This window comes from Rhizobium tumorigenes, from assembly GCF_003240565.2.
In the GTDB taxonomy this organism is placed as follows: domain Bacteria; phylum Pseudomonadota; class Alphaproteobacteria; order Rhizobiales; family Rhizobiaceae; genus Rhizobium; species Rhizobium tumorigenes.
In genome coordinates, this window is the sequence record NZ_CP117255.1 from 2,089,233 (window position 1) to 2,145,724 (window position 56,492).

At 61.1% G+C, this 56,492-nt stretch carries 54 protein-coding genes (2 of these 54 cut by a window edge); 31 read left to right on the forward strand and 23 right to left on the reverse strand.

The window, feature by feature from the left end; genetic code table 11:
* A protein-coding gene (locus PR017_RS10305) for an extensin-like domain-containing protein (RefSeq protein WP_111222656.1) crosses the window boundary here: on the forward strand, positions 1-155 show its final stretch. Its footprint begins 796 nt before the window's first position; 155 of the gene's 951 nt are visible here — the last part of the coding sequence; its start codon lies off the left edge, out of view; it ends in the stop codon at positions 153-155.
* 64 nt (positions 156-219) lie between these two features.
* Here PR017_RS10305 and PR017_RS10310 read toward each other — a convergent pair whose 3' ends face one another.
* Positions 220-1,899 (reverse strand): formate--tetrahydrofolate ligase, encoded by a 1,680-nt coding sequence (locus tag PR017_RS10310; protein WP_111222655.1) that lies wholly within the window; start codon positions 1,897-1,899, stop codon positions 220-222.
* A gap of 195 nt (positions 1,900-2,094) precedes the next feature.
* On the opposite strand from PR017_RS10310, the gene PR017_RS10315 reads away from it, so the two are divergent.
* The gene (locus tag PR017_RS10315) at positions 2,095-2,619 is read left to right on the forward strand and encodes a TIGR00645 family protein (protein ID WP_111222654.1); all 525 of its coding nucleotides are present in this window, start codon (positions 2,095-2,097) and stop codon (positions 2,617-2,619) included.
* On the opposite strand, the gene PR017_RS10320 is transcribed toward PR017_RS10315, so the two are convergent.
* Positions 2,616-3,665, reverse strand: a complete 1,050-nt coding sequence (locus tag PR017_RS10320; RefSeq protein WP_111222653.1) for a COG3904 family protein — start codon at positions 3,663-3,665, stop codon at positions 2,616-2,618. The two genes, PR017_RS10315 and PR017_RS10320, sit on opposite strands and share 4 nt — an antisense overlap.
* A 279-nt stretch (positions 3,666-3,944) precedes the next feature.
* Between PR017_RS10320 and PR017_RS10325 the strand changes: the two genes are divergently transcribed.
* Positions 3,945-4,676, forward strand: coding sequence for a helix-turn-helix transcriptional regulator (locus tag PR017_RS10325; protein ID WP_111222652.1), 732 nt, complete (start codon positions 3,945-3,947; stop codon positions 4,674-4,676).
* Positions 4,677-4,708: 32 nt separating this feature from the next.
* Here the strand turns inward: PR017_RS10325 and PR017_RS10330 are convergent, their stop codons facing one another.
* From PR017_RS10330 to PR017_RS10345, 4 genes are all read right to left on the reverse strand, one after another.
* Positions 4,709-5,857: a DUF2333 family protein gene (locus PR017_RS10330; RefSeq protein WP_111222651.1), complete on the reverse strand. Its 1,149-nt coding sequence runs from the start codon at positions 5,855-5,857 to the stop codon at positions 4,709-4,711.
* 74 nt (positions 5,858-5,931) lie between these two features.
* Complete coding sequence (locus PR017_RS10335; RefSeq protein WP_111222650.1) at positions 5,932-6,966, reverse strand: hypothetical protein; 1,035 nt, start codon at positions 6,964-6,966, stop codon at positions 5,932-5,934.
* 68 nt (positions 6,967-7,034) lie between these two features.
* A complete protein-coding gene (locus tag PR017_RS10340; RefSeq protein WP_425070027.1) occupies positions 7,035-7,418 on the reverse strand; it encodes a c-type cytochrome in 384 nt (127 codons plus the stop codon).
* Positions 7,419-7,499: 81 nt separating this feature from the next.
* On the reverse strand, positions 7,500-8,081 hold the full coding sequence (locus tag PR017_RS10345; RefSeq protein WP_111223001.1) for a thymidine kinase: 582 nt from the start codon (positions 8,079-8,081) through the stop codon (positions 7,500-7,502).
* 237 nt (positions 8,082-8,318) lie between these two features.
* Here PR017_RS10345 and PR017_RS10350 point away from each other — a divergent pair, with 237 nt between their 5' ends.
* The 7 genes from PR017_RS10350 (at position 8,319) to PR017_RS10380 (ending at position 15,385) form a co-directional block, all read left to right on the forward strand.
* Positions 8,319-9,281 carry a choline ABC transporter substrate-binding protein gene (locus PR017_RS10350; protein WP_111222648.1) on the forward strand — a complete coding sequence of 321 codons (963 nt, stop codon included), beginning with the start codon at positions 8,319-8,321 and terminating at the stop codon, positions 9,279-9,281.
* Between the two features lie 134 nt (positions 9,282-9,415).
* Positions 9,416-10,309 (forward strand): choline ABC transporter permease subunit, encoded by an 894-nt coding sequence (choW, locus tag PR017_RS10355; protein ID WP_111222647.1) that lies wholly within the window; start codon positions 9,416-9,418, stop codon positions 10,307-10,309.
* Positions 10,306-11,349, forward strand: coding sequence for a choline ABC transporter ATP-binding protein (gene choV / locus PR017_RS10360; RefSeq protein ID WP_111222646.1), 1,044 nt, complete (start codon positions 10,306-10,308; stop codon positions 11,347-11,349). The genes choW and choV overlap by 4 nt, the downstream gene beginning before the upstream one ends.
* A 47-nt stretch (positions 11,350-11,396) precedes the next feature.
* Complete coding sequence (locus tag PR017_RS10365) at positions 11,397-12,152, forward strand: HugZ family pyridoxamine 5'-phosphate oxidase (protein WP_240539153.1); 756 nt, start codon at positions 11,397-11,399, stop codon at positions 12,150-12,152.
* Positions 12,153-12,266: 114 nt separating this feature from the next.
* Positions 12,267-12,584 carry an ArsR/SmtB family transcription factor gene (locus tag PR017_RS10370; RefSeq protein WP_111222645.1) on the forward strand — a complete coding sequence of 106 codons (318 nt, stop codon included), beginning with the start codon at positions 12,267-12,269 and terminating at the stop codon, positions 12,582-12,584.
* A 264-nt stretch (positions 12,585-12,848) separates the two neighbouring features.
* Positions 12,849-14,177: an omega-aminotransferase AptA gene (gene aptA, locus PR017_RS10375; protein ID WP_111222644.1), complete on the forward strand. Its 1,329-nt coding sequence runs from the start codon at positions 12,849-12,851 to the stop codon at positions 14,175-14,177.
* Positions 14,178-14,311: 134 nt separating this feature from the next.
* A complete protein-coding gene (locus PR017_RS10380; protein WP_111222643.1) occupies positions 14,312-15,385 on the forward strand; it encodes an alpha/beta hydrolase family protein in 1,074 nt (357 codons plus the stop codon).
* Between the two features lie 2 nt (positions 15,386-15,387).
* On the opposite strand, the gene PR017_RS10385 is transcribed toward PR017_RS10380, so the two are convergent.
* Complete coding sequence (locus tag PR017_RS10385; protein ID WP_111222642.1) at positions 15,388-16,332, reverse strand: cyclic di-GMP phosphodiesterase; 945 nt, start codon at positions 16,330-16,332, stop codon at positions 15,388-15,390.
* A 296-nt stretch (positions 16,333-16,628) separates the two neighbouring features.
* Here PR017_RS10385 and ade point away from each other — a divergent pair, with 296 nt between their 5' ends.
* Both ade and PR017_RS10395 read left to right on the forward strand, forming a co-directional pair.
* A complete protein-coding gene (gene ade / locus PR017_RS10390; RefSeq protein ID WP_111222641.1) occupies positions 16,629-18,326 on the forward strand; it encodes an adenine deaminase in 1,698 nt (565 codons plus the stop codon).
* A gap of 123 nt (positions 18,327-18,449) precedes the next feature.
* Positions 18,450-18,650, forward strand: coding sequence for a hypothetical protein (locus tag PR017_RS10395; RefSeq protein WP_111222999.1), 201 nt, complete (start codon positions 18,450-18,452; stop codon positions 18,648-18,650).
* Positions 18,651-18,907: 257 nt separating this feature from the next.
* Here PR017_RS10395 and bglA read toward each other — a convergent pair whose 3' ends face one another.
* Positions 18,908-20,557 carry a beta-galactosidase BglA gene (bglA, locus tag PR017_RS10405; RefSeq protein WP_111222640.1) on the reverse strand — a complete coding sequence of 550 codons (1,650 nt, stop codon included), beginning with the start codon at positions 20,555-20,557 and terminating at the stop codon, positions 18,908-18,910.
* Positions 20,558-20,844: 287 nt separating this feature from the next.
* Between bglA and PR017_RS10410 the strand changes: the two genes are divergently transcribed.
* The 6 genes from PR017_RS10410 (at position 20,845) to PR017_RS10435 (ending at position 27,324) form a co-directional block, all read left to right on the forward strand.
* Entirely contained in the window at positions 20,845-22,425 is a 1,581-nt protein-coding gene (locus PR017_RS10410) for a peptide ABC transporter substrate-binding protein (protein ID WP_111222639.1), read from the forward strand.
* Between the two features lie 48 nt (positions 22,426-22,473).
* Entirely contained in the window at positions 22,474-23,397 is a 924-nt protein-coding gene (locus PR017_RS10415; RefSeq protein WP_111222638.1) for an ABC transporter permease subunit, read from the forward strand.
* Positions 23,394-24,311 carry an ABC transporter permease subunit gene (locus PR017_RS10420; RefSeq protein ID WP_111222637.1) on the forward strand — a complete coding sequence of 306 codons (918 nt, stop codon included), beginning with the start codon at positions 23,394-23,396 and terminating at the stop codon, positions 24,309-24,311. The genes PR017_RS10415 and PR017_RS10420 overlap by 4 nt, the downstream gene beginning before the upstream one ends.
* A 1-nt stretch (position 24,312) precedes the next feature.
* Positions 24,313-25,323, forward strand: coding sequence for an ABC transporter ATP-binding protein (locus PR017_RS10425; RefSeq protein ID WP_111222636.1), 1,011 nt, complete (start codon positions 24,313-24,315; stop codon positions 25,321-25,323).
* Positions 25,316-26,308 (forward strand): ABC transporter ATP-binding protein, encoded by a 993-nt coding sequence (locus PR017_RS10430; RefSeq protein ID WP_111222635.1) that lies wholly within the window; start codon positions 25,316-25,318, stop codon positions 26,306-26,308. Before PR017_RS10425 ends, PR017_RS10430 begins: the two co-directional genes overlap by 8 nt.
* A 92-nt stretch (positions 26,309-26,400) precedes the next feature.
* Positions 26,401-27,324, forward strand: coding sequence for a sugar kinase (locus PR017_RS10435; RefSeq protein ID WP_111222634.1), 924 nt, complete (start codon positions 26,401-26,403; stop codon positions 27,322-27,324).
* Positions 27,325-27,327: 3 nt separating this feature from the next.
* On the opposite strand, the gene PR017_RS10440 is transcribed toward PR017_RS10435, so the two are convergent.
* Complete coding sequence (locus PR017_RS10440) at positions 27,328-27,714, reverse strand: ester cyclase (protein WP_111222633.1); 387 nt, start codon at positions 27,712-27,714, stop codon at positions 27,328-27,330.
* 238 nt (positions 27,715-27,952) lie between these two features.
* Between PR017_RS10440 and PR017_RS10445 the strand changes: the two genes are divergently transcribed.
* Positions 27,953-28,990, forward strand: coding sequence for a glycosyltransferase family 4 protein (locus tag PR017_RS10445; RefSeq protein ID WP_240539167.1), 1,038 nt, complete (start codon positions 27,953-27,955; stop codon positions 28,988-28,990).
* A 39-nt stretch (positions 28,991-29,029) separates the two neighbouring features.
* On the opposite strand, the gene der is transcribed toward PR017_RS10445, so the two are convergent.
* The 3 genes from der to PR017_RS10460 form a co-directional block, all read right to left on the reverse strand.
* Positions 29,030-30,505: a ribosome biogenesis GTPase Der gene (gene der, locus PR017_RS10450; protein ID WP_111222631.1), complete on the reverse strand. Its 1,476-nt coding sequence runs from the start codon at positions 30,503-30,505 to the stop codon at positions 29,030-29,032.
* Between the two features lie 16 nt (positions 30,506-30,521).
* Positions 30,522-31,205, reverse strand: a complete 684-nt coding sequence (locus PR017_RS10455) for a tetratricopeptide repeat protein (RefSeq protein WP_111222630.1) — start codon at positions 31,203-31,205, stop codon at positions 30,522-30,524.
* Between the two features lie 119 nt (positions 31,206-31,324).
* Complete coding sequence (locus PR017_RS10460; RefSeq protein ID WP_111222629.1) at positions 31,325-31,912, reverse strand: NnrU family protein; 588 nt, start codon at positions 31,910-31,912, stop codon at positions 31,325-31,327.
* A 90-nt stretch (positions 31,913-32,002) separates the two neighbouring features.
* Between PR017_RS10460 and PR017_RS10465 the strand changes: the two genes are divergently transcribed.
* Positions 32,003-33,025, forward strand: a complete 1,023-nt coding sequence (locus PR017_RS10465) for a polysaccharide deacetylase family protein (protein ID WP_111222628.1) — start codon at positions 32,003-32,005, stop codon at positions 33,023-33,025.
* 5 nt (positions 33,026-33,030) lie between these two features.
* Here PR017_RS10465 and PR017_RS10470 read toward each other — a convergent pair whose 3' ends face one another.
* Positions 33,031-34,173, reverse strand: a complete 1,143-nt coding sequence (locus PR017_RS10470; protein WP_111222627.1) for an FAD-dependent monooxygenase — start codon at positions 34,171-34,173, stop codon at positions 33,031-33,033.
* A 71-nt stretch (positions 34,174-34,244) separates the two neighbouring features.
* On the opposite strand from PR017_RS10470, the gene PR017_RS10475 reads away from it, so the two are divergent.
* Positions 34,245-34,901, forward strand: coding sequence for a TetR/AcrR family transcriptional regulator (locus tag PR017_RS10475; RefSeq protein ID WP_111222626.1), 657 nt, complete (start codon positions 34,245-34,247; stop codon positions 34,899-34,901).
* Positions 34,902-35,137: 236 nt separating this feature from the next.
* Here PR017_RS10475 and sbmA read toward each other — a convergent pair whose 3' ends face one another.
* From sbmA to PR017_RS10490, 3 genes are all read right to left on the reverse strand, one after another.
* On the reverse strand, positions 35,138-36,403 hold the full coding sequence (gene sbmA, locus PR017_RS10480; RefSeq protein ID WP_111222998.1) for a peptide antibiotic transporter SbmA: 1,266 nt from the start codon (positions 36,401-36,403) through the stop codon (positions 35,138-35,140).
* Between the two features lie 236 nt (positions 36,404-36,639).
* Positions 36,640-37,392, reverse strand: coding sequence for a type I methionyl aminopeptidase (gene map / locus PR017_RS10485; protein WP_111222625.1), 753 nt, complete (start codon positions 37,390-37,392; stop codon positions 36,640-36,642).
* Positions 37,393-37,519: 127 nt separating this feature from the next.
* Entirely contained in the window at positions 37,520-38,011 is a 492-nt protein-coding gene (locus PR017_RS10490) for an SRPBCC family protein (protein ID WP_111222624.1), read from the reverse strand.
* Positions 38,012-38,163: 152 nt separating this feature from the next.
* Between PR017_RS10490 and PR017_RS10495 the strand changes: the two genes are divergently transcribed.
* Positions 38,164-39,372, forward strand: coding sequence for a TIGR03862 family flavoprotein (locus PR017_RS10495; protein ID WP_111222623.1), 1,209 nt, complete (start codon positions 38,164-38,166; stop codon positions 39,370-39,372).
* A 95-nt stretch (positions 39,373-39,467) separates the two neighbouring features.
* On the opposite strand, the gene glpK is transcribed toward PR017_RS10495, so the two are convergent.
* Positions 39,468-40,961, reverse strand: coding sequence for a glycerol kinase GlpK (gene glpK / locus PR017_RS10500; RefSeq protein WP_111222622.1), 1,494 nt, complete (start codon positions 40,959-40,961; stop codon positions 39,468-39,470).
* A 162-nt stretch (positions 40,962-41,123) separates the two neighbouring features.
* Here glpK and PR017_RS10505 point away from each other — a divergent pair, with 162 nt between their 5' ends.
* The 4 genes from PR017_RS10505 to xdhC all read left to right on the forward strand — a co-directional run bounded on the left by PR017_RS10505 (position 41,124) and on the right by xdhC (position 46,835).
* Complete coding sequence (locus PR017_RS10505; protein WP_111222621.1) at positions 41,124-41,897, forward strand: 3-hydroxybutyrate dehydrogenase; 774 nt, start codon at positions 41,124-41,126, stop codon at positions 41,895-41,897.
* A 42-nt stretch (positions 41,898-41,939) separates the two neighbouring features.
* Entirely contained in the window at positions 41,940-43,406 is a 1,467-nt protein-coding gene (gene xdhA / locus PR017_RS10510; protein ID WP_111222620.1) for a xanthine dehydrogenase small subunit, read from the forward strand.
* Complete coding sequence (gene xdhB, locus PR017_RS10515; protein ID WP_111222619.1) at positions 43,406-45,742, forward strand: xanthine dehydrogenase molybdopterin binding subunit; 2,337 nt, start codon at positions 43,406-43,408, stop codon at positions 45,740-45,742. The genes xdhA and xdhB overlap by 1 nt, the downstream gene beginning before the upstream one ends.
* A gap of 286 nt (positions 45,743-46,028) precedes the next feature.
* Positions 46,029-46,835: a xanthine dehydrogenase accessory protein XdhC gene (gene xdhC / locus PR017_RS10520; protein ID WP_425070028.1), complete on the forward strand. Its 807-nt coding sequence runs from the start codon at positions 46,029-46,031 to the stop codon at positions 46,833-46,835.
* Here xdhC and PR017_RS10525 read toward each other — a convergent pair.
* Positions 46,814-47,011 carry a hypothetical protein gene (locus PR017_RS10525; RefSeq protein WP_111222617.1) on the reverse strand — a complete coding sequence of 66 codons (198 nt, stop codon included), beginning with the start codon at positions 47,009-47,011 and terminating at the stop codon, positions 46,814-46,816. The two genes, xdhC and PR017_RS10525, sit on opposite strands and share 22 nt — an antisense overlap.
* Before the next feature lie 102 nt (positions 47,012-47,113).
* Between PR017_RS10525 and PR017_RS10530 the strand changes: the two genes are divergently transcribed.
* From PR017_RS10530 to PR017_RS10550, 5 genes are all read left to right on the forward strand, one after another.
* Positions 47,114-48,010 (forward strand): LysR substrate-binding domain-containing protein, encoded by an 897-nt coding sequence (locus PR017_RS10530; protein WP_111222616.1) that lies wholly within the window; start codon positions 47,114-47,116, stop codon positions 48,008-48,010.
* A 176-nt stretch (positions 48,011-48,186) separates the two neighbouring features.
* Positions 48,187-49,428, forward strand: a complete 1,242-nt coding sequence (locus PR017_RS10535) for a urate hydroxylase PuuD (RefSeq protein ID WP_111222615.1) — start codon at positions 48,187-48,189, stop codon at positions 49,426-49,428.
* Positions 49,425-50,732, forward strand: coding sequence for a guanine deaminase (gene guaD / locus PR017_RS10540; protein ID WP_111222614.1), 1,308 nt, complete (start codon positions 49,425-49,427; stop codon positions 50,730-50,732). Before PR017_RS10535 ends, guaD begins: the two co-directional genes overlap by 4 nt.
* Positions 50,733-50,977: 245 nt before the next feature.
* Entirely contained in the window at positions 50,978-52,918 is a 1,941-nt protein-coding gene (locus PR017_RS10545) for a methyl-accepting chemotaxis protein (RefSeq protein WP_111222613.1), read from the forward strand.
* A 212-nt stretch (positions 52,919-53,130) separates the two neighbouring features.
* Positions 53,131-54,279, forward strand: coding sequence for an alpha-hydroxy acid oxidase (locus tag PR017_RS10550; RefSeq protein WP_111222997.1), 1,149 nt, complete (start codon positions 53,131-53,133; stop codon positions 54,277-54,279).
* A 16-nt stretch (positions 54,280-54,295) separates the two neighbouring features.
* Here the strand turns inward: PR017_RS10550 and PR017_RS10555 are convergent, their stop codons facing one another.
* The 5 genes in view from PR017_RS10555 to PR017_RS10575 are tightly spaced (at most 2 nt apart) and all read right to left on the reverse strand, a layout consistent with a single transcriptional unit that may run on beyond the window.
* The gene (locus tag PR017_RS10555; protein ID WP_111222612.1) at positions 54,296-55,036 is read right to left on the reverse strand and encodes a metallophosphoesterase family protein; all 741 of its coding nucleotides are present in this window, start codon (positions 55,034-55,036) and stop codon (positions 54,296-54,298) included.
* Positions 55,037-55,038: 2 nt separating this feature from the next.
* Positions 55,039-55,395, reverse strand: a complete 357-nt coding sequence (gene uraH / locus PR017_RS10560) for a hydroxyisourate hydrolase (RefSeq protein ID WP_111222611.1) — start codon at positions 55,393-55,395, stop codon at positions 55,039-55,041.
* Positions 55,392-55,898, reverse strand: a complete 507-nt coding sequence (locus tag PR017_RS10565; RefSeq protein ID WP_111222610.1) for an ureidoglycolate lyase — start codon at positions 55,896-55,898, stop codon at positions 55,392-55,394. Before PR017_RS10565 ends, uraH begins: the two co-directional genes overlap by 4 nt.
* On the reverse strand, positions 55,898-56,260 hold the full coding sequence (locus PR017_RS10570) for a HepT-like ribonuclease domain-containing protein (protein ID WP_111222609.1): 363 nt from the start codon (positions 56,258-56,260) through the stop codon (positions 55,898-55,900). The genes PR017_RS10565 and PR017_RS10570 overlap by 1 nt, the downstream gene beginning before the upstream one ends.
* Positions 56,257-56,492, reverse strand: partial view of a nucleotidyltransferase family protein gene (locus PR017_RS10575; RefSeq protein WP_111222608.1) — the 3' portion only. It continues 58 nt past the right edge of the window; the window shows 236 of its 294 coding nt (coding positions 59-294); its start codon lies beyond the right edge, outside the window; its stop codon occupies positions 56,257-56,259. Before PR017_RS10575 ends, PR017_RS10570 begins: the two co-directional genes overlap by 4 nt.

Consider the following 56,492-nt stretch of genomic DNA (forward strand, 5'->3'; position numbering starts at 1 on the left):
ATTCGACGCTTGCCGGTGCCTTCCAGCGTGCCGTCAGTGCTTCTGGCTGCCTGTACTTCTCTACCGTCCTTGATCCCGAAAGCGACGCCGCCCATGAGCATCACTTCCACATGGACGTCCTGAAACGCAACGGTGACTTCCGTTATTGTCACTGAATATCAGTGACTTGGCGGCGCCGGCAGACTCAGTTTGGCAGCATCTTGAATCGATGGATCAAGTCTAGAACAGACCTTCTATATAGCCCTGCTCGTTCAGCATGATCCGCTCGGCGGCAGGAGAGCGTGGCAGGCCGGGCATGGTGCGGATCTCGCCCGTGATGGCGACGACGAAGCCTGCGCCGGCCGACAGTCTCACCTCGCGCACATGCACGACATGGCCTTCCGGAGCGCCGCGCAGATCCGCGTCGGTCGAGAACGAATATTGTGTCTTGGCAATGCACACCGGCAGGTGGCCGTATCCCTGATCCTCCCAGCTCTTCAGCTGGTCGCGAACGGCCTTGTCCGCGGTCACCTCACCGGCGTGATATATCTCGGTCGCCACCACGCCGATCTTCTGCATCAACGGCAGCTCGTCGGGATAGAGCGGCGCGAATTTCGCCTCGCCGGACTGCGTCAGCGCCACAACCTTGTGCGCCAGTTCCTCGATGCCGGCGGAGCCATCCGCCCAGTGGCGGCAGAGGATAGCCTCGGCACCGAGACCGGCGACATAGGCTTTAACGGCTTCGACCTCGGCGTCGGTATCGGAGGTGAAGTGGTTGATCGCCACGACCACGGGAACGCCAAACTTCCGCACATTCTCGACATGGCGGCCGAGATTGACGCAGCCGGTGACCAGCGCCTCGACATTCTCGCGGCCGAGATCGTCCTTGGTGACGCCGCCATTCATCTTCAGCGCCCGTACCGTGGCGACGACCACCGCCGCATCCGGCTTCAGTCCCGCCTGGCGACATTTGATGTTGAAAAACTTCTCCGCCCCGAGATCCGCACCGAAGCCGGCCTCGGTGACGACGTAGTCCGCAAGCGTCAGTGCCGTCCGGGTGGCAATGACCGAATTGCAGCCATGGGCGATATTGGCAAACGGGCCACCATGCACAAGCGCCGGGTTATTCTCCAGGGTCTGCACCAGGTTCGGCTGCAACGCATCCTTCAGCAGGACGGCCATGGCGCCGTCCGCTTTCAGATCACGCGCAAAAACCGGCGACCTGTCGTAGCGATAGGCAACGATAATGTCTCCCAACCGTTTTTCGAGGTCGGCGAGATCCGATGCCAGGCACAGGATGGCCATCACCTCGGAGGCAACGGTGATGTCGAAGCCGCCCTGGCGCGGGAAGCCGTTGGCAACGCCGCCAAGCGACGAGACGATATCGCGCAATGCCCGGTCGTTCATGTCCATCACCCGACGCCAGGTAATCCGACGGATGTCGATATTCAGCGCGTTGCCCCAGTAGACATGGTTGTCGAGCATCGCAGCCAGCAGATTGTGGGCCGAGGTGATGGCATGGAAGTCGCCGGTGAAATGCAGGTTGATGTCTTCCATCGGCACGACCTGTGCGTAACCGCCGCCGGCAGCACCGCCCTTGGTGCCGAAGCACGGCCCCAGCGACGGTTCGCGCACGCAGATTATCGCCTTCTTGCCAATGCGGTTGAGGCCGTCGCCTAGACCGACCGTGGTCGTCGTCTTGCCCTCGCCGGCCGGCGTCGGATTGATCGCTGTCACCAGGATCAGCTTGCCGTTCGCCTTGCCGGCTTGCGCGGCAATGAACTCGGCGCTGATCTTTGCCTTGTCGTGTCCGTACGGCACCAACTGCTCGGGCGGAATGCCAAGGGCTGCCCCGATCTCGTAAATCGGCTTTTTCGCCGCAGCGCGCGCGATCTCGATATCCGACTTTACCGTTGCCATCAGTCCAACTCCATTCGCCGCGCCATGCGTTTCATTTGCGCATAGCGGAATAGGACGGCGCTGTGAACCGCCATGCTGTCTGCAGACGTGGAAAATCCGGCACACCCCTCCCACCAAGACCTGGCACCATGGCTTGTCCCGGCGCGGCCATGTGCGTAATGCTGTCGACGAAAAGTACGAAGCATAAGGTCGGTGATGAAATCCCTGGAACTCCTAGTCGAGCGTATCATTCTTGCGAGCCGATGGCTGCTCGTCATCTTCTATCTGGGACTGGCCGCGTCGCTCGCGCTGTATGCGGTGTCCTTTATCCATAAGTTCTACAAGGTCGCCCTGGGCGTCTTCACGATGGATGAAGCCGACATGATTCTTGCGATGCTCGGACTGATCGACGCATCGCTGGTCGCAAGCCTGGTCGTCATGGTGATGATCTCCGGCTACGAGAACTTCGTCAGCCGCTTCGATGAGGCCGACGCGAAGAACGACGACGAGGTATCGTTTCTCGGGAAGCTCGATTCAGGCAGCCTGAAAATCAAGGTCGCCTCCTCTATCGTCGCCATCTCCTCGATCCACCTGCTGCAGGTATTCCTCAACATGGCGCAGTTCGAAACCGCGCAGATCATGTGGATGACGCTGATACACCTCGCCTTCGTCGTCTCGGCCCTGATGCTCGGATATCTCGAAAAGATCATGGGTCAGGCCAAAGGCAAGGATAACGCCTAGGCAGCCCGGCCAGACAGAGAATGCATGGCCGGCAGCAAAGCCTGCCGCTCGAGCGGCTGCGGCATGCCGGGCTCGGGCTCGTCCGGCAGCGGCTGGGATTGCGGCGTGCTGGGCGGCGTCGGCGGTGCCGGCGTCATGGAGACAACGCAGTCGGAGATCGTCTTCTCGCGCGGGCAGGCACCGGCTGCGGCGAGTTGGCCGGCGGAAGACTGCTCGGTCATCATCTTCAGATTGAGCGCCTCGACCTGCGTCAGCAAACGGATCGACTGCGGATTGGCGCTCATCATCAGGTCGAAGAGATCGGCATCGACCCCCATCTTGGTGAGATAGGCGATCAGCGCCGCTTTCTGTTTGTTGCCGAGCTTCGTGGTGTCGTGCTGCCCGACCATTTTCCTGCCGACTTCGCGCTGCGACAGTATCTTCTTCTTGCCGTTCAGCATTTCGTACTCGGTGCGATACTGGACGCGCATTTCCCGGTAGGTGGTGGTGATCTGGTGGACGCCAATCAAGGCAAAGGGACTGGCGATCCGCCTGACACCGCCGGCCAGAAGCAACGGACAGGCGGACAGGCAGACAGCGCCGTTCGAATAGATCTCGCCGGTCATGGAGCCGTCTTTTTGCCGCGCCGCGTCGCATAGCGGTTCGCTACCCTCGCAGGCATCGGCACGTGTCCCGCCAACAGCCACCGAAAGCCCCTGGCGCCGGATGATCAGCCCCATCTGCATTGCGGCAGCGACATCCCCGCCTGGAGAGCGGACGACGATCGGCAGGGATTTCTTGCCGATTTTCTTCAGCAGCTTTTGCAGCTTGCGGGGCGAGTCCGACATGATCTGGCCTTCGGCAGCAATCCAGTCGGCACAGGATCCGCCATCGCGGCAGTAGGGTGTGCCGCCATGGATCAGAACGAAGTCCATGGGACGATCGATGGGAGGCTCGGCCGCATTTGCCGCTTCAAGGCCGGCGAGCACAAAAACAACGGTCGCCACAAGGCGCAAGACTTGGTTCAACCGCGTAGGAACGGCCCGCGTCAGCGAAGTCAGCATCATCAATCGGCTCGGAGGTGATGTTTCGGAGGACAACGGATAGCAACGACAGCGCTGATTTGCAAGGTTGGCAAGCAATCGGTGGCAGCATAGAGCCACAACTCGGCTGCCACCCAACCCACCTGCAAAGAGATTATTCATAGGGAAGAACGAGGCCCTTGTTGCAAAAGTTGTTTCTTAGCGCAAATGCACCAATTGCGTTGCGGCAAGCTTTTTGACTCGTATTCCCGCCTGTTTCGCGTATTTGATAGCGGTAACACAACATAAATGAGCCTTGCTCCAATGTCGTATATGACAGCTTCTGGACGACAAACGTTTCTGTCCGCCGAATTGGCGGCAACGCGCACTCGTGCCATGCTTCATCAGGCGTTGAACAGGACGGCAGAGTCGTTCGGATTTGCGTCTTTCATGCTTTGCAACGCGCCATCGTCCTCGGACATGCTTCTGACACCGCTGGTTATCGAGACGTCTGCACCAGCCCAGAATCTGCGCGACTTCGATCGCGGCCACCTCCTGCGCATCTACCCCCAGGTCGGTCGAGACCGTGATTCGACAATTCCACGCTGCTGGAACCTGGCGGAACGGGCGCCTTCTCCAGAAATGGAATTCCCCCGCGAACTCCGGACGTTTCTCGAAAGCCGCGGCCTGACGATGGGCATGCATCTTCCTGTTAATGCGTCTGACGGCGAGCGGTTGGCTTTTTCAATGGCTGGCAATCGCAACAGCCTATCCCAGGCTGAAGTCAACGAACTCTGCATCATCTTGCTGCATGCCGCCACCGCCTACAACGGCATCAAACGCAATGGCAACGAACCGTCAGCCATGCTGTCGGCGCGCGAGATGGAAGTCGTTCGCTGGACTGCGCAAGGCAAGACTTCGGTGGAGATCGGCCAGATCCTGACGCTCTCGGACCACACCGTCAACGCCTATATGACCAATGCCATCAAGAAGTTCAATTGCGTTAACCGCACGCAACTGGTGGCCAAAGCCATCCGGCTCAAGCTCATCAACTGACACAAGCTTCCAGCGACCAACTCGGCAAAGAACTACCGCCCGCCGAGTACCGCGCGCGTTTCGACCAGGTTGGAACGCACCCGCAGGATATAAAAACCCATCGTCGCCAGATGGCTGGGCATGATTAAGCCGTCTTCGCGACCGTTCGAGACGATCCACGGCTGGATACGCAATGCCGCCTGGAACTGCTTCATCGTATCGCCCCAAAGTGCCCCGACATTGCGCTCGGCGATGACCTTGGAGAAATCGGCCCCGGCAGCGCTGAGGATGCCGTAGTATCCGTACAGCTGTCCATAGGCAAACCAGAAACGATCGTCCGCACGCGTGTCGAACCATCCGAAATTATGGTTCTCTGAACGCTCGGCGAGAACGTCCGACGTGCTGCCGAGATCGTTCGAAATGCGATCGATGAATTCGATCAGGTTGTCCGCACGCCCATCGAAGGTGGCGTTGCAGGCGCCGAGATCGACATTGAACTTGCGCAGGCTGTTGATCGAAGCCCGATAGTAGCTAGGGGTCGGTGTCTTCGGCCCGAACGGCTGGAAGCCGAAATACCAGCTGGACTCGTCGAACTGCAAGTTGCCGCGCGCGTTCTGCAGGTCCGAATTGATACCCGATGTACCACGTACGCGACCCAGCGAATCCACAAGCTCGATCGAGGTCCTGCGAACCGCCTGGTTAACGCCGCGCTGGAAGGACGCCTTGTTGTCGAGGAAGGGCGTATCGTCCCAGCTTAGCCCGAAAAACCCGAGCTTGAAGAGGAGCATGGACGAGATCCACGCATTGCGGTTGACGTTGAAATCCACAAGGTCGGCTGTGACATCGACGATAGCGGACGTCTCGCAACGCTTCGGCGCGGCGGTCGTGGCCGGCTGCGCATCCGTCGCGACAGGCACCGGGGCAAGGTCCTGACCGGCGGCCTTGCGGTCGGCAAGCTTGTAGCTGTCGACGTAGTGGGTGTTGAAGCCCGTCCAGGACTGGGTCTGGACGAGGAAGTAGCCGTATAGGCCGACCAGCAGCACGAGGAGAGCGGCGACCGGCACCTTGATGATCCAGTTGCGCTGCCGGTACCAGCCATGCGCTGCGAGAAAAGGCCACGTCGCCCATACAAACAGGAGCCCGAGACCACGCCGAATTGCCTGGAGCATCCGTGCAAAGAAGGCAACGATCGGATCAAGCATGCAATGTCTCCTAACGGGCGTGGTGCTCCAGCAGATATGACCTCGCCGGCCACAGGGCAACCGCGTCGGCCGAATTAAATCGTCGCCGGCCGCGGCTGCGGCTCCGCCGGGTTATCCTCCTCGTCGTCAACCGTCGGCTCTGAGGGCGATAGCGCCACCTCCAGACGGCGCGCGAAGGCATCGTCAGCAGCCTGTTTGCGAAGCAGCAGATCATGTCCGGCAAGGAGGTTGGTCTCGCACGCGGCAACAAGGTCCTCCACCCCGACCGGCAGGTCCTCGCATTGCGTCGCCGATTGTTCGTTTGCCGCCTTCAGCAACGCGACGCGCTGTTCGACATCGATCGCGAGCTTGGCAGCCATGACGTTGACAGCGGCGATCCCGCCGTTCAGCACATCCAGAAAATCTTCATCGTCGGTCATCAGCCGTAACAAGGTCTCGTGCTCGGACCGCAGCATCTTATCCTTAACCTCAGCCGCCTGCCGATCGAGCGCCAGCTCTTTGCGTTCTTCCTCGGATGCGGCATCCAGCGACGGACCACGCTGCGGCAGTGTCGAGGAGAGGCGCTCATGCGTCCGCGCCTTCAGGGACGCAAGCCGTCGCCCCGCCTCGTCCAGATCGCCGTCCAGCTGCCGCCGGCGAATGACCAGCTGCTGCAGGTGGGCCTCGCAAACGCGGTGATGCAGGGCGAGAAAGGGCTTCGCCTCGCCAAGCATCCTGTCCAGCGCTGCCGATACCGACAGCAGCTCGACCACGTCGAGCGCTATAGCTTCCGGCGCCGCATTGCCGAGATGCACGCGTCGCCTGAGAAACCCCTGGGATTGACGCCCCGCAGTCTCGTCGAACAATCGTTCATATTGCAGCAAGGCTGTGGCTGTCTGGGTATCGAGCCTGCGCAGAAGTGCTGCTACTCGGGCCTTCCACTCGTTCCATAAACCGACGGCTTCGCCGAGGAGAGTTTCTTCGAGAGGAAAGTTGATTGCCGTCAGGCGCGCTTCCGGCCGGGAGTGATGCGCCAGCGCCGCCTCGGCAGCAGCAGTTCCCTTGCAGGCATCGTCCAGCAATCGCCGAAGCTGCGCGATGTCGCGTTCTGGAAACTGGCTGTGCGCCATGAGGGCTCCTGCTGATCGCGGCGGGTGGGTGCACCCAGAGTAGCGCAAACCATTGTCCGATGGCAGGCCTATTGGGCCGCCGCCGGATTTTTGAGATAGGCGATCAGATTGTCGAGATCGCTGTCGCTTTTGACGCCGGCAAAGCTCATGCGGGTGCCCTTGACGACAGCCTGTGGGCTCGACAGGTATTTGTGCAGCAGCGCCTCGTCCCACACCTTGCCATCGGCACCGAAGGTCTTCATCGCAGCCGAATAGCTGTAGGTGGCAACCGACGCCACCGGGCGCCCGACCACGCCCATCAGCGAAGGTCCGACCTTGTTCACCGGCTCGGTCGCCGTGTGGCAGGCGGCGCACTTCTTGAAGACGCCGGCCCCGAGCTTCGGATCTCCATCGGCAAGGACAGAGGTCGCCGACAGCAGCGCCGCAACGAAAATGGTGGAACAGCAGAACATCTTCATATCGTCTCCCGATTTCAATCCGCGCGAGCCTTGGACGCTTAGCGAACCATGGTCGAGCCGCCAAACCGTTTGATCTCACAGATCGCCCATCGCCTCTTCCCAATGGCGACGGCAGAGCGAGACATATCGCTCGTTACCGCCGACCTCGATCTGCGCACCCTCGTGCAGGACCTTGCCGTCGCTGTCAAAGCGTACAACCATGGTGGCCTTACGACCGCAATGGCAGATCGTCCGCACTTCGCGCAGCTCGTCGGCGATGGCGAGAAGCTCCTGCGAACCCGGAAACAGCTTGCCGCGAAAATCCGTGCGCAGCCCGTAGACCATGACGGGAATATTGAGGCGGTCGACGACATGCGCCAGTTGCCAGATCTGCAGCGCCGTCATGAAATGCGCCTCGTCGACGAAGACGCAGGCAAGCGGTCCCTCGGCGTGCATGGCTTCTATCGTCGCAAATAGGTCGTCATCCCGGTCGAAGGGAACGGCATCGGCCTCGAGGCCTATGCGCGAGGCAATCTTGCCGCTGCCTGCCCGGTGGTCGAAAGCTGCGATCAGGATCGCCGTGCGCATTCCGCGCTCCTGATAGTTATAGGACGCCTGCAGCAGCATCGTCGATTTGCCGGCATTCATTGCGGAATAGTGAAAATACAGCTTCGCCATCAGCGTCTCCTTTGCGCACTTCATGGAATCGCAAAGCTTCGAAGGAAAGCCATCGCTGACGTAAGCCACAGGAAATCGCGCCGGCTGGCTCCACAGCGTGCAAATGCCTGCGCATCAAGCACTGTGAAAATTGGAGGTGTCGCATTCCATACCGCCAAAGCGCCGCAAATGCAGCGAGACCGCTTGTAAATGTCGGTTATTGGTGATTGCTTGGGAACGTAAAACTGGGAGTACACAATGATGAAATTGACTTTGTTCACTTTAAGCCTCAGCACCGCGCTTTTTTCAGCAGTCATCACGCCCTCTGTCGCGTCGGCGGCGGAGCCGGCCAGCTGTTCGACTGTCCATTTCGCCGAAGTCAGCTGGACCGACATCCAGGCCACGACCGGAACCGCAACTTATATCCTCGACGCACTCGGCTATAAGACCGACATCAAGGATCTTGACGTTCCGATCGTGTTCCAGTCGCTTGCCAACAAGCAGCTCGACGTCTTCCTCGGCAACTGGATGCCGTCGCAGGCACCGATGATCAAGCCGTATACGGACGCCAAGACAATCGACACAGTTCGCGCCAACCTTGAAGGCGCCAAGTACACGCTCGCCACCAACGAATTCGGCAGCAAGCTCGGCATCAAGGACTTCTCCGACATCGCCAAGCACGAAAAGGAACTGGACGGCAAGATCTACGGCATCGAGCCCGGCAATGACGGCAACAAGCTCGTGCTGGACATGATCAAGGGTCACAAGTACGGCCTCGACGAGAAGGACTTCAAAGTCATTGAATCCTCCGAGCAGGGCATGCTGTCCCAGGTGACCAAGCTCGACAAGTCGAAGAAGCCGATCATCTTCCTCGGCTGGGCCCCTCACCCGATGAACACCAAGTACAAGATGACCTATCTGACCGGCGGCGATGACGTCTTTGGGCCCAATTACGGCGGTGCAAATGTCTTCACCAACACGCGTGCCGGCTATGTCACCGAGTGCCCGAACGTCGGCAAGTTCCTGCAGAACCTCTCCTTCACGCTGCCGATGGAAAACGAAATCATGGGCCTGATCATGGACAAGAGCCTGCAAGGTAAGGCCGCCGCCAAGACATGGCTGAAAGCCCATCCCGAAACCATCAAGCCATGGCTTGCAGGCGTGACGACCGCCGATGGCGGTGATGCAGAAGCGGCTGTGAAGAAGTCGCTCGGCCTCTGAGCCCGACAGCAGAAAGGGCGGCCCCGCCGTCCTTATTCTTGCCGGAAACAATGCGTGTCACCGCTTCAGCCATCACGGAGTGAAGGCCGTGACGCGCATCTGTTCGGTGCTGCAGATCTCAGCGAGGGAACGCGATGGATTGGCTCCATACATGGCTACTTGACGAAAACAACAAGATCCAGATCGGCAAGGGCGCACAGGTCGTGGTCGACTGGCTGACGGGAAACCTCAGCGGCTTCTTCGACACTGTCTCCGCCATCCTCGGCGGCGCCATCGACGGATTGCTCTACGTGCTGCTCGGCACTTTTGCCGAGGGCACCGCCTTCGAGGCCTATTACCCCTTTTTCATGATCGCGGTTTTCTGCCTCATTTCGTGGCTGATCCGCCGCCATGTCGGCGTGGTGATCTTCACCGCCCTGGGGATGCTGCTGATCTACAACCAGCTCTACTGGACAGAGGCGATGGAAACCCTGGCTCTGGTGCTGGCGGCAACGCTCGTGTCGATGGTGATCGGCGTGCCTCTCGGCATCCTGGCCGCGCGACGAGCCTGGTTCTACACCATATTGCGGCCGATCCTCGACCTCATGCAGACCATTCCCACCTTCGTCTATCTGATTCCAGCCCTTATCCTTTTCGGCCTCGGCGCCGTGTCTGGCCTGGTTGCCACGGTGATCTTCGCGGTGCCCGCACCGATCCGGCTGACACGACTGGGCATCATCTCGACGCCGCCAGCGCTGATCGAGGCCGCCCAAGCCTTTGGCGCCGCTCCGCTGCAGGTGTTGACCAAGGTGGAGCTTCCCTTTGCCCTGCCTCAGATCATGGCGGGCGTCACCCAGACGATCATGCTCTCGCTGTCGATGGTAGTCATCGCCTCGATGGTCGGCGCTGCCGGTCTCGGCGCGCTCGTCCAGCGCGCGCTCGGTCAGATGAACGTGCCCATGGGTTTTGATTCCGGCATGAGCATAGTCATTCTGGCGATCGTCCTCGACCGCACCTTCAAATTCTTCAACGAAGGGGAAACCGTATGACGGCCGTGGTCAAGTTCGACAATGTCAGCATCGTCTTCGGCGACCGCCCGCAGGCAGCCATGGCGCTGGTAGACCAGGGCAGGACGCGCGACGAGATCGGTGCCCAGACGGGTCTCGTTCTCGGCGTCGCCAATGCGTCGCTCGAGATCGAGGAAGGCGAAATCCTCGTCTTGATGGGGTTGTCCGGCTCCGGCAAATCGACGCTGCTGCGCGCCGTCAACGGCCTTGCCCCCGTGGTGCGCGGCGGCGTCACCGTGGAGAGCAAGGACGGACCGATCGATCCCTACAAATGCAGTGCCAAGGCGTTGCGCGACCTGCGCATGCACACGGTCTCAATGGTGTTCCAGCAATTCGCGCTGCTACCCTGGCGGACGGTGGCGGACAACATAGGTTTCGGCCTCGAACTCGCCCGGGTGCCGGAGATCGAGCGCACGGAGCGCGTGGCAGAGCAGCTGGAGCTGGTCAACCTGACGCAATGGGCCGGCCGCCGCGTCAACGAACTCTCCGGCGGCATGCAGCAGCGTGTCGGCCTTGCCCGCGCCTTCGCCACCGGCGCGCCGATACTGCTCATGGACGAACCCTTCTCGGCCCTCGACCCCCTGATCCGCACCCGGCTGCAGGACGAGCTTCTGGAGTTTCAGCGGCGGCTGAAGAAGACCATCCTTTTCGTCAGCCACGATCTCGACGAGGCGTTTCGCATCGGCAATCGCATCGCAATCATGGAAGGCGGCCGGATCATCCAGTGCGGCACGCCGCAGGAGATCGTCAGGAACCCGGCCGACCAGTATGTCGCCGACTTTGTCCAGCACATGAACCCTATCAGCATGCTGACGGCCGGGGACGTCATGCAGCCGGGCGTCGGCCACGCCGCCACGCCGGGCACCGTGACAGCGACGGCAAAAGCCTCGACACCGCTGATCGACATTCTAGATGCGCTCGCCCGCCAGCCCGGCAGCATCGGCATCGTCGATAACGGTGCGATCATCGGCACCATCACCGCGCAGGACGTGGTTGCCGGCCTCACGAGCCATCGCCGCTAAAGGCGCAGTTGGGATAGGCCAGCCAGAAGCGGTATCGGAGGAGACAGTTGGCGACTGAAAAACCAATCTCCGTGCTCCGCGAGACGGATGAGGATGCGCGCAGGCTTGGCCGCATCCTGATGCGGTCGGCGCCTTATGCGGCGATGGCCGTTATTGCCCCCGACACCGGCTTTCCGGCCATCAGCCGCGTGCTGGTCGGCACCGATCTGGACGGCGTGCCGGTGATCCTCGTCTCCACCCTTTCAGCCCATACCAAGGCGCTCCAGGCGGATCCGCGCGCGTCGCTTCTGATGGGGGAACTCGGCAAGGGCGATCCCCTCGCCCATGCGCGCCTGAGCGTCGAGTGTCTGGCGGAACAGGTTGCACGCGACACGCGTGACCATCATCTGCTTCGCGACCGGTTTCTCGCCCGTCATCCCCGCGCCAGGCTCTATATAGATTTTACGGATTTCCAGTTTTTCCGTCTGGTCCCGCAGGCCGCAAGCCTGAATGGAGGCTTTGGAAAGGCCTATCGGCTGAGCGGCGACGACCTGGTGATTCGCACCGTTCTGACTGAGCCGGAGGCGGCCGTTTGGCACGCGGGGGTACAAGATTTGCTGGGTACATACCCACACCTTGCAAGCAATATCGTAGCCACGTTAAAGCTTGAAAAAGACGAAGCCTGCCACATATATGGCGCTGATTTGGCTGGTTTTGACCTTTTTTGGGGGGATAAGCTGCTCCGCTACGAGTTTAGCGAGCCGGTACAAGATCTTGCGGATCTAGAATTCGCTATCGCTAAAATAGCAAACCGAGTACCTTAAATTTAGGTATATACAATCTTTGCCCCAATTTAGTATCTTTCGGCGTCAGTTGATTTCGCCAATGAGATATTCACCCGCTTCTGATGTACGATCCGCATTGGGAAGATTTGAAAAATGAAAACAATTAATTTGTCCGACCATTCGACCATGGCGGCAGCCCTGCTGTCCGCAATGGCAAATCCGAAAAGACTCATGATCCTGTGCAGCCTGGTCAAGGGTGAGGTGCCAGTTGGCGTTCTCGCGACCCAGGTAGGGCTCAGCCAATCCGCCCTGTCGCAGCATCTGTCGAAGCTGCGGGCACAGAAACTGGTCAAGACGAGACGCGATGCTCAAACGATTTACTACTCGAGTTCTTCCGAACCGGTCATGAAGGTTCTGTCGACCCTCGAGGACATTTATAGCGAGGCCGAGAAAAGCAAATCTGCTGCCTGACGGCTGGAGATTTGGCTTCGAAGGTCGATTGTTTCAGGTTCGACAACAGGCGCCAGCGCCTGTTTTTGCGCCGAAGATGATTGCACACTGGACCGGCAAGTTCACCTTGCCGGTCTTTTTCGTTTAGCCGATCGATGATGCCGGATCGCGACGTTATAAATGCCGGCATCGGCTTGACGACCCCGGGCCGGCTGATATTTTGACCGAACGATAAATAATCAGCTGCGTCGCCGATCCGGATGAGCAGCGGCCGTGGAGAGCAGCATGTCTGACCGTATGAACGCAGCGCCGAACGATCTCAGGGCTTTCTGGATGCCGTTCACGGCAAACCGCCAGTTCAAATCGGAGCCGCGGCTTTTCGTCGGCGCCAAGGACATGCACTACACCACCCACGACGGGCGCCAGGTGCTGGACGGCACGGCCGGTCTCTGGTGCGTCAATGCCGGCCATTGTCGGCCGAAGATAACCGAGGCGATCCGCCAGCAGGCAGGCGAGCTCGACTATGCCCCGGCTTTCCAGCTTGGCCATCCAAAGGCTTTCGAGCTCGCCAACAGGCTGGTCGACCTTGCACCCGAAGGCATGAACCATGTCCTCTATACCAACTCAGGCTCGGAGTCGGTCGAGACGGCCCTGAAGGTCGCGCTGGCCTATCACCGGGTGAAGGGCAACGGCTCGCGCTTCCGCCTGATAGGCCGCGAGCGCGGGTACCACGGCGTCAATTTCGGTGGCATCTCGGTCGGGGGCATCGTCTCCAACCGCAAGATGTTCGGCACGTTGCTGACCGGCGTTGACCACATGCCGCACACCCATTTTCCCGACAAGAATGCCTTTACCAAAGGACAGCCGGAATTCGGTGGCGATATCGCCTCCGAACTGGAGCGCATCGTCACCCTGCATGACGCCTCGACCATCGCCGCCGTCATCGTCGAACCGGTTTCCGGCTCGACAGGCGTGATCCTGCCACCGAAGGGCTATCTGAAAAAGCTGCGCGAGATCTGCACCAAGCACGGCATCCTGTTGATCTTCGACGAGGTCATCACCGGCTTCGGTCGACTCGGCACACCCTTCGCCGCAGACTATTTCGACGTCATGCCCGACATGATGGTAACGGCCAAGGGATTGACCAACGGCGTCATCCCGATGGGCGCGGTGTTTGTGACCTCGGAGATCCACGACGCCTTCATGAACGGCCCCGAGCACATGATCGAATTCTTCCATGGCTACACCTATTCGGGCAACCCGATGGCATGTGCCGCAGCGCTCGGCACGCTCGACACCTACAGGGACGAAGGCCTGCTGACACGCGGCGCCGAACTTGCGTCCTACTGGGAAGAGGCAATCCACTCGCTAAGGGATTGCCCTCACGTCATCGACATCCGCAACATCGGACTGATCGGCGCCATCGAGTTAGCCCCGATCGCCGGCGAGCCGACCAAGCGCGCCTTCAGCGCCTTCCTCAAGGCCTACGAGAAAGGCCTGCTCATCCGCACCACCGGCGACATCATCGCCCTCTCCCCGCCGCTGATCATCGAAAAACACCACATCGACCAGATCTTCAGCACCCTGCGGGAGGTTCTGCAGAACAATATCTGACGGTAGCCTGAGGAAGCGGGTCGCGACGAGATCACGGCCCGCCTTTTTTTACCAGAACGACCTCGATCGCGTTCTCGGTCTCCGCGGTCAGGCTTTACTGGCAGGAATTTGCTTCCAAACAACGGGAGCGCTTCATGCTAAATCGAATTTTCATCCTCCTTCTTTTACTCGTGGCTTCTTGTTCAGCCCATGCATCCGACGATGTGGGCTTTCGACAGACAACGCTTGCGGGTGATGAACCCCAACGACCGTTACAGATCGCAATATGGTATTCGACGGACGCGGGACAGCAGGCGACGGTTGTCGGGGAAACACCCGCATTTTATGGCCAGCGCGTTATATTGAACGGAGCAGTTAAAGCAGGAATTCGCCCGCTGGTCGTGCTGTCTCACGGCTACGGGGGAAGCTGGCGAAATCTCGCCTGGATTGCAGCGGCGCTTGTCTCCAAAGGCTATGTCGTGGCTGCCCCCGACCATCCCGGCACGACGACATTTGACCGCCGACCCGAAGAGGCCGCAAAACTCTGGAGACGGCCAGAAGACCTCAGTCGAGTTGCCAGTGCGATGCTGGAAGATGCGAGTTTGGGCGGCAAGATTGACGCGCACAGAATCGCTGCTATTGGCCACTCACTTGGCGGCTGGACGGTTGTCGAACTCGCCGGCGGACAGTTCGACCCCGCTCTCCTTATGACCCCCTGTGCAGAGCAGTTTGGTACCGTCGCGTGCAAAGTCTTCGAATCCCTTGGCTTACGAGACCCTGCCAACGCTTCGCACTTGGTCGGCACAGGAATGAAGGACCAGAAATTCAGAGCCGTTGTCTCCCTCGACCTCGGGCCGTCCCGGGGCTTTACTCAGCAAAGCCTTGCTGCAGTACAAATCCCCATTTTGGTGCTTGCAGCAGGGGAGGATATCGGCACAGACGTCGCAAGGACCGCGATGATTGCGGCTACAAACAAGGACTCCGCGTATCTGGCAGCCCAATTGCCGCAGATATCGACGACCTACATGACGATACCCGGAGCCCTGCACTTCAGTTTCATGCAGTTATGCAAACCTGGCGCCGCTGGGAAGATCGAGCAACAATCCCCGGGCGACGGGATCGTCTGTCAAGATGCCGGCGGGCGGGATCGGGAAGCGATCCATCGGCAAGTACTGGAGCTCATACTGGACTTTCTCCGCAAAACGATACCAGAAGAGTCCGGAGGCTGACGCTACGGATGCACCGGCTGGCACACAGCGAGGCAGAGGATGAATTTCTTGAGCAACTGGCGGTCGAAGTGGCCGTCTCGCTTGATCATCCACTTTAGTGCCTCGCCTGACGACCAGGGCTTCCTGTAAGGCCTGGTTGAGGTGACGGCATCGTAGACGTCGCAGATCGCTGCCAGTCGTGAGAAATAGGTCAGGCTGCGGCCCGAGAGCTTGTCCGGGTAGCCCTTGCCGTCGACACGCTCGTGGTGGTGGCGACATATGTCTGTGACCATTGCCTGCATGTCTTCCTGCTGGGTCAGAATATCGTAACCCAGCATTGGGTGGTCGCGCATCACGCGCGTCTCGGCTTCATCCAGCACACCCTGCTTGCAGAGGATCGAGCGGGGCACCTTGATCTTTCCGATGTCGTGCAACAAGCCCGCGACGCCGAGCAGCTCGACGGTTGGCTCGTCCAGTCTGAGATAGCGGCCGAAATGGATCATCAGCGCGCTGACCGCAACGGAATGGACAAAGGTCGCCTCGTCCTTGTCCTTCAGGCGGGTGACACTGATGAAGACTGCGGGGTTGTCATCGACCGACTTGGAGATTGCGCTGGCAATCGCCTTGGTCTGATCGACGCTCACAGGGCCGTCGCTGGCGGCTAACGAAAACAGGTCCTTGAGTTGAGTTACCGACTGACGCACGGTCAGCACTGCGGCGGCTGCTTGCTGCAGGCAGGCCTCGCCACCGCCGCCATGGCGGCAGTCAGACGCTGGGCTCGATGACAGGTCGGCGCCTCTCGCGGTGTTGATGACGACGCCGCTGACATTGCTTGACCGGAGTTGCCGCGCAGCGACCGCATCGAGAACAAAGCGCCGCTTTTGGAGGGGATTGCTGGCCCAACCGCCTTCCATGTCCTCGATGAACATTCCGGGCCGGACCTGATCGAGGGTGATCCGCTTCAGCATCGGGAGCGCGATAGTGCATCGGCTGTGCCGGCCAATGCATTCGGTGAATCCAAGCCATCGTCAATCATCGGCCTGGCATCCTTCTGAAATCATCAAACCGTCTAAAGGCCGACGTATACAATAGAAAGCTTAACAAGCCTGATACCGAACATCTAATTTAACAGTCATTGAAATAGGCGCGTGCCTGCGGGCGCCCGCCAGGGGCCATTTGGCGCCGCCAACATTTTTGCTCCCAGGCTGGCTGATTACAGGCTAGACTCCTGACAAACACCCATACTGATTGAAAGCGCATCGTCATGACCAAGCCTCTCGAAGACTTCATCGACCAGGGTGTGGGCAGAAAGCCTGCAGACATCGTCCTCAAGGGCGGGAGGTTCTTCGATCTGGTGACCGGCGAACTCGTCGCCTCCGACATTGCCATCTGCGGCGACCGCATCGTCGGCACCTGCGGCGACTACACCGGTGTCGAGGAGATAGATATCACCGGTCGCATCGTCGTGCCCGGCTTCATCGATACCCATCTGCACATCGAATCCTCGCTGGTGACGCCGCACGAGTTCGACCGCTGCGTACTTCCCTACGGCGTGACGACAGTCATCTGCGATCCGCACGAAATCGCCAACGTGCTTGGCACCGAAGGCATCCAGTTCTTCCTCGATTCGGCGCTCGAGACGATCATGGACATCCGCGTGCAATTGTCGTCCTGCGTGCCCGCCACCCATCTGGAGACTTCGGGCGCCGACCTGCCGATCGAGCGCCTATTGCCGTTCCGCGACCATGAAAAAGTCATCGGCCTTGCCGAGTTCATGAATTTCCCGGGCGTGATCCACAAGGATCCGATCTGCATGGCCAAGCTGGAAGCCTTTCAGGGCGATCATATCGATGGCCATGCGCCTCTCCTCAGGGGCAATGACCTGAACGGCTACATCGCAGCCGGCATCCGCACGGAACACGAGGCGACATCGGCCGAAGAGGCCATGGAGAAGATCCGCAAGGGCATGCACATCCTGGTGCGCGAAGGCTCCGTGTCCAAGGACCTGCACGCGCTGATGCCTGTTATAACCGAGCGCCTTTCGCCCTTCATCGCCCTCTGCACCGACGACCGCAATCCTCTCGACATCGCAGAGCAGGGCCATCTCGACTACATGATCCGCACGGCCATCGCCGCCGGCGTCGAGCCACTGGCAATCTATCGCGCCGCCTCGATCTCGGCAGCCCGGGCCTTCGGCCTGCGCGACCGCGGACTGGTGGCGCCCGGCTGGCGCGCCGATCTGGTGGTGGTCGACAGCCTCGAAAGCTGCAAGGCAGGCATGGTCTTTGCCGGCGGCAGGCTGGTGACCGATGCGCTGTTTGCTACCCGCAAAAGCATCGCTCCCGTCGGTCTCGACAGCGTCAAGGCGCGCACGGTTAATGCTGCCGATTTCGGTGTCCCCTTCACCGATGGCGAAACCTCGGTCATCGGCGTGCTGCCTGGCAAGATCATCACCGAGCATCGCCGCTTCCGCCTGCCCTCGGTCGGCAACCAGACGACAGTCGACCTTGCCCGCGACATCATCAAGGTCGCCGTCATCGAGCGCCACGGCAAGAACGGCAATCACGCCAACGCCTTCGTGCAAGGTTTCGGGCTGAAGAAGGGCGCCATCGCCTCGACCGTCGGCCATGACAGCCACAACATCTGCGTCGTCGGCGTCAGCGAGGACGACATGGCCCAGGCCGTGCAGCGCCTGAGCGAGATCAAGGGCGGCTTCGTCGTCGTCGAGGACGGCAGGATTACCGGCGAGATCGCGCTACCGATTGCCGGCCTGATGAGCCTGGAACCCTACGAGCGCGTCCGCGACACGTTGCATCACCTGCGCAACGCTGCTTTCGCGCTGGGCTCGACCCTACAGGAGCCCTTCCTGCAACTGGCCTTCCTGCCCTTGCCCGTCATCCCGCACCTGAAGATTTCGGACAGGGGACTGGTGGATGTCGATGCATTCAGGCTGATCGGGTAAACGGGCCGGCAGGGCCTTCAAGCCATGCTTGTTTGGTGGTATCGTAAGGTCATGTGACGCCATAATCACGCGGGATCGTCTGATATCGCTGATCTCAGATCGATTATGCCGCTGGAGCAATCGATGACAAAGCTTGAGCATCTCGAAAAAACCATTGAGGAACTAGATACAAAGGAATTTGAAACCTTCCGTTGCTGGTTCGAGGCTCTGCAAGAACGGCGGTGGGACAGCCAGATAGATGCGGACGCGAAAAGCGGCAGACTGGATAAGCTTGCTGCAGGTGCTCTTTCAGAATTTCGTTCTGGAAATGCCAAACCGCTGTGAAGCACCACGCCACCGCGGGGTTCTGGCACGCCCGTGAGGCTTTGCCGGAGCGCGTGCGGAGGCTGGCAGATCAAAATTTCGAGCTATTGAAGAAAAACCCAATGCACCCCTCGCTGCACTTCAAGCGAGTGGCCAACTTCTGGTCAGTGCGCGTTGGGCTTTCGTGACGAGCGCTCGCCGTACAAGACGGCGAGAGCATCATCTGGTTCTGGATCGGCTCGCATGCCGACTATGACAAGCTGTTGCACTAATACGCCTCACAACCGGCCGCAGAAGACATCCATTGCATCGAGTATTACCGTCGTCCCAGTCGACCGCGGGCTAAATCCAGGCATTGCAACGATGCCGGTGACCGTCAGCCCTTGCGGCAGCGAAAGTTCGACCGGCTCCCGACCGAGATTGAAAACGAAGACCAGCGTCTCGCCGTGCTTCTCGCGGGTAAAGGCCAGCACATCCTCGTTTGTGGCGAGGAAAGTCAGGTCGCCGTCGAATAGCATCGGGTGCTCTCTTCGGAATGCCAGCGTCTGGCGATAATGGGTGAGCACGGAAGATCCATCCTCCTCCTGCCGGTCGGCCGCCAGTGTCGCATGCTGGTAGGGCACCGGCAGCCACGACTTCTCCGCTGTCGAGAAGCCCGCATGAACGCGGGCTGCTTCCCAGGGCATGGGAGTCCGGCATCCGTCGCGCCCCTTGAAGGCCGGCCAGAAGCGGATGCCGTAGGGATCTCGCAGGTCCTCGAAGGCAAGGTCGGCTTCGGGTAGCCCGAGTTCCTCGCCCTGATAGAGGCAGATCGAGCCACGCAAAGTCGCGAGCAGCGAGATCGCCAGTTTTGCGACACGAGCCCGCTCGGCCTCCGTCTCGGCAAAGCGACTGGCATGGCGAACGACGTCGTGGTTGGAAAACGCCCAGCAGACCCAGCCGTCCGTAACGCTCTCCTGGAAGGCGCTGACGCAGCGGCGGAAATGCGCCGGCGTGAACTCCGGCCCGAGCAGGTCAAACGTGTAGCACATGTGCAGTTTGTCGCCGCCGGACGTATAGGCAGCCAGCGTCTGCAACGAGCGGGCGCCATCGCCGACCTCGCCGACGGTCGCGCGGTTCTCATAGGTGTCGAGCAGCGCTCGCAGCCGCTTCAGGAAGTCGATGTTTTCCGGCTGCGTCTTGTCGTAAAGGTGGCTCTGCATGCCGTAGGGATTGGTATCGGGAGCATCCAGATCGGCGGCATCGTCGCTCGGCAAGGCCGGCGGATTGTCGCGCAACTGCTTGTCACAGAAGTAGTAGTTCACGGTATCCAGACGAAATCCGTCGACACCGCGATCGAGCCAGAATTTGACGGCGGCAAGCACCGCATCCTGGACACGCGGGTTGTGGAAATTGAGGTCCGGCTGCGAGGTGAGGAAATTGTGCTGGTAGTACTGGCGGCGGATACCGTCCCATTCCCAGCCGGGGCCGCCGAAAATCGACAGCCAGTTGTTCGGCGCCGTGCCGTCCGGCTTGGGGTTGGCCCAGACATACCAGTCGGCTTTCGGATTGTCGCGGCTCGTGCGGCTTTCGACGAACCAGGGATGGACGTCCGATGTATGGGAGATCACCTGGTCGATAATCACCTTGATCCCGAGCGCGTGGGCGGCGGTCATCATCTCGTCGAAATCGGCCAATGTCCCGAAAATCGGGTCGACATCGCAATAGTCGGAGACATCGTAGCCCATGTCTGCCATCGGTGAGGTGAAGAACGGCGCCAGCCAGATCGCGTCGACCCCGAGCGAAGCAATGTAGGGCAGACGCAGCGTGATGCCCTTGATGTCGCCAAGTCCGTCGCTGTTGGTATCCTGGAAGGAGCGCGGATAGACCTGATAGATTACCGCACCACGCCACCAGTCCTTCGCCGCCGTCCCGCTCGTTGAATTCATATAACAATGCGCCTTCGCTTAAATATCTAGGTGTGCCCGTACACTAGCCTGCGGCCGAAAAATTACAAATCGAAACAATCGCGCTGGTGAATTCCCATCGCAGAACGGTTCGTTAAAGCAACAGAAACGCCGTCCACAGACAAATGCATGTCGTTTTCCATATCGCGGTTTTAGGGGTTGAATCGTCGGTAGGCTGCGATACGTTGCGCTCTTGCTTGCGTGACCAGTTCACCTGCGGGAACAAGAACGACCTTGCTAACAAGGCAAACATAGAAAGATCGGCTTCCATGACATATCTGACCAAGGTATTTTACGCGTCCGCGCTCGTCGGATCGCTATTGTCGCTTTCGGCGCATGCCGCCACGCTCAACGTCCAGAACGGTGGCGATCCCCAGTCGCTCGATCCGCAAAAGATGTCCAGCGACTACGAAAACCGCATTGCCGGCGACATCTTCGAAGGCCTCACCACCGAAGATGCCAAGGACAATGCCATCCCCGGCCAGGCCGAGAGCTGGACGATTTCTCCCGACGGCAAGGTTTATACGTTTAAGCTGCGCGACGGTATCAAGTGGTCCGATGGCCAGCCGGTAACGGCCGAAGATTTCGTCTTCGCCTTCCAGCGCCTCGTCGACCCCAAGAACGCTGCCGAATACGCCTACCTGCAGTTCACCATCAAGAATGCCGAGAAGATCAACAAGGGCGAGATCACCGATTTCAGCCAGCTCGGCGTCAAGGCCATCGACGCGAAGACGCTGGAGATCACCCTCGACAACGCAACCCCCTATTTCCTCAATGCGCTGACGCACTACACCGCTTATCCTCTCCCCAAGCACGTCATCGACGCCAAGGGCGCAGACTGGGTCAAGATCGGCAACATCGTCACCAACGGCCCATATAAGCCGACGGAATGGGTACCCGGCTCCTATGTCACTACGGTCAAGAACGACCAGTACTGGGATGCCAAGAACGTCAAGATCGACGGCGTCAAGTTCTTCGTCATGGAAGACCAATCCGCCGCGCTGAAGCGCTACCGCGCCGGCGAATTCGACATCCTGACGTCATTTCCCGCAGACCAGTACCAGTGGCTGAAGACCAACATGCCCGGCCAGGCGCACGTCGTGCCGTTCCTCGGCACCTACTATTACGTCGTCAACGCCACCAAGCCTCCATTCAACGACAAGCGCGTCCGCCAGGCCCTGTCGATGGCCGTCAACCGCGAAGTCATCGGCCCGAAGGTTCTCGGCACCGGCGAACTGCCGATGTATTCCTGGGTTCCGCCGGGCACCGCCCATTACGGTGAGCCGGCCCAGATCAAATGGAAGGACGAGCCCTACAGCCAGAAGGTCGAGGAAGCCAAGAAGCTGCTGAAGGAAGCAGGCTTCGGTCCGGACCATCCGCTGCATGCCCAGCTTCGCTACAACACCAACGACAACCACAAGCGCATCGCCGCCGCGATCGCCTCCATGTGGAAGCCGCTCGGCGTCGAGATCGAGCTCTACAACACCGAGACCAAGGTGCATTACGACGAGATGCAGCATGGCAAGGTCGAAATCGGTCGCGCCGGCTGGCTCGCCGACTACAACGACCCGATCAATTTCCTCAACCTCCTGTCGACCGGCGTCGACATGAACTACGGACGCTGGAGCAATGCGCAATATGATGCGCTGCTCAAGCAGGGGAATGAAGAAACCGATCTCGACAAGCGTGCTGCCCTGTTCAAGCAGGCAGAACAGATCGCGCTCGACGACAGCGCTGCGATCCCGATCTACTACTATGTGTCGCAGAGCGTGGTGTCGCCGAAGATCGCTGGATATGAAGACAATATCCAGGACATCCACCGCACCCGCTGGCTGTCAATCAAAGAGTAAGGGACACGGGCTCCCTTTGGCCTTGCCGGAGCGAGCCTATCCACGCCCATGATCAAATATGCATTCCGTCGTCTCTTATCGACAATCCCAGTCATGTGGATTGCCGTGACCTTGAGCTTTTTCGTTCTGCGCCTGGCGCCGGGCGGGCCTTTCGATGGCGAGCGCCCTTTGCCGCCCGTCATCCTGAAAAATCTGGCGGCTCACTACAATCTCGATAAGCCGCTGATCGAGCAGTACTTCATCTACATGTACGACGTCCTCCACGGCGATCTCGGCCCCTCATTTGCCAACCAGGACTTCACCGTCACCCAGCAGATCATGTCCGGCCTGCCTTATACGCTGACCATCGGCAGCATCGCCTTTGTCGTCGCCGTGCTGGTCGGCGTTCTCGTCGGCTGTCTCGGGGCGCTGTACCAGAACCGGCAGGCCGATTACTGGCTCGGCGGCACCCTGCTGATTGGTCTTGTTCTACCCGGCTTCCTGATCGCGCCGATCCTGCAGTTGCTGTTCGGCATCAAGCTCGGCATTCTGCCGGTCGGCGGCTGGGGCGACGGCTCGATCAAGTTCCTGATCCTGCCAGTCACGGTCCTGTCGCTACCCCACGCGGCGCGGATATCGCGGCTGATGCGTGGCTCGATGATCGAGGTCATGAACCAGAACTTCATCCGCACCGCCAAGGCGAAAGGCATCGGTCCGAGGCTGACCGTCATGCGCCACGCGCTGAAACCAGCCCTGATGCCGGTCATCTCCTATCTCGGCCCGGCGGCCAGCTACCTGCTGACGGGATCGCTGGTGGTCGAAAGCATCTTCGGCCTGCCCGGCATCGGCCGCTACTTCATCACGGCCGCGCTCAACCGCGACTACGGCATGGTTCTTGGCACGGTGATTTTCTACATGGCGCTGATCGTCGTGCTCAATCTGCTCGTTGATATCGTCTACGCCTGGCTCGACCCGAAAGTGAGAACCCAATGATCCTCAATCTCGCTCGCCGCGAACAGCTGGAAGAGGAATTGCGGGCTGCAGAAGGATTGGCTCCCGAAAGCCGGTCGCTGACGCGCGACGCCATGCGCCGGCTGCTGCGCAACAAGGCCGCCGCCATTTCCCTCGTCGTGCTGACGCTACTGATCCTGGCTGCCCTCATCGCCCCCGCCCTCATTCCGTACGGCTATGAGGATCCGGATTGGGCAGCCTTCCGCACGCCGCCGGATTTCGCCAGCGGCCATTACTTCGGCACAGACCAGAACGGGCGCGATCTCCTTGCCCGCACCCTCTACGGCACACGCGTCTCGCTCGCCGTGGCGCTGGTCGCCACCTTCGTGTCGGTGGCCATCGGCGTGCTTTATGGCGCCGTCTCCGGCTACTTCGGCGGCAAGCTGGATGCAATCATGATGCGCTTCGTCGACATCATGTATGCCCTTCCCTACATTCTCTTCGTCATCCTGCTGATGGTGATCTTCGGCCGCAACGTCTACTTGCTGTTTGCCGCCATCGGCGCGCTGGAATGGCTGACCATGGCCCGCATCGTGCGCGGGCAGACGCTGTCGCTGAAACATCGCGAGTTCATCGAGGCGGCCCGTGCCTCGGGCCAGCGCCCGTTCAAGATCATCCTGAAACACATCGTCCCCAATCTCGTGGGCCCTGTTGTGATCTACGCCGCCCTCACGGTTCCTGAAATCATCGCGACGGAAAGCTTCCTTTCCTATCTCGGCTTCGGCGTGCAAGAGCCTCTGACGTCGCTGGGGACCCTGATCGCCGACGGTACCAACGCCATGGAAACCGATCCCTGGCTGCTGGCTTTTCCCGCCGCCTTCCTCGTCGCCTTGCTGATGAGCCTGCTTTTCATCGGCGATGGCCTGCGCGATGCATTCGACCCCAAGGACCGCTGACATGTCGGAAGCCAAAAAGAGCGACACTCTGCTCGAACTCAAGGACTACTCCATCCGCTTCCAGACCCCGGAAGGCGACGTCGCCGCGGTCAACGGCCTCAACCTGACGATACGGCGTGGCGAGCGCATCGCCATCGTGGGCGAAAGCGGTTCGGGCAAGAGCCAGACCTTTCTCGGCCTGATGGGTCTACTGGCGAAGAACGGCCACACCAGCGGCGAGGCGCTGCTGGAAGGCCGCGACGTGCTGGCGCTGAAGCCGCGCGAACTGGACCAGATCCGTGGCAAGGACATGGCGATGGTCTTCCAGGATCCGATGACCTCGCTCAATCCGACGCTGAAGATATCGCGGCAGCTGACGGAGCAGCTCGAGGTTCACGGCGGACTGACAGCACGCGCGGCCTCCGCCGCTGCACTCGACATGCTCAAGCGCGTCGGCATTCCCGACCCGGACCGCCGTTTCAATCTCTTTCCGCATGAACTTTCAGGCGGTATGCGCCAGCGTATCGTCATCGCCATGGCGCTGCTCACCAAGCCGAAGCTGCTGATTGCCGATGAGCCGACGACGGCGCTCGACGTTACCATCCAGGCGCAGATCCTCGACCTGTTCAACGACCTCACATCCGAAATGAACACCGCGCTCGTCATCATTACCCACGATCTCGGCGTCGTCGCCGGCCTCGCCGAGCGCGTCGCCGTCATGTATGCCGGCCGCATCGTCGAGGATGCGCCGGTTGACGAGCTGTTCGACGATCCGGCCCATCCCTATACGGCTGCGCTGCATGCCTCGATCCCGCGCCCCGACCAGGATGTCGACGATCTCGCCGTCATACCAGGCCGTCCGCCGAACCTGAAGCACCTCCCGCGCGGCTGCAGCTTCTCGCCGCGTTGCGCCCATGTCGAGGACGACTGTCTCGATGCGCGCCCACCGCTCGGGCTTCTGGCCCCTCATCGCCGAGCCGCCTGCTTCCATCCGCTTATCGGCCAACAGCAACGGAGCCCTGTCCATGGCTGAACAGACCCTGCTCAAGGTCGAGCACCTGACGACCCAGTTCGAGATCCCGTCGAAATCCTTCTTCAAGCCGGCGACGATGCTGACGGCCGTCAACGATGTCAGCTTCGAGCTTAAGGCTGGGCGGACGCTTGGCATCGTCGGCGAGTCCGGATGCGGCAAGTCCACCCTCGGCCGCTCGATCCTGCGCCTGATCCACGCCCAGAAAGGCCGCATCCTCTGGCAGGGCAAGAGCCTGCTGGATCTGTCGAACGAAGAGATGCGCGCGGCCCGCCGCGACATGCAGATCATCTTCCAGGACCCGATTGCCTCGCTCGATCCGCGCATGACCGTCGGCGACATCATTGCCGAGCCGCTGACAGTGTTCGAGCCGAAGCTAAGCCGCGCAGAACGGCAGGACCGTGTCCGCGAGATCATGGCCGCCGTCGGGCTGGTGCCCGAAATGATCAACCGCTACCCGCACGAATTTTCCGGCGGCCAGGCGCAGCGCATCGGCATCGCCCGCGCCGTTGTCACCCGTCCGAAACTGATCATCTGCGACGAGCCGGTTTCAGCCCTGGACGTCTCCATCCAGGGCCAGGTGATTTCGCTGCTGCGCAAACTGCGCAAGGAATTCGGCCTGACGCTGATCTTCATCAGCCACGACTTGTCCGTGGTCCGGCTGATCTCCGACGACGTGCTGGTCCTCTATCTCGGCCGCATCGTCGAGGCAGGCGATTGCGCTACGGTGTTCCAGAGCCCCGCCCATCCCTATACCCAAGCGCTGTTCTCGGCCGCCCCGGTTCCCGATCCGAAGGTCGCCCGCACCCGCAAGCGTATCCGGCTCCAGGGCGATCCGCCCTCGCCGATGAACCCGCCACCCGGCTGCGTCTTCGAGCCGCGCTGCTGGAAGGCAACCGACATCTGTCGCACCGCGATGCCGGCGACGCAGCCAGTGCGTCCCGGTCAGACAGCCGCCTGCTATCACATGGATAGCCCGGAAAACTGATCGCCGGATCGCCCTTTCCGGTGCAGGGCGGACTTGCTCGCCCTGCGTCGAAGGCATACAGCAGGCGCAGGAATGCGATGAGGGAGAGTATCGTGGGCGGACATTTTTTGTCGATCGGCGAGTGCATGGTAGAACTGTCCCAGGCTGCCAACGGCCTGCTGCGCAAGGGCTTTGCCGGCGACACGTTCAACACCGCCTGGTACGCCAAGGCCTGCCTGCCATCGGACTGGTCCATCGATTATTTCACGGCCGTCGGGGACGATCCGATGTCGGACGAGATGCTGGCCTTCATGAGTAGTGCCGGCATCGGCACATCCTATATCCGCCGCATCCGTGGTCGCACTCCGGGCCTCTACCTTATCAATCTCAAGGACGGCGAGCGGACCTTCAGCTATTGGCGCGAATCCTCGGCCGCACGCCAGCTTGCGGTCGATGGCGACCGTCTGCGCGAAGCCATCGAGGCTTCCGACGTCGTCTATTTTTCCGGCATTACGCTGGCGATCCTCGCCCACGACAGCGCTGAAACCCTTCTCTCGGAACTGCGCCGCGCAAAGGCGATCGGCAAGCTGGTGGTGTTCGACCCGAACCTGCGCCCAAGGCTCTGGACCAGCCTCGACACCATGCACACAACCATCAGCGAGGGCGCCCGCGCCGCAACGCTTGTCATGCCGAGCTACGACGACGAAGCCGCCCATTTCGGCGATCCCTCGATTGCCGCTACCATCCGCCGCTATCGGCAACTCGGCGCGCCCATGGTCGTCGTCAAGGACGGTGCCAAGGGCGTGACGGTGAGCACGTCCGCTGGCGACACGCTGGTCGAAGCCGAACACGTTGCCGACGTCATCGACACGACCAGCGCCGGCGACAGCTTCAACGGCGCGTTCCTTGCCGAATACCTGAAATCGAAGGACCCAATCGCCGCAGCCCGCTTCGCCGTCAGGATCGCCGCCCGCGTGATCTGCGAGCACGGCGCGTTGGTGGATCGACAGAAGCTCGGCCTCGACGCAACAGCCTGATCGTCAGAGCTGCGCCTCGATAGCCGCCTTGTCGACGACGGACCAGACCTGCCTGATCCTGTCGTTGCGAAACTCGTAGATCACGTTCTCGGAAAACGAAACTCTCCGTCCGTTCACGGCAAGGCCAAGGAAAGTTGCGGATGGCGTGCAGTCAAACAGCAGGCGGGCAGCGATCCGCGGCGGATCGGTGAGCAGGAGGTCTATCTTGAATTGCAGATCCGGTATCTGCCGAAAATCCTCTTCCAGCATTTTTCGATAGCCTGACAGCCCGACCGTCCGGCCGTTGTGCACGGCATCATCGGCGACGAACAGACCGAGCGAAGCCCAGTCCTGCCTGTTGAGGCAGGCGATGTAGCCTCGGTAAAGAGCAGCAAGATCGGCAGCGGCCATGGGATCACATCCTCGATGTGCGTTTCGGACTTCCGCCGGCCAGACCTAAAGCTGCATCTCCCTGAAAGCAAACCGTGTGGTGTAATATTTCCATCATCGACGACCGTCACAATGGCTATGCCCGGAATCATCGGATGGCGTGGGATGTTCCGCGCCGCCACGATCAACCGGATGGAACGATCGACCCATGCTGCAACGTCTATCGAACATCGCCCCCGGGAAATCGACGGCGCCAGCCATGGCTCTCGGCGAGCGGTTGCTGATCGTGACCGATGCCTGGCATCCGCAGGTCAACGGCGTGGTGCGCTCCATCGAGAACACCAATCGCGAATTGACGCGCATGGGCGTCACGGTCTCCATGCTGACGCCCGAGGGCTTTCGCAGCATCCCCTGCCCGACCTATCCGGAAATCAGGCTGTCGCTCGCCAGCTACCGGCGCGTTGCCGCCGCGATAGAGGCAACGCAGCCATCCTATGTGCACATCGCCACGGAAGGTCCGCTGGGGCTGACGGCACGGCGATGGTGTGTGCGCAACGGCATGCAATTCTCCACGACTTACCATACCCGCTTTCCCGAATATGTCGCAGCCCGGCTGCCGATTCCGAAGTCCTGGCTCTATGCCTTCATCCGCTGGTTCCACAATGGCGGCTTCGGCTGCATGGTGGCGACGCCAAGCCTTGCCGCCGAACTTAAAGCAAAGGGCGTGCGCAACCTGTTGCCGTGGAGCCGCGGCATCGATGCGACGCTGTTCAGGCCCCAGACACAGGAAGATGCGCCGTTCGGCCTGCCCCGGCCGATCTTCATGACCGTCGGGCGCGTCGCCACGGAGAAAAACCTGCCTGCATTCCTGGATCTCGACCTGCCGGGATCTAAAGTGGTGGTGGGTGGGGGACCGGATCTGGAGGATCTGAAGAAGCGCTATCCGGATGTGCTGTTCACCGGCGCAAAATTTGGCGAGGAACTGGCCAGCGCCTATGCGCAGGGCGACGTGTTCGTCTTTCCGTCGGTGACAGACACCTTCGGCAACACCATTCTCGAAGCGCTGGCGAGCGGCGTTCCGGTCGCAGCCTACCCGGTCACCGGCCCGGCCGATATTCTCGGCGATTATCCGACCGCCGGCGCCGTCGACAAGGACCTCAGGAGCGCCTGCCTGCGAGCGCTCTCATGCTCGCGAGAGGCAGCCCGCACACTCGCGCTCACCTATTCCTGGGAATCCGCAACGCAGCAGTTCCTCGACAACGTGCGGATCGCAAACGGCAAGATCAGACGACGCTGACGACCGACGCAGAGGCGCGCCGGCACCGGTGCCGAAGGATCAGCGTTCCTTCTTGCGCTTGCTCGGATAGGGATTTTTCCGCTTGCGGTTCTCGAACGGATTTTCCGACGCATGGAAATGGATCCGGATCGGCACGCCCGGCATCTCGAAATCCTCGCGCAACCCGTTGGTCAGATAGCGGATATAGGATTCCGGCAAGGAATCCGGCCGGGTGCAGGAGATCATGAAACCCGGCGGGCGGGCCTTGACCTGCGTCATGTATTTCAGCTTGAGCCGGCGACCGGAGACGGCGGGTGGCGGATGCTGGACCTGACGCGCATCCAGCCAGCGATTGAGCTTGGCGGTGGCGATGCGCTTGTTCCAGACCTTGTCGGTATCGATGATCGACTGCATCAGCCGATCGAGGCCATCGCCCGTCTGCCCGGCAATCGTCACGGCACGGATACCGCGCGCCTGCGGCAGCAACCGGTCGGTCTTTTCCCGCAGCTCCGCCAGCACCGTCTGACGGTCCTCGATGAGGTCCCACTTGTTGAAGGCGATGACGGCCGCACGGCCTTCGCGAATGACGAGGTCGACGATCTGCAGGTCCTGCTTCTCGAACGGTATCGTCGCATCGAAGACGATGACCACCGTCTCGGCAAAGCGGATTGCCCGGAGCGTGTCGGCGACCGAAAGCTTTTCCAGCTTCTCGGTGACGCGTGCCTTACGGCGCATGCCGGCGGTGTCGAACAGCTTGATGGTCCGGCCGCGCCAGGCCCAGTCGACCGAGATAGAATCGCGGGTGATGCCGGCTTCGGGTCCGACCAGCAGACGGTCCTGGCCGAGGAAGCGATTGATCAGCGTCGACTTGCCGGCATTCGGACGACCTACGATGGCGACGCGCAGCGGCTTCGTCTCGTCGTACTCCGGCTCTTCTTCCTTCTCGTCGTCAAACACATCGTCGCCGTCGAGCGGCAGCGAAACATCCGTCTCGGCCACGTCGTCATCGTCTTCCTCGATTTCCGGCGGGTAGGCGCGGTCCTGGCCGATGGCCGCTACGATGGCGTCGTGAAGGTCGATCATTCCCTGGCCATGTTCGGCCGAAATCGGGCAAGGATCACCGAGCCCGAGGGTGAAGGCGTCATAGAAACCGCCATCGGAGCCTTTGGCTTCCGACTTGTTGGCAACCAGTACGACAGGCTTGCCGCGCCGGCGCAGCAGCTCGCCGAACACCTTGTCGAGCGGCGTCAGGCCATACTTGGCATCGACCACGAACAACGTGAGGTCTGCCTCCTCGATGGCAGCTTCGGTCTGGGCGCGCATACGGCCCTCGAGCGAATCCTCGTGGGCTTCTTCGAGACCGGCCGTATCGATGATGGTGAAATGCAGGTCCATCAGCTTGGCATCGCCCGGACGACGGTCACGGGTGACGCCCGGGGTGTCATCGACGAGCGCCAGCTTCTTGCCAACCAGGCGGTTGAACAAGGTGGACTTGCCGACGTTCGGGCGACCGACGATCGCAACCGTGAAATTCATGGCGATTGGTGTTCCTTTAGCCCTGGGTCTGCGGGGCTTTGCCCGAAGCTTCGATATTATCAAGCATCATCTGGGCACGATTGGCAATATTGCGGGGTGACTGCTGGTCGCTGACGATGGCCTGGAACCACTGCCGGGCCTTGGCGAAATCGCCGGCCTTGTAGGCGGAAAGACCGAGGACTTCGCGGGCAGAATGGCGGAAGGCACTAGCCGGCACGGCCATCTCCTCGGCGAGCGCGGAGACCTGTTGATAAGTCCCGGTATCGACCAGCAGGAAGGCGGCGCGCAGGCGGGCGGCGTCGGCGATAACGGAGGGAACGCCGGACTGCTTGCTGATCGCCGTGAACGCGGCCACGGCACCTGATGTGTCGCCCTTCTGCGCCTGCAGCGAGGCGGCACGCATGCTGGCGAGCAGCGGATAGGCGCCCTTGCCGTCTTTTTCGATGGCAGCGAGGGCTGCCAGTGCATCGTCTGTCTTGTTCTGGTCGGCCAACGCCAGTGCCGCGAGGAACTTGTCGCCGTTGTCGCCGGCCTGATGGGTTGCCCAGTAGCGATAGCCGACATAGCCGGCCGTTCCGATAACGACCAGCACTGCGAAGCCGATGATCAGGCGGCCGAAACGGCGCCAGACGAACTGCATCCGGTCGGAGCGCAGTTCCTCGTTGACTTCGCGGATGAAGCTGTCGTCGTTGAATGCCATTCTCGTCTCCGGCTCCGGCCAAAACTTGCATGCATAAAAGGAAGCGCGGCGGCAGGATGCAGCGCATGAACGCGCCTTCTACCCGATTTTGCGCCCGTTGTAAGGGGGAACCGCAGAAATCACATCATTGCCAGCGGCGAAACGCCGATAAGCCACTCATGCAGCTTCCAGATGATGGCGCCCCAGAGCGCGATGCCGAGGACGACCGCCGCCGCATCGTATTTCGCTGACACGAACGGGCGTGGGGTGATTTCGCCGGCCCGCGCCCGGCGCTTCAACGAGATCCGCACGACGACACCCCAGGCGAGGAAGGACACAAACAACAGCACACCGGCGCTGTCGCCGTTTGCCAGAAGATGGGCGAGCGCCCAGATCTTTACCGCCAGCACCGTCGGATGCTTCGTCTTGGCGGCGATATGGCCGGCCGGCAGCAGGCCGGCCACGAGACAGATGCTGGCGATCAGCATCAACGTCAAAGTGATGTGCGACGCCCAGGCCGGTGGCGAATACAGCACCGTCGTCTCGTAGCGCGCGATGCTGAAGGCGTAGATCAGCAACACCAGCGTCAGGAGGCTGGCGACAGACTGCAGGACGATCCAAGCTGGACGCCCGAGGCGCGCGATCATCGACAGCCGGAACCCCGGCGCCAGCGCCTGGATCAGGTGAACGCCGAGAAAAAGTATGATGCTGACGACAAGCAAAGCCATGGGGAAATCCTTTGAATCAAGACAATCATCCCTATCGCCTCGGGTTGAAAATTGAAAGCAGCATCAAAGCTTCGCCGCATTCCTCATCCAATGGCCTCCGTCGAGCAAATTGACACGGTGCTTCTTTTGCGTTTCATCCCCGCCTCCGCCTCCGCCCTCGCCCTTTCCTTGCTGCTGCCGGCCGTGAGCAATGCCGACGAGAAACCGAAGCAGATCGTGCTGATTTCCTTCGACGGTGCCCATGACAACGCGCTCTGGACGAAGAGCCGAGACATGGCTCGGCGCAATGGCGCTCATTTCACCTATTTCCTCTCTTGCACCTTCCTGATGAACCGCGATCAGGCCAAGGCCTATCGGGGACCAGGGCACAGGCCCGGCAAGTCGAATGTCGGCTTCGCCCATAGCGACGAGGAAATCCGCACCCGCATCGCCAACATCTGGGGTGCCCACCAGGAAGGCGCCGACATTTCCAGCCATGCCTGCGGCCATTTCGACGGCAAAGATTTCAGCAAGGCCGACTGGCTGCAGGAATTCAAGGCAGCACAGGTAGCACTGCGCGATGCCTGGAAGAATTCCGGCGCCCCGGCCAACGAACCTGAGGGCTGGCAGGACTTCGCCACCCACGACGTCAAGGGATTTCGCGCACCCTATCTCTCCACCAGCGATGGCCTTGTTGCCGCCGAGAAAGAAATGGGCTTCGTCTACGACGCCAGCCTCGTCACCCGTGGACCCATGCTGCCGAAGACCGAAAATGGCCTGCCGCGTTTCGGACTACCCCTCATCCCGGAGGGCCCGGACCATCATCTGGTGATCGGCATGGACTACAATCTCTATGTCCACCACTCGAAAGGCGTCGAGGACCCCGCCAATTCGAAAGCCTATGAGGATCGCAGCCTGGACGCCTACGAAGCCGCGTTCAAGACGCAATATGACGGCGACCGCATCCCCCTTCAACTCGGCTTCCATTTCGTCGAGATGAACGCCGGCGCCTACTGGCGTGCCCTCGACCGCTTCGTCGGCGACGTCTGCCACAAACCGGACGTCGCCTGCGTCAGCTATTCCGAAGCCCTGCCAATGATCGCGGCACGGGGCAAGACGTCGTCCGGGCTTTAACTCCGTCACCGGGCAGCTGGCTCGTCAACAGCCGCTTCCGTCTCCGGGGCGAACATCGTCTTCCCGAAGCTTACTGCCTCGTTCTGAATCTTTTCGACGAAAGGGCGAAGGTTTGTGTCGTAGTCCCGAAAGGCGGCGGCGAAATCGTCGCCATGGCGTTGTAGAGCGTCTGAAATCGCTGCAGCCCCAATGATCGCCATCGACCCGCCCATTCCGGCAAACGGCGAAGGGCAGTATCCGGCATCTCCCACAAGAGCAACTCGGCCCTTCGACCACGACGGCATACGTATCTGACAAATTTTATCGAAGTAGAAATCGCCCGCCGCATCGACTTCCCCGAGCAGTTCCGGTACCCGCCACCCGATCCCATCGAACCGGTCAAGGATCAACTGGATCTGCTGCGCCTTATCAAGGTGATCGTACGTCAGTTCTTGCTCGGAATGAAAGCCAAGGGCGATGTCGGTCCTGCCTTCATAGCCGTTCAGCATGGCCATTCTGCCCGGAACAGTGTAAATTTCCGTCACATCTGGCTCGATCAAGGCTTTCTGTACCACCTTGAGAAAGGCATATGTCTCGAGGAAATACACGTGCTCCTCATCATTGCCAAACGCCAGACGCCGCGTATTGGATCGCATGCCGTCACAGCCTAAAATAAGGCTAAACGCCTGGGAGGAGCCATCGGAGAACCACGCAACCACACAGTCTTGCTGCTCTTCCAGGCGGGTGATCGATCGTGCGAAAAAAATGTCGACTTTATTGGCAACGGCTTCAAAGAAAATGTCGAGTAGAACATCCCGATCGACCTCATATTGTTCGTCAGGGCCGCCCCTGCTGACGGCTTGGGCTGGTAGCAGGGCCTTCGTCACGCCGTTGGCGTCCTTGAACTCGGTGCGGCGCGGCGGCAAGCTGCGCGCTCGGACGGCGTCCAGGAGACCCATGCGTCTGAGGATGTCGATAGTCTGTTCCTTGATGTCTACCGGGGTGCCGCCCTTTCTCAGTCCGTCGGCGATCTCAACGACCGTGACATGGTAGCCGAGCTTGTTCATCCAATAGGCCGTGGCAAGCCCGGCAAAACTTGCGCCGGAAATCAGCACTGTAGGACAGGATAGCACGGAAGATCTCTCGACGTTGGATTGCTGCTCTTTCATAGTGCCATTCCTTCGGCCATCGGCTATACTGAAATCATATATATACTCAGTACAATTAAAGGCAATTGCTTATGGCGACATTTCCGGACCGACGCACCCGCAAGCGGCTCGTCACACGCCAGACCATCTCGGACGTCGCCACGCGTTTGTTTTTCGAGCGGGGGTTTGATCGGGTGACGGTGGACGAAATCGCCGAAGCAGCCGATGTCGGTCGAATGACTGTTTTCAACCACTTTCCACGCAAGGAAGACATGTTTTTTGATCAAGATCAGGAGGCTCGGGATATGCTTCTTGAAGCTCTTGTTGCGCGCGATCCCACGATTGCCCCGCTTGAATCAATACGCCTTTTGGCACATCGGCTTGTCGCGGAGAATCGTCCCTATATTCGTTTTTTCGACGGGAGCCGTCTTTTCGTGGAGACTGTCGCGGCAAGCGAGGCACTCAAATCCCGGGCACGGGCCATTCGCGACGAAGTAGCGCAATCTCTTACTGCAGCACTCGCTCTGACGGCAGGCCGACCTGAAGGTGATCCCGATGCGCATCTGGCCGCTAGCCTGATCTTGGCCACGTGGACAGTTGCCCTGATCCAGGCACACGAGTCATTCCGGCGCGATAGTGACAGCGAAGCGGCGAAGGGGATCTTTCTGGCTGTCGCAGACAAAGGATTTCTCGGAATTGCTGCGACGATGGCGGATACGCCATATTGCGAGCCTGCTGAGCATCAGTAGGTAGTCCGCAAGGTGCAGCGTCACATATCTCTTACCGGCGCATTGTGGCCAAGCGGTCAAGAAATCGCTAATATTCGGAGCAAAATCAATATCTTAAAAATTAGAGACTATCACTCTCGCAACACTCAACCGCAAAATCAGACTGTACCGGCAGATATTTGCGATACCAAATCATTCGACATTTCAGTTGAGGGCCGACTTTCCCGGCCAGCCCTCTGGTATTGTCGCTGGATGTCCTAAGTTTCCGGGTTCTCGTTCAGCCCCTGGCGCTCAAGATAGTGCCGGTCGATGGCTGGCAGGGGCTCGTCGTCGATGGCTGCCTCGAAGGACTTGAGGCGCTTGTGGATCGATAGCAGCTCGATGATCGTCGTCCAGGAGTTGACGAGATACTGGAAGGAGTTGCTGACCTGTCCAAACGCTGTCGAGATCTGCTGGAAGATGCCGTAGGTGATGGTACCGGCGACAATCGTCGGCACGAGCATGAAGACCACGAACAGCGCGTCCGCCTGGACATAGAAATAGCGGGCGACGTTGAAGTACAGGTAGTGGAAATACATCCGGTAATAATTGCGCCGGACGTTTCCGAACAGCTCCGTTAGCGTTGCCGGCTGGGCGCGATCCGCATGGTCCTCGCCGTAGACGAGTTCCTTGCGATAGGCTGCCTCGACGCGCTGGTTGCGGAAGTTCAATCCAGGCAGCTTGATGCCGGCGACAGCCAGCAGCACGGTCCCGAAGACAGACCAGAACAAGGCCAGCCAGAATAGCGAATTTGGCACCTTGCCGATGAACGGCAGATCGGTGACGTAGTTCGACAATGCGAGCAGGATAGGCAGGAACACCACCAGCGTCATGACGGAATTGATGAGCGTGATGCCGAGCCCTTCGAGCGTGCTCGAAAAACGCATCGTGTCTTCCTGAACACGCTGCGATGCACCTTCGATGTGACGCAACTTTTCCCACTTCGACGCATAGAAATTGTTCATCGCCGTGCGCCAGCGGAAAATGTAGTGGCTGGTGAAGAAGTCGGTGACGATCGAGACGAACATGCTGAGAAAGGCGATCTGCGCGAACACGATCATCAGGTCGTAGAAATTCTCGACCGATATGCCGGGTTTCTTGGACAACGCATTCTGCAGCAGGTCGCCGAACGGCCGGCGCCAGTTATTGACGACGACGCTGATCTGGACACCGAAATAGGTAACGAAGATGATCAGCGCGGAGCCCCAGACGGACCACAGCTTCCATGGGTGATTGATCGCCTTCAGATGCCAGAAACCGCAGAAGATGATGCCCGACAGGAAGAAGTATCCGTAGAACCAGAGATTCTCGCGCAGCAGGAAGAACGACAGGTCGATCGGCTGCTGATCTTCCGGAACGGGTCCGAAGCCTAACGTCACACCGAGATGCGCGGCACCGAGGTACCAGCCAAAGATCGCAACCAGCGTCCAGACGATGAGGGAGGTGAAGAACACCTTGGGCTGCGGAAAGAAGGAATGAAACACAGAGATCGCTTTCCTGAACGGGAAGATGGGAAGCATCAGCCGATGCTGATTTTGCGGGAACCTAAGGCAGTTCCAAAGCAGCGGCAACGCTCTTCCCGCTTTCTTACACATTTGTAACGGCTTGTTCCCAGGATATCACCCGATTGCTGAGCGCATCGGCGCCACGCACCACCGGGAAGTTGCAGCTGGCTTCCCATGCCCGCGTTTCCGACGCTCATGCCGATCGGGCAGGCGCCTTATTCGTCCGCCAGCGTCAAGATCACCGGCCCGTTGCGGGTGGCGATGACGGTGTGTTCGAACTGTACGGTAGGCGCGCGCGGATCGCTGTAGAGGGTCCAGGCATCGTCGCCGCCCTCGGCCCAACTGGCGCCGAGCGACAGGAAAGGCTCGACGGTGAAGACCAGCCCGTCCTGCATGATCCGCGTCTCGCTCGGATCGGCCCAGGTCGACACCTCGGCCGGCTCCTCGTGCAGCGAACGGCCGATGCCGTGGCTCGCCAGATTGGCGATCAGCGTATAGCGGTGCTTGGCAGCAAAGGCGCCGACGGCCTTGCCGATCTGCAGGAAAGGCACGTCGCTGCGCACCTGGTTGAGGCCGACCCACAGCGCCCGCTTGCCATCGCGGCAGAGACGCTCGATCTTCGGCTTGACCGGCGGCACCGTGAAGGATGCGCCCGTATCGGAAAAGAACCCGTCCTTTTCAGCCGACACATCCAGATTGACGAGATCGCCGGCCGCAATGACGCGCGGGCCGGGAATTCCGTGCGCCACTTCCTCGTTTACGCTGATGCATGTCGCGCCGGGAAAGCGATAGACGGTCTCGGGCGCCGACCGTGCACCGGCGTCTTCAAGCGCCTTGCGGCCGATAGCATCGAGCTCCAGCGTCGTGATCCCCGGCTCGAGAGCGGCCGCCATCACCTTAAGCGCATTGGCGCAGATGCGGCCGATGTCCTTCATCTTGGTGAATTCGTCGTCGCTTGAAATGATCATCGAAACAGGATTCCGGCTCTAGCGGCCCTGTCGGGCCAAACGGATGGAATGCTGGCTTTCGCGCCTCCTCACTCGTCCGTCAATGCCTTTTTCCCTGTGAGCCCGTCATTTGCGGCCTATCCAGCGCTCAGAGCGTCGCCACCAGCGACGCAAGCTGGTCGGCGCACTGGCCCCAGCCCTCGTGAAAACCCATGTTCTCGTGGGTCTCGCGATCTTCCGCGCTCCAGTGCAGCGCCCGAGCGGTGTAGCGCGTCTGGCCGTTGCCGATGTCCTCAAACGTGACGATGGCGGTCATGAACGGCTTGGCGGAGGGTATCCAGGCGCTGGTGAAGGCGTCGGTGAAGACCAGCTTGCGGTTTTCGACGACATCCAGGTAGACGCCGCGGTTGGGATACTCCACGCCATCCGGCCCGAGCATCACGATGAAGCTGGTGCCGCCCGGACGCGGATCGAGCTCGGCGGTCGTTGTCGTGAACGGCAGCGGGGCAAACCATTGCTTCAGCAGTTCCGGCTCCGTCCATGCCCGGAACAGCTTGTCGGGCGTCGCTGCAATGACCCGCGTCAGCGACAACTCGTGGCGGACGACATCGGCTTCGCGGACCGTATCTTCTTCGCTCATGGGACATTCCTCCTCGGTGATTGCCTGGACATATGCAGCAGCGCAAGTCTAGGACAAGTCCGGGATCGCGCCAATGGCTGCATGCCTGGACGCAGTGCTTGCACCTTTCCCCGTCACGCGCGAGAAGAGGCAGAAATCCGATCGGTGAGACGATGACCAGAAAACAGATTGCCATTATTGGCGCCGGCCCCGCAGGTCTCATGGCCGCTGAGGTGCTGGCCAGTTCCGGCCACGCCGTTACCGTCTATGACAGCATGCCGAGTGTCGCGCGCAAATTCCTGCTGGCCGGAAAGTCAGGCCTCAACATTACCCATTCGGAAGACCACGCCGCGTTTGCCAGTCGCTTCGGCGGCTCCAATCCCAGGCTTCGCCCTGCCCTCGACGCCTTTGGCCCGGATGCGGTGCGGCGATGGGCGGCAGATCTGGGCATCGAAACCTTCGTCGGCTCCTCCGGCCGTGTCTTTCCCCGCGCCATGAAAGCCTCGCCCCTACTGCGCGCCTGGCTGAAGCGCCTGCAGGCCGAAGGCGTCACCATCCTTGCGCGACATCGCTGGATCGGCTTTGCCGATAACGGCCATGTTTTCGAGACGCCGGAGGGCAAACGCACGCTACCCTCAGATGCGACCTTGCTGGCATTCGGCGGAGCCAGTTGGCCAATGCTCGGTTCGGACGGCCACTGGACGACAGCGCTCGCAGGTGCAGGTGTCGAGATCGCGCCGTTCCGCCCGGCAAACTGCGGCTTCGATGTCGAATGGAGCGAGGATATCGTCACTCGCTTTGCCGGCGCACCGCTGAAATCCGTGACGGCCACCTCGGACGCCGGCACGTTTCCGGGCGAATTCGTCATCGGCCAGCATGGCATAGAGGGCAGCCTCGTCTACGCCCATGCCGCAGCCCTTCGCGACCGCCTCGAGAGAACCGGCAGCGCCAGCCTCACGATCGACCTTGCACCGGGGCGAAATGCAAACCGGCTGGCAAAGGACCTGGCCCGCCAGGGCGCGAAAGCCAGTCTCTCCAATCGCCTGCGCAAGGCAGCGGGCATCGAGGGCGTCAAGACCGCGCTGCTGCGGGAATTCGTGCCCGCCGCCGATCTTGCCGATCCGGACCGTCTCCCCGGCTGGATCAAGGCGCTGCCGATCCCGGTTCTCCGGCCGAGGCCGATAGCCGAGGCTATCTCCTCTGCCGGCGGCATCGCCTGGGCTGCCATGGACGAGGACCACATGCTGAAGGCCCGACCCGGCACCTTCGTCGCCGGCGAGATGATCGACTGGGAGGCACCCACCGGCGGCTACCTGCTGACGGCGTGCTTTGCTACCGGCCGCGCCGCCGCCAACGGTCTGGATGCCTGGCTCAAGCGCTGAATGAAGCAGTTGAATCGGCCTTCCCGCCGAATGTCGCAAGCGATTCATCCGATTCGGTTTTTTCAGATCCTGCGGGACTGGAGATTCCGGTCTGACTACCCGCCGCTCAGGGTCCGACGAACAGCATCCTTCCAGCCCTTGAGCTTTACCGCGCGCATCGCCTCCTCCATCTCGGGCACGAATTGCCGGTCGACGACCCAGGCCTTGGCGAAGGCCTCGCGCTGTGGCCAAACGCCAGCGCGGCTGCCGGCAAGCCAGGCGGCCCCGAGAGCCGTCGTCTCGAGAATCGTTGGGCGATCTACCGGCGCATCGAGCAGATCGGCCAGCCGCTGCATGGTCCAGTCGGAAGCGACCATGCCGCCATCGACCCTCAGCACCGTCTCGTCCGCGCGCTTCTTCCAGTCCTTGTGCATGGCGTCGAGCAGGTCGCGGGTCTGGTAGCAGACCGCTTCCAGCGCCGCATGGGCGAATTCCGCCGGGCCGGTGTTGCGCGTCAGCCCGAAAATGGCACCGCGCGCATGGGCATCCCAGTGCGGCGCCCCGAGCCCGGTAAAGGCCGGTACCATATAGATCTCCTGCGCAGCGTCGGCCCGAGCCGCAAGCTCGCCCGATTCCGACGCAGAGCCGATCAGCCCCATGCCGTCGCGCAACCACTGGACCGCAGCACCGGCGATGAAGATCGAGCCTTCGAGCGCATAGGTCGTCCTGCCGTCGAGACGGTAGGCGATGGTGGTAAGCAGCCGGTTCTTCGAGCGCACCCTGTCAGTGCCGGTGTTCAGCAGCGCGAAGCAACCGGTGCCATAGGTCGACTTCATCATGCCGGGCTCGAAGCAGGCCTGGCCGATCATGGCCGCATGCTGGTCGCCGGCGACGCCGAGAATGGGGATAGCGGCGCCGAAGATGTCGGGGTCGGTGACACCGAAATCGGCAGCACAATCCTTGACCTCAGGCAGCATCGCAGCCGGCACCCGCAGGATCTCGAGCAGTTCCTCGTCCCAGGCGTTGTCAGCGATATCGTACATCAGCGTCCGCGACGCATTGGTGGCATCGGTAACGAAGCTCTTGCCGCCGGTCAGCCGCCAGATCAGGAACGTATCGATCGTTCCGAAGCACAATTCGCCCTTGGCAGCGCGAGCGCGGGCACCCTTGACGTTGGCCAGCACCCAGGACAGCTTCGTGCCGGAAAAATAGGGATCGAGCAGCAGGCCGGTGCGCTTCGTAAACAGCTTTTCGAGGTCCTGGCGTTTCAGCTTTTCGCAGTAGGCTGCAGTCCGCCGGTCCTGCCAGACGATTGCGTTCTGGATCGGCTTGCCGGTATCGCGCTCCCAGACCACGACCGTCTCGCGCTGGTTGGTGATGCCGATCGCGGCGATCTGGCCGGCCTCGATGCCCGCAGCGGCGATGGCATCGCGCACGGTCGAAAGCACGCTCTGCCAGATATCCTCCGGATCGTGCTCGACCCAGCCGGATTGCGGATAGATCTGCGGGAACTCCATCTGGCCGACGCCTGCCACCTTCATCTTGTCATCGAAGATGATCGCCCGCGTCGAGGTTGTTCCCTGGTCGATTGCCAGAATGTAGCCGCTCATATGATGTCCGTCCTTCTCCCGAGACGACACCAATAGGACAGGCCCGCCCGTCTGAACAGAAAGCAAATGGTAAAATTATTGCCGCCGGCGGCAGATTGTCAGTTGCAGAACTTTGGGACTAACCTCAAATTAAAGTAGCATCGCGCGGACAGAGAGCAGAGCATGGCCAGAACAGTCGTCGTCACCGGCTCCACCAGCGGCATAGGCCTTGCCATCGCCAGCGCCTTTGCCGGCAGGGGCGACAATATCGTCATCAACGGCTTCGGCGAAGCTGACGAGATCGAGGCCATCCGCGCCAGCCTCGAGGCGTGCGGCGGCAGTGTCCTGTACCATCCGGCCGATATGACGAAGCATGCCGAAATCGCCGACCTGATCGCCACCGCTGCCGCAGCCTTTGGCGGGGTCGACGTGCTGGTCAACAATGCCGGCATCCAGCATGTCGCCCCGATCGAGGAGTTTCCGCTCGACCAATGGGACCGGATCATCGCCATCAACCTCTCCAGCGCCTTCCACACCATGCGTGCGGCAATTCCCTTCATGAAAGCTGAGCGCTACGGCCGGATTATCAACATCGCATCGGCCCACGCCCTCGTCGCCTCGCCCTTCAAAAGCGCCTATGTCGCCGCCAAGCACGGCATTCTCGGCCTCACCAAGACGGCGGCGCTGGAGCTTGCCGAATTCGGCGTGACGGTGAATGCCATCTGTCCCGGTTACGTGCTCACACCGCTGGTAGAGCGCCAGATCCCCGATACCGCAAAGGCGCGCGGCATGACGGAGGAGCAGGTGAAGACCGAAGTGCTGCTCAGGGCACAGCCGACGCGCGAGTTCGTCAAAGCAGAGGAGATCGCTGCTTTGACGCTCTATCTGGCCAGCGACGAGGCGCGCCAGGTCACCGGAACGCACGTCTCGATTGACGGAGGATGGACTGCAGCCTAACCATGGCAGGTTGAAAGTTTATGACAAACGGCAAGAGGCTCCATGAACGACACGATCCGGTTCATCCTGAATGGCGAAGACATCGCCCTGTCGAGCCTGCGGCCGACGGAGACCCTGCTGGATTTCCTGCGCATCGGCAGGCACATGACCGGCACCAAGGAAGGATGCGCCGAGGGTGACTGCGGTGCCTGTACCGTGCTGGTCGGGAGGCTGATCGACGGCGGCCTGCATTACGAATCGGTCAACGCCTGCATCCGCTTCGTCGGCTCGCTTCACGGCACCCATGTCGTCACCATCGAGCATCTGGCAGCAAAGGATGGCACGCTCCATCCCGTGCAGCAGGCGATGGTCGACTGCCACGGCTCGCAATGCGGTTTCTGCACACCCGGCTTCGTAATGTCACTCTACGGCCTCTGGCTTGCCAACGAAAAGCCAAGTCGCGCCGCCATCGAGAAGGCCTTGCAGGGTAATCTCTGTCGTTGCACCGGCTACGAGCCGATCGTCAAGGCGGCCGAACAGGTGAGCCTGCTGCGCCCGAGCGCGCTGTTCGATCCTTTGCAAAAGACCCGCGCCGATATCATGGCACGGCTCTGGGCGCTCCAGAGCCGCGAGACGATCACCGTATCTTCGGGCGATGAGCGTGTGATCGTCCCCGGCTCCCTGGACGATCTCGCCCGCATCCTGGCACAGGAGCCGGATGCCACCGTCGTTGCCGGCTCCACCGATGTCGGCCTTTGGGTCACCAAGCAGATGCGGGTGCTGAACCCGGTCGTCTTCATCAACCACCTCACTGAAATGCAGTCGATCACATCGGGTGACGGCGGCTTTACCATCGGCGCCGGCGTCACCTATACGCGCGCCTTCGAGACGATCGCCGCCCGCGTGCCGACACTCGGACGGCTGATCGACCGGATCGGCGGCGACCAGGTGCGCAACATGGGAACCATCGGCGGCAACATCGCCAACGGCTCGCCGATCGGCGACAGCCCGCCGCCGCTGATCGCTCTCGGCGCCACCGTCAAGCTGCGCTCGGCGTCCGGCACCCGCCAGCTGCGGCTGGAAGACTTCTTCATCGCCTACGGCAAGCAGGACAGGCACCCGGACGAGTTCGTCGAAAGCATCTTCGTGCCCTACCCGGCCGACGATGCGCAGTTTGCGGTCTACAAGATCACCAAGCGCCGCGACGAGGACATCACTGCCGTTCTCGGTGCCTTCTATCTGACGCTGGACGCTAACAACGACGTCCACGACATCCGCATCACCTTCGGCGGCATGGCCGGCACCCCGAAGCGGGCCCGCACCGTGGAAGCGGAACTCATCGGCAAGCCCTGGACCGAGGCCACCGTCGCGGCGGCGCGTCACGCCTTCGATGCAGACTTCCAGCCGCTCACCGACTGGCGTGCCACCGCCGAATACCGGCAGCTGACGGCCAAGAACCTGCTGCTGCGCTTTTATCTGGAGACCACTGGCGAACCTCAGGAACTCAGGCGCTTCGAGGAGATGGCGTGATGGACAAATCCACCTTCGAGAAGCGGAAGATTATCAACGGCGCCATGCACGCGTCGCTGAAGCACGATTCGGCGCACAAGCATGTCACCGGCGCTGCCGACTACATCGACGACATCCCGGAGCCCGCCAACCTCCTGCATGGCGCGCTGGGGCTTTCCGACCGGGCCCATGCGGAGATCGAGGGCATTGACCTTTCCGCCGTAGCCGCCGTCCCCGGCGTGATCTGGGTGATGACCGGCGCCGACGTGCCTGGGATTAACGACGTCAGTTCGAACGGCAAGCACGACGAGCCGCTGCTCGCCGAAACAAAGGTCGAATTCCACGGTCAGCCGATCTTCGCCGTCATCGCGACGACGCGGGAGATTGCGCGCCGTGCCGCGCGGCTGGCCAAGATCGACTATCGCGACCTGCCGCACTGGAGCGACATCGATGGCGCGCTGGCCAACGGCGGCCCCGTCGTCTACGAGCCTATGACCCTCAAGCGCGGTGAACCCGAGACCGAGATGGCAAAGGCACCGCAGCGGCTGAAGGGCCAGATGCGGATCGGTGGCCAGGAGCATTTCTATCTCGAAAGCCATATTGCCATGGCTATCCCCGGCGAGGACGACGAGGTGACCGTCTGGTCGTCGACCCAGCATCCGAGCGAAATCCAGCATATCGTCGGCCACGTCCTCAACATCCCGTCCAACGCCGTGACCGTCAACGTCCGCCGGATGGGCGGTGGCTTCGGCGGCAAGGAGACCCAAGGTAACCAGTTTGCAGCGCTCGCCGCCATCGCCGCGAAAAAACTCAACCGCGCCGTCAAGTTCCGCCCAGACCGCGACGAGGACATGATCGCCACCGGCAAGCGCCACGATTTCCTCGTCGATTACGAAGTCGGCTTCGACGACGACGGCCGCATCCACGCACTCGACGCCACCTTTGCCGCTCGCTGCGGCTTCTCCTCCGATCTGTCCGGCCCGGTCACCGACCGTGCGCTTTTCCACGCCGATTCCAGCTATTTCTATCCGCACGTCCATCTGGTCTCGAAGCCGCTGAAGACCCACACCGTCTCGAACACCGCCTTTCGCGGCTTCGGCGGTCCGCAGGGCATCGTCGGCGCCGAGCGCGTCATCGAGGAGATCGCCTATGCTGTTGGCAAGGATCCACTGGATATCCGCAAGCTGAATTTCTACGGTCAGCCGGGCTCCGGCCGGACGCTGACCCCCTATCACCAGGAGGTCGAGGACAACATCATCGGCCGTCTCGTCGACGAACTCGAGACCTCCGCCGACTACCGGGCCCGTCGCAAGGCGATCATCGAATTCAACCGCAGCAGCCGTTACATCCGCAAGGGCATCGCGCTGACGCCTGTCAAGTTCGGCATCTCGTTCACGATGACTGCCTTCAATCAGGCCGGCGCACTCGTGCATGTCTATCAGGATGGCTCGATCCACCTGAACCACGGCGGCACCGAGATGGGCCAGGGCCTCTACACCAAGGTCGCCCAGGTGCTGGCCGAGGCCTTCCAGGTCGATATCGAGCGAGTGAAGATCACCGCGACGACCACGGCCAAGGTGCCGAACACCTCGGCCACGGCCGCCTCCTCCGGTTCCGACCTCAACGGCATGGCAGCCTATGACGCCGCCCGGCAGATCAAGGAGCGGCTGGTCGCCTTCGCTGCCGCCAAGTGGAATGTCGAGCCGGCCGACGTCATATTCCTGCCGAACCGGGTTCGTGTGGGCGAGATCGAGATCCCCTTCCCCGATCTCATCAACCAGGCCTATTTCGCCCGCGTCCAGCTCTCCGCGGCCGGCTTCTACAAGACCCCGAAAATCCACTGGGACCGCAAGGCTGGCCGTGGCACGCCGTTCTACTATTTCTCCTACGGCGCCGCGTGCTCGGAAGTCTCCATCGACACGCTGACCGGCGAATATCTGATCGACCGCACCGATATCCTCCACGATGTCGGCAGGTCGCTGAACCCGGCCATCGACATCGGCCAGATCGAAGGCGCCTTCGTGCAGGGCATGGGCTGGCTGACAACGGAGGAGTTATGGTGGGACGCCAAGGGCCGCCTGCGCACCCACGCACCCTCGACCTACAAGATCCCGCTCGCCTCCGACCGGCCGAAAATCTTCAACGTCAAGCTCGCCGAATGGTCGGAAAATGCCGAGCCGACCATCGGCCGCTCAAAAGCCGTCGGCGAACCCCCCTTCGTGCTCGGCGTTTCCGTGCTCGAAGCCCTCTCCATGGCCATCGCCAGCGTCGCCGACTACCGCCTCTGCCCCAGACTCGACGCTCCCGCTACGCCCGAGCGGGTGCTGATGGCCGTAGAGCGGCTGAAAGGCCTATGAGGACGAAGGACTTGCCGATATCCCGCCCCGGACCGCAACTATGGTGCCGGGACACCCAAGCCACACCGAAAAACCCTCGGCAAATCATCACCTCCCCTCATTCCTGTGCCGGCAACAGGACTCCAGCCACGGCGTGTCTGCGCCTTGAGGGCACGCTTCCAGTAGCAACAGGAGATCTTTCGCGCCCAATGACTTGGGCGCACTGGATTGCTGTGATCCGCACAGGAATGAGGGAGACCGGGGGGACTTCCTTGATGCTCTCCGTCTATCCGGAGGCCATGCCATGATCCCCTCACTTGCCACCTTCCTCGCGCAAAATCCCGCTGCCGTCCTCATTGAGATCACCGGTACGCAAGGCTCTGTTCCGCGAGAGACGGGCACGTTCATGCTGGTTTCGCAACACGACATCTGGGGCACCATCGGTGGTGGGCAGTTTGAGTTTCTGGCGATTGCCAATGCGCGGGCGATGCTCGGCGGCGGTGGCATCGAGGTGATGGATATTCCGCTCGGCCCTGAGATCGGTCAGTGCTGCGGTGGCCGGACGCAGTTGCGCTGCCGTCTCGCCAGTGCAGAGACCCTCGCGGACCTCCACAGGCGGCTGGATAGCGAGGCTGAAGCCTTCCCGCAGGTGACGCTGTTCGGCGCCGGCCATGTCGGGCGAGCGCTGACGGCGGCGCTGAGACCGCTGCCGGTCGCAACCCTCGTCGTCGAGACCCGCAGGGAAGAACTGGATGAGTTGCCTGATGGCACCGCGACACGGCTGCTCGCCATGCCGGAGGCGCTGGTTGCGGAGCTTCCACCCGGCAGCGTGGTGCTGATCCTCACGCATGACCATGCGCTCGATTTCCTGATCGCCCGGGAGGCTCTGGCACGAAACGATCTCGCCTATGTCGGCATGATCGGATCGGCCACCAAGCGCGCCACGTTTGCCCGTTGGCTGGCGCGCGAAGGCGGCGACAAGTCCTTGCTCGGACGCCTGACGCTACCCATTGGCGGCGCCACCGTCAAGGACAAGCGGCCCGAAGTCATCGCCGCCATGACCGCAGCCGAAATCCTGACCGCCCTGGCCTCTTACCGCAGCCATGGGTCCTGATAGCGCGGATCGCGACCGTCGAGGAAACCGAGATCGCGCTTGACGCGGTCCGGCGTGGCATCGAGGTCTAGCTTCCCGCCAGCAGGCAACAGTCTGGTAAAAAAGTGCAGCAATTTTCCACGAATTGATATCCTCCGTCTTGCCATTCCAAGCGGCGAGACTGCATTGCAGGCCATGACTTCACCTTTGTTTAATCGATCTCAGGGATTGCAGTCTGCCGCCGCAAATGCTGCAGTTCCAATCGAACAACCGTCTGCCTGCATAAAGAGAGCTGATCCATGAAGTTATCGAGGCAGTTTCCCCTCAATGCGCTGCGCGTATTCGAAGCGGTGGCGCGGCTGGGCAGCTTCACGAAGGCGGGCGAAGAGATCGGCATGACGCAGACGGCCGTCAGCTACCAGATCAAGCTACTCGAGGAGAATATCGGCGAGGCCCTGTTCCTGCGCAGACCACGGCAGATCAGCCTCACCGAAACCGGGCTAAGGCTGCTGCCAAAGGTGACCGAGGCCTTCGGGATATTGAACGAGGCGATGGCCTCCGTGAGGGAGGCTGCCGAGGAGACGCTGATCATTCACTCGACACCGACATTTGCGTCGCAATGGCTCGCCCGCAATCTGGGCTCGTTTCAAATTCTTCATCCGACGATCGCCGTTCGGCTTAAGACCTCGGATGACCTCATCGATTTCAGCCGCGAGACTGCGGATGTTGCAATCCGAAGCGGTGGCGGAAATTGGCAGGGTCTTGCTGCCAACCGGCTCATCAAGGTCGATTTTACGCCGATGCTCAGCCCACGCCTTGCTGCGGACATTGGCGGGATCCATGCGCCGGAAGACCTTCTGAAGCTCAGGATCATCGATGCCGGCGATCCCTGGTGGGTTATCTGGTTCAAGGCGGCAGGCGTAGAAAACACGGACCTGGAAAGCCGGCCCCGCAGCAGGCTTGGCGCGCAGTCGTTCGAGGCGAGCGCCGCAATTGCAGGCCAGGGGGTGGCTATCCTGACACCCGAATTCTACCGGGACGATCTGACCTCCGGACGGCTGCTGCAGCCCTTTCCACTCGTTTGCGACGAGGGCCACGACTACTGGCTGGCCTATCCCGAAGGCCGGCGCAACACCCCTAAAATCAGAACCTTCCGCAACTGGCTGATGACCGCGATTCACGGCCCGACCGCATGAAATGCATGCGCCATCGGCAATCTCCCCGCACGCATCGCACCGGCAACTGTAACCGAACCGTCACATCCTCCCGCCGCGTGTTCGCAGGCGCAACAAACAGCATGGTATTCGCCGTCGTCCCCTTCCCTCCGCGCTGAAAATTTTCCAATGTGAGGCGACTGCGACAGGGGACGAATATGTACGAATACGCCATCGCGTGGGAATGGCTGGCCTTTGCGGCCCGCTGGTTTCACGTCATCACCGCCATCGCCTGGATCGGTTCGTCCTTCTATTTCATCGCGCTGGATCTCGGCCTCGTGAAGCACGCCAATCTGCCTGCCGGTGCCTATGGCGAGGAGTGGCAGGTGCACGGCGGCGGCTTCTATCACGTGCAGAAATACCTGGTGGCGCCGGCCAGCATGCCGGAACATCTCACCTGGTTCAAATACGAGAGTTATTTCACCTGGCTCTCCGGCTTCCTCATGCTGGCGATCGTCTATTACGGAGGCGCAGACCTCTTTCTGATCGACCGGCATGTGCTCGATGTCAGCGCGCCCGTCGCCATTCTGATCTCGCTTGCGTCGCTCGCCGTCGGCTGGATCGTCTACGACCAGCTCTGTAAATCGCCGCTCGGCCGCAACACCTGGGTGCTCATGGGGTTGCTCTACGTCGTGCTGGTGTTCATGGCCTGGGGCTATACGCACCTGTTCACCGGACGCGCCGCCTTCCTGCATCTCGGCGCCTTCACGGCGACGATCATGTCGGCCAATGTCTTCTTCATCATCATGCCCAACCAGCGCGTCGTCGTCGCCGATCTCATCGCCGGCCGCACGCCGGATGCGAAATACGGCGTCATCGCCAAGCAGCGCTCGTTGCACAACAACTACCTGACCCTGCCGGTCATCTTCTTCATGCTGTCGAACCACTACCCGCTGGCTTTCGGTACCGCCTACAACTGGATCATCGCAGCCCTGGTGTTCCTGATGGGCGTCACCATCCGCCACTGGTTCAACACCACCCATGCCCGCAAGGGGCGCCCGACCTGGACGTGGCTCGTCACCGTCATCCTGTTCATCGTCATCATGTGGCTGTCGACCGCGCCGAAAATTCTCTCCGGAGAGAAGGATGCGGCTGTTGTTGCGCCGGCCTTCCAGCAGTTTGCCGCCGATCCGCATTTCGGGGCAGCAAAGGCAATCGTTTCGACCCGCTGTTCCATGTGCCATGCCGCAGAGCCCGCCTACGAGGGCATCGTGCGGGCGCCGAAGGGCGTGATGTTCGAGACCGATAGCGAGATCGCCATGCATGCCCGCGAAATCTACATCCAAGCCGGCCGCAGCCACGCCATGCCGCCCGGAAACGTGACCGACGTGACAGCCGAGGAACGCAAGGTGTTGGTCGCCTGGTTCGAAAGCTCCGTCAATCAAGGCAAGACGCAATGACCTCCACCCTTCTGCGCGGCCGGCTGCTCTCCTTCACCCGCGCGCCGCATGACCTCTCCGACACCGGCAGCTACGTCTATGACACCGACGGCGGCCTGCTGCTGGCAGATGGCCTTATCGTCGCCAGCGGCCCCTATGCCGAGATCAAGGCGCAGGCTCCGGTGGACGTGGTAGAAATCGACCACCGGCCGCACCTGATCATGCCGGGCTTCATCGACACCCACCTGCATTTTCCGCAAATGCAGGTCATCGCCTCCTATGCCGCCAATCTGCTGGAATGGCTGAACACCTACACATTTCCCGAGGAATGCCGCTTTGTCGAAGGCGCCCATGCCGAACGGATCGCGACGCATTTCTACGATGAACTGATCCGCCACGGCACGACCACGGCTGTCGCCTATTGCTCGGTCCACAAGACCTCAGCCGATGCCTTCTTCCGCGAGGCGCTTCGGCGCAACATGCGCATGGTCGGCGGCAAGGTGATGATGGACCGTAACGCCCCTCAGGGCCTGCTCGATACCGCACAGCTCGGCTACGACGAGACCCGCGCCGTCATCGCGGAGTGGCACGGCAAGGGTCGCAACCACGTCGCCATCACCCCGCGCTTCGCCATCACCTCGACACCACAGCAGATGGAAGCCGCCGGCACCCTTGCCCGCGAATTTCCCGATCTGCACATTCAGACGCACCTGTCGGAAAACCACGACGAGATCAAGTTCACCGGCGAGCTATACCCCGAGGCGCTCGACTATACCGACATCTACGCCCGTTACGGCCTCCTAGGCCACAAGACGCTGTTCGGTCACTGCATCCATCTCTCGGAGCGCGAGGCGGACGCCATGAGCGAGGCCGGCGCCATCGCCGTGCATTGCCCGACGTCCAACCTCTTCCTTGGCTCCGGCCTGTTTCCGCTGAAGGCGCTGGCACGTCGTGAAAAGCCGGTTCGCATCGGTGTTGCCACGGATATCGGAGGCGGATCGAGTTACTCCATGCTGCGCACCATGGACGAGGCCTACAAGATCCAGCAGTTGCTCGGCGAACGGCTGAACCCGCTGGAGAGCTACTATCACATGACGCTCGGAAACGCCGAGGCGCTGTCGCTCACCGACCGCATCGGCACGCTGGAACCCGGCAGCGACGCCGACCTCGTGGTCCTCGATGCCGCCGCAACCCCAGCAATGGCCCTGAAGATGGAAGTGGTGAAAAGCCTGGTCGAGGAACTGTTCCTCCTCCAGACCATGGGTGACGACAGGGCCATTGCCGAGACCTACGTGGCCGGCACGGCGGTGAAGTCAGCGCTCTGAGCGCGTCGCTGATCAAAAAAAACATCTTATAAAGCAAATGAGAATTTACCCTATTTAAAGCAAGCTGACCTATTGATCGGGCTGGCAAAAGATCCCTCGGCGGCCATGATGGCACCTGCCGTTTGTCATTTCACCATCACTTCGCCGGATTTCCGAATTCCCAGTTTCGTCCAGCATGGTAGGTATCACCTTCCGGTGGCGATGCTTGCGGTCTATTCGTCGCCAGCCCATTCCTCCGAGGACCAATGTCAATTCTTAAGAACGCCAGCATCCGCACCAAGATCCTGTCGCTGATTGTCCCGCTTTGCATCGTCGGTGTCAGTGCGACAGTTTTCCTCGCAAGCCGATACAAGGCGGCCGATACGGCCTATTCAAATTTCATTTCGACAGACAATCTTGCGTCCGTCGAAATGGCGCGGGCAAACCGCAATTTAGTCGCGACTGCCTACAATGCCTATCGGACCCTCACCTACACCGCGAAGGATCCTGGATTCGGCGCCGCGGTAAAGCTCTACGAGACCAGCAAGTCGATGCTATACGAAAAGCTGGACTTCGTGAAGACCAATCTCCCGGATCGCGCGCCACAAGTCGACGCCCTGATAGGCAGAATCAAAGAAATCGTTGCCATAACGGACGCGTCGGTGCTCGCGAGCCAATCGGGCCAGATGGATCAGGCCAAGGCTCTGATGGCCAAGGCCGATGGCTTGGTCATACCCGTGACCGTAGATACTGTGGCGCTTAACGAAGACATCATCGGGGCGGTCAACACCAAGAGCGACGAGTTGACAGACCAGACCAACAATACAATCCTAACGTCCTTTACCATTGTCGGGATCACTTTCGCGCTCGGTATTCTGGCTGCTCTTTTGGTCGCCGCGAAAGGCATCACCGCGCCAGTCATTCGCCTCCGTGACCGGATGACGTCGCTGGCCCAAGGCCATACCGAGGCTTCGGTGGAAGGACAGGATCGCCGCGACGAAGTCGGCCAGATGGCCGCAGCTGTCTCCGTTTTCCGCGACAATGCCATCGAGCGCCTTCGCCTTGAAGCCGAGGCGGAGACCAACCGCAGCATGTCGGAGCGCGAGCGGATGGCACGCGAGGCACAGAAGGCGGACGAAGCTGCCAACGTGCAGTTTGCCGTAGAACAGCTGGGCGCAGGGCTCGACCAGCTTGCCAGCGGGGATGTCGCCTATCGCATCGACACGCCATTCGCCAGCCACCTCGATGGCCTTCGCGCCAACTTCAACGGCTCGGTTGCGAACTTGCAGGAAGCGCTGCAGGACGTTGGCCAGAACGCACGCGCCATCGACGCCGGAGCCAACGAAATCCGCTCCGCTGCAGACGATCTGTCGAAGCGAACCGAGCAGCAGGCTGCCTCCGTCGAGCAAACAGCAGCAGCCCTCGAAGAAATCACCACCACGGTGAAGGATTCGAGCCGTCGCGCGGAAGAAGTCGGAAACCTCGTCTCGAAAGCACGCGAAGGAGCTGAAAAATCCGGTGCCGTAGTCCGGGAAGCTGTAATCGCCATGAACGAGATCGAACGATCGTCGGGTGAAATCTCCAACATCATCGGCGTGATCGACGAGATCGCATTCCAGACCAACCTTCTTGCCCTCAATGCCGGCGTCGAAGCTGCTCGCGCCGGAGAAGCAGGCAAGGGCTTCGCCGTCGTTGCCCAGGAAGTCAGGGAACTGGCCCAGCGCTCTGCCAAGGCTGCCAAGGAGATCAAGGCCTTGATCACGACTTCCGGCGAGCATGTGCGCTCCGGCGTCAATCTCGTCGGCCAGACCGGCCAGGCGCTCGAAGTCATCGTCACCGAGGTCCAAGCAATCAACGGGCATATCCACGCGATGGTCGAGTCCGCACGCGAGCAATCCGTCGGGCTTCAGGAGATCAACACTGCCGTCAACACGATGGATCAGGGCACGCAGCAGAATGCCGCCATGGTCGAGCAATCGACCGCCGCAAGCCACAGCCTGGCACGCGAGGCCGCATCGCTGAACATGCTCCTGGCACGCTTCAATGTCGGCGGCGAGGCTGTCAGCGCCAAGCCTGCTGTTCGCAGCGTCTCCGCCTCATCCCGCCCCGCCCCCTCGCCCGCGCGAGCCCTGGGCCGCAAGGTCGCGAATGCCTTTGGCGGACGCGCATCGGCTGCCGCTGAGAGCGCCTCCTGGGAAGAGTTCTGAGCCGTCATGGCGAAACGTGAAAGCGGGCAAACCTTGCCCGCTTTCACGGGGACTACCCCTACGAAAACTTCTTTTCCCGAAGACAACCCTGATGTCGGCACCAAAGCTCGCATTTGCCCTTGACCCGGAGAGCGCAGCGGAAGAAATTCTGCCAGCAAAATCGCCGGAATATGCATAGGCGAAGCCACCTTTTACCCATGAAGGCAGTTTTGATGTCCACACCGCTCACGATCGCCGATCTCAAGGCCCTGGCGAAGCGCCGCGTTCCCAAGATGTTTTTCGACTATGCAGATTCCGGCGCCTGGACGCAGTCGACCTACGACGCGAATGAGAGCGATTTCCAGAAGATCAAGCTGCGCCAGCGAGTGCTCGTAGACATGACGAACCGGTCGCTGCAGACCACCATGGTCGGTCAGACGGTGTCGATGCCGGTAGCACTGGCGCCAACCGGGCTCACGGGCATGCAGCATGCAGACGGAGAGATGCTGGCGGCGCGCGCGGCAGAAGAGTTCGGCGTGCCCTTCACCCTGTCCACCATGAGCATCTGCTCGATCGAGGATGTCGCTTCGGTGACGACGAAGCCCTTCTGGTTCCAGCTCTACGTGATGCGGGACAAGGACTTCGTCATGAACCTGATCAACCGCGCCAAGGCCGCAAATTGTTCGGCGCTGGTGCTGACGGCAGACCTGCAGATCCTCGGCCAGCGCCACAAGGACCTGCGCAACGGCCTGTCCGCACCGCCGAAATTCACCCCGAAGCACATCTACCAGATGGCGACGCGGCCGATATGGTGCCTGCGCATGGCCGGCACCAAGCGCCGTTCCTTCGGAAACATCGTCGGTCACGCCAAGAACGTATCGGACCTCTCCTCCCTGTCATCCTGGACGGCCGAACAGTTCGACCCCAAGCTCTCCTGGGACGATGTCGCCTGGATCAAGAAGCAATGGGGCGGCAAGCTTATCCTCAAGGGCATCCTGGACGTCGAAGATGCCAAGGCTGCGGCGGACACCGGCGCAGATGCCATCGTCGTTTCCAACCACGGCGGCCGCCAGCTCGATGGCGCCCCTTCGTCGATCTCGATGCTGCCACGGATCGTCGATGCCGTCGGCGACAAGATCGAGGTCCACCTCGACAGCGGCATCCGCTCTGGCCAGGACGTGCTGAAGGCCGTCGCACTGGGCGCCAAGGGCACCTACATCGGCCGCCCCTTCCTCTATGGCCTCGGGGCGATGGGCAAGGAAGGCGTAACGCTGGCTCTCAGCATCCTGCGCAAGGAAATGGACGTCACCATGGCACTCTGCGGCAAGCGTGACATCAATGATGTCGATAGGTCGATCATCTCGGAGTTGTCGCAAATCTGAGGCTTCGGCCCAACTGCTACCTCAGCCAGCCCGTGGCAAGGCCGCTCGCCCAATCCGGCCGTCCGTTGGCGAGCGCGAGCCCTGCAGCGGCCACGTGGTCGTAGGCAACGTTGCGGAAGGTCGCCGTCCATCCGGCTCCGAGCTTTTCGAGGATCGCGTAGGACGCCAACGGATGACCGGCCTCCACGTTGTGCGGATAAGGCGCGTCATCGTCATAGGCCGGGCAGCCGACACTGCCGGGATTGACGATCAGGCGACCATCGCGCAGGCGCACCATGCGCGGAATGTGGCTGTGGGCGGCAAGTATAAGAGGCTGCGGGATATCGGCGGCCAGGGCTTCGATGGCCTCGATCGGCTTCAGGGAAACCCTGCCATCAGGCGACACCTGCTCCAGCCAGTAGAGATTGTCGTCCTCGGGCGTCGCATGGCAGAGATAGGCCTCGCCCTTGTAGACGAGGCTCGTCGGCAGGGCACGGATCCACTCGAGATGGGCCGGCGACATCTGGCGATAGGCGACGCTGTCGGAGATCTCCATCGCGGATACGGCACGGTCGATCAGATAGCGATCATGATTACCACGCACGGTGACCATGTGCCTCGCCAGTAGCAGGTCGCCAACCTTGCCGGCGTCCAGCGGCCCGCTGAAGCAGTCGCCGAGATTGACGATATCGTAAACACCCAATGCTGCGATGTCGGCAAGCACGGCCTCGAGCGCAAGGAAGTTTCCGTGGATATCGGCGATGGCGGCAAATCTCATTCTCAGCTTCCCCGATAGGTCGAATAGCCGTAGGGCGAGATCAGCAGCGGCACGTGATAATGCGCAGTCGTATCGGCGATGCCGAAGCGGATCGGCACGACATCGAGAAACGCAGGCTCGGGCAACTGGCAGCCCGTGCGGCGCAGATAGTCGCCGGCGTGAAACTGCAGTTCGTAGGTGCCCGCTACGAAACTGTCGCCAACCAGCATCGGTCCGCCATCGACCCGGCCATCTGCGTTGGTGACGAGCGTCTTCAACACCGTCCGCGCCTCCCCGTCGATCCGGGAAAGAACGATCTGCAGGCCTTCTGCAGGCTTGCCGAGCGCCGTGTCGAGCACGTGGGTCGTCAGTCCGGTCATGGCGTCGGTGCTCCGATAATATAGGGGGTGTCGAAAAAGAATTCCTGCAGATTGTTGCCCGGCCCGTCGCGGTCGACCACGAGAAAATCGCTGGCCTCTCCGAGCGTCATCAGCGGATGATGCCAGACATTTCTGGCATAGTTCACACCCTGGTCACCTCGGGCGAGAAACACGCGCGGCCGGCCGGGCCTCCCATCCTCGTCATCGGAAACCACGACCAGGAATGGCCTGCCGGACAGCGGCGAAAAGCTCTGGCTGCCGAACGGATGTCGCTCCATCATGTCGACTGCGTAGGGAAAGGCACGAGGCTGGCCCCGAAACAGGCTGATAATGACAACCGCGCCATCCCCCTCGACCTCCGCCGTGGCAAGCGCATGGAACCTCTCCGTGGTGCCGCCATTGATGAGGCGCATCGTGGCCGGATCGGCTTCAATGACGTCGCCATAGGGTGCAAAGGCGGATCGGGTGAGAGGCTGAATGTCGAGAGATCGGGAAGAAGTCATTATTCGCCTTGTGCGCGCCAGTGGCGCATGGAATCGATCATGTCGACCAGTATGACAGCGTCGGTTTGCGACATGCTCCACACCTTTTCCAGATCGATGTCGAAATAGCCGTGGGCGATCCTATTGCGCATCCCACGCATGGAACTCCAGGGAAAATCCGGGTGCTCGTCGGCGAATTCCGGATACTTGGCCATCAGCTGAAGCGCCAGCTCCGATGCCATTAAAAGGCTCATGCCGACGGCGCGCTGGAGGATGACGTCTTGCATGAATGCTGCCTTTTCGACACCCTGGACAAAGCGGTTGGCGTCGGAGGCGGCATCGCGCATACGGTCGAGCAAGAGAGCGATGCGCACTTCACTCATATCGGCTTTGCTTCTGCGAGAACCCGGACACGCACGCTTTCCGGGAAATCACCCGGTGTCAGCAGATGCACGGACGTGCCCAGCAGCATCTGCTCGAGCGCGTCCTGAAGCCCTCCGAGTGACAGGAGAGTGCTGCCTGGAAGCGCATCCACCAGAATATCGAGATCGCTGTCCAGACGATCCTCGCCGCGTGCCACGGAGCCGAAGACGCGCGGGTTCGCCGCATTGAAGC

Excerpts from the sequence above, each read along its gene's own strand:
- PR017_RS10310 (WP_111222655.1), bottom strand. The coding sequence starts at position 1,899 with ATGGCAACGGTAAAGTCGGATATCGAGATCGCGCGCGCTGCGGCGAAA.
- PR017_RS10315 (WP_111222654.1), top strand. The coding sequence starts at position 2,095 with ATGAAATCCCTGGAACTCCTAGTCGAGCGTATCATTCTTGCGAGCCGA.
- PR017_RS10320 (WP_111222653.1), bottom strand. The coding sequence starts at position 3,665 with ATGATGCTGACTTCGCTGACGCGGGCCGTTCCTACGCGGTTGAACCAA.
- PR017_RS10325 (WP_111222652.1), top strand. The coding sequence starts at position 3,945 with ATGTCGTATATGACAGCTTCTGGACGACAAACGTTTCTGTCCGCCGAA.
- PR017_RS10330 (WP_111222651.1), bottom strand. The coding sequence starts at position 5,857 with ATGCTTGATCCGATCGTTGCCTTCTTTGCACGGATGCTCCAGGCAATT.
- PR017_RS10335 (WP_111222650.1), bottom strand. The coding sequence starts at position 6,966 with ATGGCGCACAGCCAGTTTCCAGAACGCGACATCGCGCAGCTTCGGCGA.
- PR017_RS10340 (WP_425070027.1), bottom strand. The coding sequence starts at position 7,418 with ATGTTCTGCTGTTCCACCATTTTCGTTGCGGCGCTGCTGTCGGCGACC.
- PR017_RS10345 (WP_111223001.1), bottom strand. The coding sequence starts at position 8,081 with ATGGCGAAGCTGTATTTTCACTATTCCGCAATGAATGCCGGCAAATCG.
- PR017_RS10350 (WP_111222648.1), top strand. The coding sequence starts at position 8,319 with ATGATGAAATTGACTTTGTTCACTTTAAGCCTCAGCACCGCGCTTTTT.
- choW (WP_111222647.1), top strand. The coding sequence starts at position 9,416 with ATGGATTGGCTCCATACATGGCTACTTGACGAAAACAACAAGATCCAG.
- choV (WP_111222646.1), top strand. The coding sequence starts at position 10,306 with ATGACGGCCGTGGTCAAGTTCGACAATGTCAGCATCGTCTTCGGCGAC.
- PR017_RS10370 (WP_111222645.1), top strand. The coding sequence starts at position 12,267 with ATGAAAACAATTAATTTGTCCGACCATTCGACCATGGCGGCAGCCCTG.
- aptA (WP_111222644.1), top strand. The coding sequence starts at position 12,849 with ATGTCTGACCGTATGAACGCAGCGCCGAACGATCTCAGGGCTTTCTGG.
- PR017_RS10380 (WP_111222643.1), top strand. The coding sequence starts at position 14,312 with ATGCTAAATCGAATTTTCATCCTCCTTCTTTTACTCGTGGCTTCTTGT.
- PR017_RS10385 (WP_111222642.1), bottom strand. The coding sequence starts at position 16,332 with ATGCTGAAGCGGATCACCCTCGATCAGGTCCGGCCCGGAATGTTCATC.
- ade (WP_111222641.1), top strand. The coding sequence starts at position 16,629 with ATGACCAAGCCTCTCGAAGACTTCATCGACCAGGGTGTGGGCAGAAAG.
- PR017_RS10395 (WP_111222999.1), top strand. The coding sequence starts at position 18,450 with ATGACAAAGCTTGAGCATCTCGAAAAAACCATTGAGGAACTAGATACA.
- bglA (WP_111222640.1), bottom strand. The coding sequence starts at position 20,557 with ATGAATTCAACGAGCGGGACGGCGGCGAAGGACTGGTGGCGTGGTGCG.
- PR017_RS10410 (WP_111222639.1), top strand. The coding sequence starts at position 20,845 with ATGACATATCTGACCAAGGTATTTTACGCGTCCGCGCTCGTCGGATCG.
- PR017_RS10415 (WP_111222638.1), top strand. The coding sequence starts at position 22,474 with ATGATCAAATATGCATTCCGTCGTCTCTTATCGACAATCCCAGTCATG.
- PR017_RS10420 (WP_111222637.1), top strand. The coding sequence starts at position 23,394 with ATGATCCTCAATCTCGCTCGCCGCGAACAGCTGGAAGAGGAATTGCGG.
- PR017_RS10425 (WP_111222636.1), top strand. The coding sequence starts at position 24,313 with ATGTCGGAAGCCAAAAAGAGCGACACTCTGCTCGAACTCAAGGACTAC.
- PR017_RS10430 (WP_111222635.1), top strand. The coding sequence starts at position 25,316 with ATGGCTGAACAGACCCTGCTCAAGGTCGAGCACCTGACGACCCAGTTC.
- PR017_RS10440 (WP_111222633.1), bottom strand. The coding sequence starts at position 27,714 with ATGGCCGCTGCCGATCTTGCTGCTCTTTACCGAGGCTACATCGCCTGC.
- PR017_RS10445 (WP_240539167.1), top strand. The coding sequence starts at position 27,953 with ATGGCTCTCGGCGAGCGGTTGCTGATCGTGACCGATGCCTGGCATCCG.
- der (WP_111222631.1), bottom strand. The coding sequence starts at position 30,505 with ATGAATTTCACGGTTGCGATCGTCGGTCGCCCGAACGTCGGCAAGTCC.
- PR017_RS10455 (WP_111222630.1), bottom strand. The coding sequence starts at position 31,205 with ATGGCATTCAACGACGACAGCTTCATCCGCGAAGTCAACGAGGAACTG.
- PR017_RS10460 (WP_111222629.1), bottom strand. The coding sequence starts at position 31,912 with ATGGCTTTGCTTGTCGTCAGCATCATACTTTTTCTCGGCGTTCACCTG.
- PR017_RS10465 (WP_111222628.1), top strand. The coding sequence starts at position 32,003 with ATGGCCTCCGTCGAGCAAATTGACACGGTGCTTCTTTTGCGTTTCATC.
- PR017_RS10470 (WP_111222627.1), bottom strand. The coding sequence starts at position 34,173 with ATGAAAGAGCAGCAATCCAACGTCGAGAGATCTTCCGTGCTATCCTGT.
- PR017_RS10475 (WP_111222626.1), top strand. The coding sequence starts at position 34,245 with ATGGCGACATTTCCGGACCGACGCACCCGCAAGCGGCTCGTCACACGC.
- map (WP_111222625.1), bottom strand. The coding sequence starts at position 37,392 with ATGATCATTTCAAGCGACGACGAATTCACCAAGATGAAGGACATCGGC.
- PR017_RS10490 (WP_111222624.1), bottom strand. The coding sequence starts at position 38,011 with ATGAGCGAAGAAGATACGGTCCGCGAAGCCGATGTCGTCCGCCACGAG.
- PR017_RS10495 (WP_111222623.1), top strand. The coding sequence starts at position 38,164 with ATGACCAGAAAACAGATTGCCATTATTGGCGCCGGCCCCGCAGGTCTC.
- glpK (WP_111222622.1), bottom strand. The coding sequence starts at position 40,961 with ATGAGCGGCTACATTCTGGCAATCGACCAGGGAACAACCTCGACGCGG.
- PR017_RS10505 (WP_111222621.1), top strand. The coding sequence starts at position 41,124 with ATGGCCAGAACAGTCGTCGTCACCGGCTCCACCAGCGGCATAGGCCTT.
- xdhA (WP_111222620.1), top strand. The coding sequence starts at position 41,940 with ATGAACGACACGATCCGGTTCATCCTGAATGGCGAAGACATCGCCCTG.
- xdhB (WP_111222619.1), top strand. The coding sequence starts at position 43,406 with ATGGACAAATCCACCTTCGAGAAGCGGAAGATTATCAACGGCGCCATG.
- PR017_RS10525 (WP_111222617.1), bottom strand. The coding sequence starts at position 47,011 with ATGGCCTGCAATGCAGTCTCGCCGCTTGGAATGGCAAGACGGAGGATA.
- PR017_RS10530 (WP_111222616.1), top strand. The coding sequence starts at position 47,114 with ATGAAGTTATCGAGGCAGTTTCCCCTCAATGCGCTGCGCGTATTCGAA.
- PR017_RS10535 (WP_111222615.1), top strand. The coding sequence starts at position 48,187 with ATGTACGAATACGCCATCGCGTGGGAATGGCTGGCCTTTGCGGCCCGC.
- guaD (WP_111222614.1), top strand. The coding sequence starts at position 49,425 with ATGACCTCCACCCTTCTGCGCGGCCGGCTGCTCTCCTTCACCCGCGCG.
- PR017_RS10545 (WP_111222613.1), top strand. The coding sequence starts at position 50,978 with ATGTCAATTCTTAAGAACGCCAGCATCCGCACCAAGATCCTGTCGCTG.
- PR017_RS10550 (WP_111222997.1), top strand. The coding sequence starts at position 53,131 with ATGTCCACACCGCTCACGATCGCCGATCTCAAGGCCCTGGCGAAGCGC.
- PR017_RS10555 (WP_111222612.1), bottom strand. The coding sequence starts at position 55,036 with ATGAGATTTGCCGCCATCGCCGATATCCACGGAAACTTCCTTGCGCTC.
- uraH (WP_111222611.1), bottom strand. The coding sequence starts at position 55,395 with ATGACCGGACTGACGACCCACGTGCTCGACACGGCGCTCGGCAAGCCT.
- PR017_RS10565 (WP_111222610.1), bottom strand. The coding sequence starts at position 55,898 with ATGACTTCTTCCCGATCTCTCGACATTCAGCCTCTCACCCGATCCGCC.
- PR017_RS10570 (WP_111222609.1), bottom strand. The coding sequence starts at position 56,260 with ATGAGTGAAGTGCGCATCGCTCTCTTGCTCGACCGTATGCGCGATGCC.